This is a genomic window from Kribbella sp. NPDC051586 (assembly GCF_044453965.1).
Lineage (GTDB): Bacteria > Actinomycetota > Actinomycetes > Propionibacteriales > Kribbellaceae > Kribbella.
Map to the genome: position 1 here is coordinate 1 of NZ_JBITDF010000002.1, position 55538 is coordinate 55538.

The following is a 55538-nucleotide window of genomic DNA, read 5'->3' on the forward strand; positions in this document are numbered from 1 at the left end:
CAGTATCGTCCACGAAGCCGATAGGCGAGCTGTGCCGACGGAAAGCGTCGGCCGGCTCGCCTTCGTCATTTGTGCGGCTGCGCTTCGCTTGCCGCAAGCGGGGGCTCCGCCACCCGCACCCCCTTGCGCCTTCGCTTCGCTCGGCTTCTTGGGTTGGGATGCGCGATCGGGTGACCGGCTTGGGTTGGGGTGAGCGATCGGGTGACTGGCTTGGGTTGGGATCGGTGGTTGGCTGACCGGCTGGATGGCCGGTCAGCTCGACGGCTGGGTTGGGTCTGTTAGTCGTGGGATGTGTGGGTTGCTACTGCGGCTAGTAGTACGGCTGCGCCTATGAGGGTGATGGGCGTTAGGTGCTCTTGGAAGAGGAGTGCGCCTAGGGCTGTGGCGACTACCGGCTCTAGTAGGGCTATGAGGGCTGCTGTTGAGGCCTTGAGGGTTGTTAGGGCCTTGTAGAAGAGCGTGTAGGCGAGGGCTGTGGGGACCAGGCCGAAGTAGGCGATCAGGAGCCAGGCGGTGGGGGTAGTGGGTAGGGCGGCGAACGGAAGTAGGAATGCGGCTCCTATTGCGAAGCCTAGGTACGCGGTTGTGAGGGGGTCGGGGGTGTTGCGGCTGAGGACTGTGGTTGCTGAGTAGCCGGCTGCTGAGAGGAGGGCGGCGGCTATGCCGGTGAGGTTCGCGGTGCCGGTGGTGGTGGTTAGGAGAGCCAGGCCGGCGATTGCGGCGAAGACTGCTGGGGTTAGGCGTTCTCGGGTGGCGAGGGTGATGAGGATGGGCGCTGCGCCTAGGGCTACGACTGTGGCTAGGCCTACGCCTACTCGGGGGATGGCGGCGAAGTAGCCGAGTTGGCAGAGAGCGAGGCCCGCACCGCTTAGTACGTGGCGGAGTGGGGTTGCGGTGAAGTGGGGGCGGGCGGGGCCTCTGCGGGTGAGGCGGCGGGCCAGTGCTAACCAGAGCGCGGCTGCAGCCAAGCGCCAGAAGGAGGTGGCGGTGGGTGTGAGGCCGGTGTGCCCGAGGAGGGCGCCGGTTGGGCCGCCGGTGCCCCAGGCCACGGCGGCTACGGACATGAGGATCAGGGCGCGTCTGGTTGAGAGACGGGAGTGCATCAGGTGCTCCGGGGTGTTCGCAACGAATGATCGAGGCGTCTGCGAACAGGCCGAAGAAGCTCAGGTCGGAGTGACCTGAGCGGGAGGACGCCGTCCGCTAAGCGGCGGCCGGCGGAGTGATGATGCGATGCACGAGGTGGACCCTAGTCAGCCGTGGGCCCCTGAGCGACTGGTTTACATGCGGAGGTGGGAGCCGCCGTTGAAGTCCAGGACGGTGCCGGTGGCGAACTCGGCCTCCGGTGAGGCTAGGTAGAGGATTGCGGCGGCCACCTCGGCGGGGTCGGCCACTCGTTCCAGGGGGCTCTCGAGGCGGCGGCGGTCGTAGCCTTCGCCGGAGAGGTTGACGGCGGCCATGTCGGTGACCGTCCAGCCGGGGGCGATGGCGGTGACGGCAATGCCTTCAGGGCCAAGCGCCCGTGCGAGCGACTGGGTGAACGAGACGATGGCGGCCTTCGAGGCGCCGTACGCGGGCTGGTTCGGCTCGCCGCGGAAGGCGCCGCGGGACGAGACGTTGACGACGCGTCCGCCGCGGCCCATGTGCCGGACCGCGCACCAGGTGACGTTGGACGGCCCGACGAGATTCACCGCGAGCGTCTCGGTCCATGCCTGCTGCCACTCGGCGTACGTCGTCTCGCGGATCCGGTGCGGCACGTAGAGGCCGGCGTTGTTCACGAGTACGTCGATACTGCCCAGGGCTCGCGCAGCGTCCTCGACCATCGACTCGATCGCCGCCGGATCTGCCAGATCGGCCTGCACCGCCACATGCCCAGTGCCAGGCAGCTCCTTCAGCACCTGGGCAGCCGCCTCCGACGAGGCGCCGTAATGCACCGCGACCCGGTCCCCCGCGGCGGCGAACGCACGCGCCGTCGCCGCTCCGATCCCCCGCGATGCCCCAGTCACCAGCACTGATCGGTTCATGCAGACGATCTTTTCACTGCTGAGCCGGCAGCTGGCGGAAGGGCCGTCAGGGGCGAGGCTTGTGGTCGCGACGGTACGACTTGCTGGCGCGGATCCACTCCTTCTTCATCTCATTCCGGAGCCGGACGTCCGCACGGCGTGCCATGTACGCCGCCTCGCGCTGCAGCTTCACCCAGCTGTCGTAGCGCCGGTACGGCAACGATCCGTCGTCCAGCGCCGCCCGTACTGCGCAGTCGGGCTCCATCACATGCGAGCAGTCCTTGAACTTGCACTGCTCCGCCAGCGCCGTGATGTCCGGGAACGCCGCCGCCAGCCCCTCGCCCGACTCCTGCAGACCGATCCCCCGCAGCCCAGGCGTGTCGATGACGACCCCACCGGTCGGCAGCACGATCAGCTCGCGGCGCACCGACGTATGGCGCCCCTTGCCGTCCTCACGGATGTCCTGCACGTCCAGCAGCTCCACACCGGCCAGTGCGTTCACCAGTGACGACTTGCCCGCACCACTGGACCCCAGCAGCGCCAGCGTGGCGTTCCCGTCCAGCAACTCCCGTACGTCGTCCAGACCCGCACCAGTTGTCGCACTGCACACCAGTACGTCGGCACCGGGCGCGGCCAGCGCCACGTCCTCGGCCACCGAGTCGGCGTCACCGACCAGGTCGGATTTCGTGAGTACGACGACCGGCCGCGCGCCGCTCTCCCACGCCAGCGCCATGAAGCGCTCGATCCGCACGATGTTCGGCTCGGGGACCAGTCCGCCGACGATGGCGATCACATCGACGTTCGACGCGAGCATCTGCCCGCGTGACGACCCGCCGGCCTCCGCCCGGACGATCGCCGTACGGCGAGGCAGCACCGACTCGATGGTGATGCGGTCGTCCGGCCAGTACCGCAGTACGACCCAGTCCCCTGTACATGGGCCGGCCTGTGGGTCGGAGGCGATGGCGGTGAGGAGTGCGCCCGACCAGCTGGCGCGGACCGGTCCGTCCTCGGTGAAAACAGTCGCCAGGCCCTTGTCGACCCGGGCGACGCGTCCCGGGACCAGCTCGTCCGGGACGGACTGCAGGAACTCAGCCGTGGAACCGTCGAGTCCCAGGGCCTGGAGTGTGGCTGACATGCGGCGAACCTTTCAGAGGGTCCGGCCGCGAGCTCAGCTCAGCGGACGGACGGTGTCGGAGGCAGCAGGCCGTTCGGCCTGGTAGTAGCTCATGGCAGCTGCCTCCCTCCGGTCCGGTCGGTCCCGAGCCAGGGACCGTCTGATGTGGTCAGACTAGGTCGTCGGTGTCACCCTGCGCACCGGATTTTCCGACCGACGCAGGCTTGCGCTCCGCAGGCTCAGCAGGCTCAACGGCCGCAGCGGGCTCAGCAGACTCGGCAGGCGGCTTCTCGGCTGCAGGTGCGGCGGGAGCAGCTTTCTTGAGCGGCCGCTCCGCGAGCTCCTCCACCTTGCGCGCCACCTCGGCCTCCGGACGCTCGTTGGACTCCACCGGCGTCAACGAGCCCTCGTGCTCGTGGTGGTGCTCCGACTCGGCCTTCATCACCGGCTCGACCTCTTCTTCTTCGGCCGCAGCCTCCGCCGACTTCACCTCGGCGACATGCTGCTTGTGTGGCCACAGCCGGTCCACGACAGCGTTCAGCGCGGCGCCTATCAGCACTGCGATAGCTGTCATGTAAAGCCACATCAGTACGGCGATGGGGGCGGCCAGGGGACCGTAGATCGACGTTCCGCCGACTGTGCTCTGCAGGATCCACCGCAGTACGAAGCTGCCCAGGATCCAGATCGACAGGGCCAGGAACGACCCGGGCAGGTCGGAGACCCACGGCGTCCGGATCGGCACGGACAGGTGGTACAGGGTGTTCAAGAAGCCCGCGGACAGGATGGTGACGACCGGCCAGTACAGCTGGTTCAGGAAGTCGAGGTTGTGCGGGAGCAGCGCGTCGACCGCGTCCGGTCCGGCCAGCACCAGCGGCAGGACGATCACACCGATGATGAGGGCCGCGCAGTACAGGCTGAAGGACAGCGCGCGGGTCCGGACGATGCCGCGCTTGCCGCCCATCCCGTACATGATCGTGATGGTGTCGACGAACACGTTCAGCGCACGGCTGCCGGACCACAGCGCCAGGACGAAACCGATCGAGATGACGTCCGGCCGGCCGCCGTTCAGCACCTGGTCCAGGGTCGGCTCGATCACGTTCCTGATGGAGTCATCGGTCAAGGCCCGCGCGGCCAGATCGACGATCTGCTGCTTGACGTCGTTGATGGTCTCGACCTCGAACCACTTGCTCGCGATGTAACCGAGCGACCCGGCGAGTCCGAAGATCAGCGGCGGCAGCGAGAGGATGGCGTAGAACGCACCCTCGGCCGCCAGCCCGGTGACGCGGTAGCGCAGACACACCCCGATGGTCTGCGTGAGCAGACTCCAGGTCGTCGCGGGGATCCGGCGAACCCATGCCAATGAGAGGGAGCTCCCACCAGTGGGTCCTGCCCCGATGCGTGCCATACCGCTTACCGTACTGACATGGCGGACCCATTCGCGGTAACGAATCAGGCTCCCCCACTGCGGGGCGTGAACTTCTTCACCCGGGATGCGGCGCTCGGTGACGCTCTGCGTCCGTACGCCGACCTCGCCGACGACCCGGGGCTAGTTCGGATCGGCGAGCTGGCGGGGTCCGAGGAGGCGCGCGCGCATGCCCTCCCGGCGAACCAGAACCCGCCGGTCCTGCGCACGCACGACCGCTACGGCAACCGGATCGACGAGGTCGAGTTCCACCCGTCGTGGCACTGGCTGATGCAGCAGGCGGTCGGTTTCGGGCTGCAGGCCGCGCCGTGGACGAGCGACCGACCGTCGCCGCATCTGACCAGGGCGGCGGGGTTCTACCTGTGGTCCCAGGTCGAGCCCGGGCACGGTTGCCCGATCTCGATGACGTACGCCGCGGTGCCGGCGCTGCGCGCGGACGAGCGGCTCGCGAAGGAGTGGGTGCCCGGGCTCGCGTCGACGGAGTACGACGTACGGCGGTTGCCCGTCGGCGCGAAGAGCGGCGTGCTCGCCGGGATGGGGATGACCGAGAAGCAGGGCGGCTCCGACGTACGGGCGAACCTGACCACCGCGACGCCGGTCGGCGACGGCGAATACCAGCTGAACGGGCACAAGTGGTTCTGCTCGGCGCCGCAGGTGGATGTGTTCCTGGTACTGGCGCAGGCGGCGGACGGGTTGAGCTGCTTCGTCGTACCGCGGGTGCTTGCCGACGGCAACCGGAACCCGTTCGCGCTGCAGCGGCTGAAGGACAAGCTCGGCAACCGGTCGAACGCGTCGTCGGAGGTCGAGTTCCACGGCACGATCGGGTACCGGCTGGGCGACGAGGGCGCCGGCGTCCGCACGATCATCGAGATGGTCGCCGCCACCCGGCTGGACTGCGTGCTCGGCTCGGCCGCCCTCCAACGCCGGGCGCTGGTCGAAGCCATCTGGCACACCCGGCACCGCTCAGCCTTCGGTGGGCAGCTGGCAGACAAACCGGCGATGCAGAATGTGCTGGCCGACCTGGCGATCGAGAGCGAAGCGGCCACAGCCCTCGCGATGCGCCTCGCGGCCGCGGTCGACTCCACCGACCCCAAGCAGGCGGCGTTCCGGCGGATTGCGCTGCCGTTGGCGAAGTTCTGGGTTTGTAAGCGGACGCCGTTCATGGTCGCGGAGGCGTTGGAGTGTCTTGGCGGGAACGGGTACGTCGAGGAGTCCGGGCTGCCGTTGCTCTACCGGGAGTCGCCGTTGAACTCGATCTGGGAAGGGTCGGGGAACGTCAACGCGCTCGACGTACTGCGGGCGCTGCGGCGGCCGGAGTCGCTCGACGCCTGGCTGACGGAGATGGCCGCTGTTCAAGGCGCGGACGGACGGCTCGACGCCGCCGTGAACGACGTACTGCAAGCGCTTGCTGACGCCGAGAACGCCGAAGCCGGCGCACGAAGGCTGGCCGCGCTGATGGCCCAATGCCTGCAGGCATCGTTGCTGATCCGGCAGTCGACGCCCGAGGTGGCGGACGCGTTCGTGGCCTCGCGGTTGGCGAAGGACTGGGGTGGCGTCTTCGGGACGCTGCCGCGGACGACACCGTTCGATCGGATCGTCGAACGCACGATAGGCTGACGCCGTCGCGACTGGCGCGCTGAGGTGGAGAACCACCGGGGAGCGAAAACCGTCGGCACCGTGCGCCTGGGTGCCCTCGACCCACTGCAACCGCAGGAGAGACAACGATGACTCAACCCTTCGACGCCGCCGCCGCGTCGGCCGCGTACAACAACGCGCTGCAGGTGATCGCCGCGGTCGAACCGACCATCGCCGGCGCGATCAGGTCCGAGCTGGCCGACCAGCGGTCCTCGCTCAAGCTGATCGCGAGCGAGAACTACGCCTCCCCCGCCACCTTGCTGACGATGGGCAACTGGCTCTCGGACAAGTACGCCGAGGGCACTATCGGGCACCGCTTCTACGCCGGCTGCCAGAACATCGACACCGTCGAGCAGACCGCGGCCGACCACGCCACGGCCCTGTTCGGCGCTCCGCACGCCTACGTCCAGCCGCACTCCGGCATCGACGCGAACCTGGTCGCCTTCTGGGCGATCCTGGCCCAGCGGATCGAGTCCCCGGCGCTGGCCGAGGCGGGCGCCAAGCACGTCAACGACCTGTCCGAGGACGACTGGACCAAGCTCCGCAAGGCGCTCGGCGACCAGAAGATGCTCGGCATGTCGCTGGACGCCGGCGGTCACCTGACGCACGGTTTCCGGCCGAACATCTCCGGCAAGATGTTCAACCAGCACTCGTACGGGACCGACCCGGAGACCGGGCTGCTCGACTACGACGAGGTCGCCCGCAAGGCCCGTGAGTTCAAGCCGCTGATCCTGATCGCCGGCTACTCGGCGTACCCGCGCAAGGTGAACTTCGCCACGATGCGCGAGATCGCCGACGAGGTCGGCGCGACGCTGATGGTCGACATGGCGCACTTCGCCGGCCTGGTCGCGGGCAAGGTCTTCACCGGCGACTTCGACCCGGTCCCGCACGCGCACGTCACCACCACCACGACGCACAAGTCGCTGCGTGGTCCACGTGGCGGCATGGTGCTCTGCCAGCCGGAGTACGCCGAGTCCGTCGACCGCGGCTGCCCGATGGTGCTGGGCGGTCCGCTCAGCCAGACGATGGCCGCCAAGGCGGTCGCGCTGGCCGAGGCGCGTCAGCCGTCGTTCCAGGAGTACGCGCAGGCGGTCGCGGACAACGCGGTCGTGCTGGCCGAGGGCCTGATGAAGCGCGGCGTGAAGCTCGTGACGGACGGCACCGAGAACCACCTCGTCCTGCTCGACGTGTCGTCGTACGGCATCACCGGCCGGCAGGCCGAGTCGGCGCTGCTCGACGCGGGCATCGTCACCAACCGGAACGCCGTACCCCGCGACCCGAACGGCGCCTGGTACACCTCCGGCGTCCGGATCGGTACGCCGGCGCTCACCACGCGCGGGTTCGGCGCCGACGAGTTCGACCGGGTCGCCGAGCTGATCGTGGACGTGCTGTCCGCGACCACCCCGACGACCACGTCCGCGGGCGCCCCGTCGAAGGCGAAGTACGTGCTGGCCGACGGTGTCGCGGACAAGACCCGCGCGGCCTCGGCCGAGATCCTCGACAAGCACCCGCTGTACCCGGGCCTCGAGCTCAGCTGATCACCGGCTGCCCGCTTCCAGCATCCTGGGAGCGGGCAGCCTTCTTTTAGGCATCAGGACGGCCGCGAGGATCGCCCCCGCCGCCGCGATGCCGGCCGAGACCCACATCGTGGTGTTCAGGCTCGTCATGAACGCGTCCCGGACGGTGTTCAACAGGTCCGGCGCGCCCGCCTTGCCCGCGACTGCCAGTCCACCGCCCAGGCTCTTCTCGACCGCGCCCGCAAGCTGCGTGGGCAGGCCGGTCGTGTCGACGTTGTGCCGGTAGACCGAGTTGAGCACGGTCCCGAGTACGGCGACACCCACCGTCCCGCCGACCTGACGGAACGCCTGCAGCAGACCGGATCCGGTCCCGGCCCGCTCCGGATCGAGTACGCCGAGCGCCGCGTTCATTGCCTGCGGCATCGAGCAGCCCAGCCCGAACCCGACCACCACGAACCAGGTCGCCGTGTACCCGTACCCGGTGCCGAGCTCGGTGAAGGCGCCGAGCGCGAACCCGACCGCCATCACCACGAACCCAGTCATCACCACCAGCCGGGTCCCGATCCGGGCCTCCACCGGCTCGGCCAGCTTCGCGCCGAGCGTCATCCCGCCGATGAACGGCAGCAACTTGAGCCCGGTGTGCAACGCATCCGATCCGTTGATGCCTTGGAAGTACTGCGGCATCGTGAACAGCAGCCCGAAGATGGCGAACACCGACACCGTCAGCAGTACGGCGCCGCCGGTGAAGACCCGCTCGCTGAACAGCCGCAGCTCGATCAACGGCTCGGAGTTGCGCCGCTGCCAGACCAGGAACCCGGCGATCAGTACGACGGCCAGCCCGAGGAACACGATCGTGACACCGTCGGTCCAGGACGCCTCCCCCGCCTTCGTCACGCCGTATACGAGGGCGGAGAGACCCGCGCTGGACAGCACGATGCCGAGCCAGTCGATCGCCGGCCGGTTCGAACTGCGCGTCTCCGGGACGAGCAAGGTGACCGCGAGCGCGGCGACGAACGCGATCGGGACGTTCATCAGGAAGATCCACTGCCAGCCGGCGTGGTCGAGGAGCAGGCCGCCGACGATCGGGCCGAGCGGCATGCCGATGCTGTTGGCAACGACGAAGAACCCGATCGCCTTCTTCCGCTCCTCGTCGGTGCGGAACAGCACGGTGATCAGCGACAGCGCGACCGGCACGATCATCGCCGCACCGATCCCGAGGAACGCGCGGGCGGTGATCAGCGCGCCGGCCGAGTCCGACAGCGCACACGCCAGCGACGCGAGGCCGAACAGCGTGAGCGCGATCGCGATGATCCTGCGCCGCCCGTACCGGTCGCCGAGGAGGCCCGCCGGGAGCAGCAGGGCGGCGAGGACGAGGTTGTAGCTGTTCGCCATCCACTGCAACTGGCTGGTCGAGGCGTCCAGGTCCTTCGCGAGCGTCGGCAGCGCGACGTTGAGCACGGTCGTGTCCAGGCCGAGCACGAGGACGGCGAGACAAAGTGCGATGAGTACACCGAAGCGGCGGGCGCCGGTGAGCGTCGGCCCTGCGATGCCGGTGGTAGTGGTCATGGATTCAAATTATCAGAACTTTGTGATACTTGCGATAGATCAAATTACTGTAAGCTTCAACTGTGGCGGAGGAACCGAGTCGGGAAGCGGTGAGCCAGTTCGTCGAGCGGTTCGCCGGCGTGCTGGCGAACAGCGGCGTACCGACGATGTCGGCGCGGGTGATGGGCGCGATGCTGGTCAGCCCGACCGGCACGATGACGGCCGCGGAGCTGGCCGAGTCGCTGAAGATCAGTCAGCCGGCGGTGTCGGGCGCCGTTCGCCAGTTGCTGCAGGTGTCGTTCATCTCCCGCGAGCGGCTGCCGGGTTCACGCAAGGACCACTACCGGATCCGCGAGGACGTCTTCGCGGCGATCCTCGAGCGCCGCAACCTCGCGTTGAGCGAGTGGGAGTCGACCAGCCGCTCCGGCGCCGCCCTCTTCGGCCCCGACTCCCCCGTCGCCCGCCGGCTGACCGAGGCCGCGGACTTCTTCGCCTTCATCCACACCGACATGGAACAAATGATCAAGAACTGGCGCACGAACCACCCGGGATAAGCCGACGCCTCGTCAGCACACGCCCCGAGCGTCGACCGGTAAGCACCCCCAAGGCCGACTTTGAGCACCCGCCAACCGTGAAACGCGGTCGGCGATGGTTGGCCGGTGCTCAAGGACGGGGACCGGGGTGCGTCACGCAGGTAGGACGTCGAGTTTGCGGAGGGCTACTTCGGCGGCTGCCAGGTCCTGCACTCCGAGGCCCGAAAGGGTCGCGACGGTGACGTCGTCGGCGCTGGTACGTGCGGGTGTTGTCCCGGCCAGGACGTGCCCGAGTTCCCCGGCGAGGTCGTCGAGGGCGTACTGGCCGGTGCGGATGGCACGATGCACGTCGCCGGTGTCGCGGGCGGTGTCGCGGGCGTCGACGTAGACGCGGGAGCGACGCAAGACGGTGGCGTCGAGTTCGCATTTGGTGGCGTCGTCGGCGCCGATGGCGGTGATGTGTTGCCCGGGGTGCAGCCAGTCGCCGTGGATGAGCGGTTCGCGTGCCTGGGTGGTGGTGAGGATGACATCAGCGCGGCCGACGGCGGGCTCGAGGTCGTGGACCACTTCGATGTCGACGTCGGGCAGCGCCGGGGCGAGCCGGGCCTCCAAAGCGGCGGCTTTGTCGCGATCACGCGCCCAGATCAGCAGCCTCCGGTAGGGCCGTTCGCGATGCAGCGCCAGTGGCTGCCAGTAGGCCTGGACGCCTGAGCCGACGACCAGGACCGTGTCCACCTGGTCGGGCGCCAGGGACCTGGCGACGACGGCGCCGGCCGCGGCGGTACGGATGTCGGAGAGGTAGTGCTCGTCCTCGAGCAGGGCCAGGGTATGCCCGGTGCGGCTGTCGAACACCGCGATGAAGCCGCCTTGGGGGCGTTGCTCGGCGATGTTGACGGCGAACCACGGCGATATCTTGATGATGTAGATCGGGTATCCCCGCAGAGTGCCGCTCTTCACGTAGACATCGCCGGCCTCGGGTTGCTCGGCGGGGAACATGACGATGAGCCCACTGTCGGCGTGGCCGGCGCTGGAGGCCTGGAACGCTTGTGCGACCGGCTCGATCAGGTCGGGGAACTGCACGGCGGCGCGTAACTGCGCCGCGGTCACCACGGTGGCGGCATTCATTGATTGTCTACCTTCCGCAAATTCGGTGTGTGGCTGGTCGTTGCGGGTGTGTCGCGTCGAACTGGCGCGGTGCCACCGAGAACGCGCGACCGCAGCACTCCCGCTGGTCACGCTGGCACGTGCAGGCGTCCCGAGCCGACGAAGGCGACCTGGCCGCCGACCAGCACCGCCTCGACGTCGTCCGCGGCACCCTGCGCTCGTACCGTCAGGATGCTGGGACGTCCGGTGAAACGTCCTTGGTGCAGGTCGAACTCCTGGCCGGCGGCGCCCAGGCCATGTCGCTGCCGGTACGCGCCGATGGTGCCGGCCGCGCTGCCGGTGGCGATGTCCTCGAGGACACCGTCGTTGTTCCAGTGCCGGATCTCCAGCCGGTCCTCGTCGAACAAGACCGCGAACTCCGCACCGGCGGCGCGCACGAGCGGGGTGATGTCGTGGGCGATGTGGGCTCTGCCGAGCATGTCGGGACGCACCGGCACGATCAGATACCGCAGGCCGGTGCTCACCACTTGCACCGGCAGGCTCGGGTGGAGGTCGCCATTGTCGAGGCCGAAGGCACGCGCCACTGCGACCGTGTCGGCGACAGTACCGAGGAACTGTGGTCTCCCCTGGTCGAGCACCGCGTGCCAGCCGTGCCCGGTTCGCCGGGTGGTGAGATGGACTGTCCTGCTGGGAAGCTCGATGTGCCAGGTCCGCGGGCTGGTGTCGAGGGATGCCGCCTCGGTGGCAGCGCGGTGCAGGACCGCGGCTGCACCGAGCAACGGGTGGCCGGCGAAGGGCAGCTCGGTGGACAAGTCGAACACTCGGGCACGCCACGTCTGCTCATCCGGCGTCGGTTGCAGAAAGATGGCCTCGAAGTGCCGCAATTCCTGTGTCACCTGCAACATCTGCTGGGTGGTCAAGGTATCGGAGCCGAGGAACACCGGCAGGCTGTTGCCCTGGTACGGCGCAGTGGCGAAGACATCCACATGGGTGTAGTCCAGCATCATTACAGCCCGTCCCGCAGGTCCTCGACGAACCCGTCGATCCTGGACTCGTTACGCCGGTAGAAAGTCCACCCCTTCTTGCGGGTCGCCACCAGGAAGCCGGCATCAGTGAGGACGCTCAGGTGCCGCGACGTGGTCGACGCCGCGAGGTCGAGCTTGTCCCGCAGGAAATCGGCGCACACGCCGTCCTCGACGAAGTCACCGTCGACCTGGGCGGGAAAGTTCGCCTTCGGATCCTTCAGCCACGTCAGCACCTGCAACCGGATCGGACTGGCAAGGGCCTTCAACGCCCGTACCGTCTCCGACCGATCTTCGCTAGTTCGCATAAATGCGAAATGTAGGCGGCGGGGCCAGACCTGTCAAGCAGCATCTGCCCCGCGTGAGGTTATGTCAGCGCGTAGACCGCGATCGCCGCGAAGTCGTCGGCCGGTTCGGCGGTCTGCCAGGACCGTACGTCGTCCACGTACCGCGACTCGTGGCCCGTGTACTGCGCATACGGGTCGGACGCATCCGCCGGACAGTGCGTCATCCCGTCCAGGTAGTCGTCGAGGCCGTCGGTGAACAGGTCGGCGGAGTTCGGGCCGTTGACGACCGCGCCGGTGAGTTGACGACCGGTGATGTTGGCTATCTGGTGGTGCGGGCATCGCTCGAAGGTCTGTCCTACGCCGATCACGAACGAGACGCCCCAGGCGTTCGCTCCGAAGGCCCAGTCCAGTTGGTGCTGACCGAAGGCGTTGTAGCTGCGATCGCCTGTGGCGCGCGCATACAGCCGTGCCGTCGCGGCGAGCCCGAAGGTGTGCGGTACGGCGTCGAACTCGGCGTACTGCGCCCCGGCGCGGAACGGATCCGCCGCCGAGCGCGCTGCCCCGATCTCCAACTGCGCCCGCAGATCGCCGGCCAACTCGCGAACCAACGGCCGATCCGTGCGCGCCGCCCGGATCAGATCCGCATGCGCCAGCGCGCTTACGTCGTACAGGTTCAGCGTGTCCCCGCCGGCCTCGTGCGCGAGGTACTGCGAAGCCCAGTACCCGGCCTGCTTCAACCAGGCCCCGGCCCGCGGATCGCCCAGCCGCTTGGCAGCCAACGCCAGCTCGGTCGCCCCCAGCTCAAGGTCGTCGCGCCACGCGGTCTCGGGATAGAACGCGAACGGCAACGACGTCACCAGCTGGCCGACGTTCGTCGTCTTGGCCTGCGCGAAGATCTGTGCGGCCGTCTCGAGGTGCCGGCGCGCATCCGCACGGTTCGGCTCGACCTGTGCGGCGAGTGCGAACGCCGCGGCCGTGCGCCCGGCGAGGTTGGGGCTGATCGGCTTGCCCGGCGCCGCGGCGCGGAACACCGGCCGGTTCCGCAGGAACCGCTCCGACGGATCCGTCAGGTGGTCGTCGACGCCCGGCAGCCGCCAGATGTCGTGGTCGCCGACGTACGTCTCGGTGTCGTTGCCCGCCCCGACACCGACCTGGATGTAGAGCGTCCGCGTCTTCTGGTCCCACATCTTGTCCAGCCAGTCCAGCCCGTGCCGCGCCTCGGCGAGCACGGCCCGGTCCGGCTTCTCCCGGACCGATGCCCAGAGCAACGATTCCGAGTACGCCGCGATGTGGGTGAACTTCAGGTAGTCGCCGGCGTCGTACCAACCGCCGGTCACGTCGACCGGACCGCCGATGCGTTGCAGCTCCCCGACCGTCTGGTCGCTGTCCGGATCCACGAACTCGGGGATCTTGTAGACGAGCGCCTTCGCGTCGTTGCGGTGGGCATTGTCCCGCTGGGCCGTGAAGAAACCCACGGCCTTGTCCTTGGCGCTCGTCAGCAACCGGTCCGACGACGCGCGCACGTCGAACCCGGCGGACGCGACGCCCGGCACCTCGACCCGGTAGTGACCCGGCACCTTCAGCGCGGACAGATCCAGCTGATAGACGTGCGGGTACGCCGCGTTCCACTCCCCCACATCCTTGCCGACCGGGCCGCTCAGCACGCGGCGCCCGTACCGGTCCACGACCTGGAAACGAGTCGCGACCGAGCGACTCAGCACGTACGCCGCCTTGCTGCCGAACGCGCTGTACCCGAGCTGATTGACCCGCACCGCTCCATCCGGTGCGGCCGCTGCCGTAGTCACCGGTCCCACCACCAAACCAGCTGCCACCACCAGGGCTCCGAACCGACACCAGGACCTCACGACGGTCTCCCTCCGACCAATCGTTAGGAAAGTTTCCTATTGCTGATCGGGACGGTAGCGCACGCGGACGCCGGAGTACAGGTTTCAGGTGCGCAACCGCGACGCCGACCACACCATCAGCGCGGCGAAGGCCGCGCCGAGCAACGCGCAGGCCGCGGGGACACTGGTCAGCGAGATCAATGCGCCGAAGCCGGTCATCGCGAGCGGCATCAGGCCCTCGTCGGAGAGGCTGACGATGCTCGAGGTCCGGCCGAGGAAGGCGGGATCGATCGTCTGCTGGAACGCACCGGACAGCAGGGCGGACGCAAGGCCCGCGGTGGCGCCGATCAGGCCCATCGCGACGAAGACGGCCAACCGCGGGACCGAGCCGATCATCACGCAGCCGGCCGCCTGGATGATCAGTAGCAGCAGACCGGCCCGCGCCGGATTCCGTGGCTTCCAGCGCATCGCCAGCAGAGCGCCCATCGCGGCACAGATCCCCGAGCACGCCTGGAACCAGCCGAGCGCCGCCGGACCCCACCCGTCGAGATGCACCCGCTGCACCAGGCCGACCGCCAGCACCGGACCGACGCACAGATTCAGACCGAAGAACGCGATCACCAGCGTCCGCGCCACCTCGTCCCGGCGCAGGTACCCGAACCCGGCCGCCAGATCCCGCCGGATCGAGTGCCCGCTCGCCGGCGGCTGCGGGAACCGGGGCCGGACCACGAACGCGAGCACCAGCGCGATGACTCCGAACGAGATGGCATCCACAACCATCACGGTCAGCAGCCCGCCGTGCGCGACGAGCAGACCGCCCAACGGCGCGCCGACGAACACGGCCAGGCGGTTCGCCAGCTGCCGTCCGGCCGCCAGCGAGACCAGGTCGTCGGACCGCACCATGCGCCGCGGGAGCGTGCCCGCCGCCGGGTTGTAGAGCGCGTCGACCGCCCCGAAGACAATCGCGACGGTCAGCAGCAACGGGAGGGTGACCTCGCCCGCGGCAACGACGAACGCCGCGACGACGAGTACGGCGATCCGCCCGAGGTTGGCGACGATCATCGTGCGCCGGCCGTCCAGGCGATCCGCGAGCGCGCCGCCGAACAGCAGGAACAGCGCCCGCGGAAGCGCACCGATCCCCATCACCAGACCGGCCGCGGCGGGCGATGCGACCTGTGCCGCGCTCCAGGCCAGACCGACGTACCACGCGACGTCTCCGGCCTCCGAGACAGCGCCGGACAGGATCCAGGCCTGCACGCGCCGGTCCCGGCGCAACGGTGGCAGGACGGCGGTCGACTCGCTCATGGCCGGGCCGGCACGCCGTGTGCGAAGACGTAGATCGGCGTCGCGGACGGCTCGGTCGACGGATTCTCGTAGTACTCCTGGATCAGGTCGCCGATGCGATCGCTGAGCTCGGTCAGCCGCTCCGGGGTCAGCCGCAGCCAGCTGTCGGTCGCGAAGGCGGCCCGGTTCCACTCCTCGCCGTACTCCGAGCGCTGCGTGAACCACTGCCGGACCTTGTCGAGGTGATGTGTGACGTTCCTCTCCTCGGACACGGTTGCAATGAGCTCGCCGGCAGGCTCTCCGCCGGCGTCGGCGACCGACCAGCTGTACGACTGGTGGGCACTGCGCCACCAGCGCTCGCGCCGGTTCTTCGCCAGCTCGGGGGCCTCCTCGATCACCTCGGCGGCCGCCAGCACCTTCAGGTGGTGGCTGACGTTGCCGACCAGCTCGCCGGTCCGCTCGGCCAGTTGCGAGGCGGTGGCGGGGCCTTCGACGCCGAGCAGATCGATCAGCCGGCGGCGCAGTGGGTGATGGATCGCGGCGATCATCGAGGACGTCGCCGAACGCCGGTTCGCGGGTGCCATGGGCCGTACCGTAGCTTCCACAAGAAGTCTTGCACAAGAGTTCTTGTGGAACAGATCGAGCGCTCCAGTCAATCTCCAGCACGCTGGTAGACATAGTCATATCGTGAGATCGAGTCTCACGATGTAGGAATGGGAGTTGATTTGTCGGCGGTTCGCGCTGACGCTTATGGACATGCTCGCTGCCCGATCCACCCACCTCGTAGGTCGCATTCATGTCGACCTCGGGCGGATGCGCAGCGCCATCTGTTGTCCTTCGATGTTCTGACAGCGACCCATGCCCGGGCCAACGACGGCCCCTGATCCCTCCCGATCACCGCTGGGTGCGCACCGCGCGGAACGCATCGAACCGACGACGCTTCGATCCTGCCGCACCTCGGTGAGCACCTGTCACTAGGACAAGGACACGCCCCCGATGACTGCTGGCGTCACCTCTCCGGCTGCCCGCAAACCCGCCCGCCCGCGCAAGGGCAAGGGCGAAGGCCAGTGGGCCCTCGGCTACCGCGAGCCGCTCAACAAGAACGAGGAGAACAAGAAGAACGACGACGGCCTGAACGTCCGGGCCCGGATCGAGAACGTCTACGCGCACGGCGGATTCGACTCCATCGACCCCGCCGACCTGCGCGGCCGGTTCCGCTGGTGGGGGCTGTACACCCAGCGCAAGCCCGGCATCGACGGCGGCAAGACCGCGACGCTCGAGCCGGAGGAGCTGGACGACCGCTACTTCATGATGCGGGTCCGGGTCGAGGGCGGCCAGCTGACCACCGAGCAGCTCCGGGTGATCGCCGAGGTGTCGTCGAAGTACGCGCGCGACACCGCCGACATCACCGACCGGCAGAACATCCAGCTGCACTGGATCGCGATCGAGGACGTGCCGGCGATCTGGCAGCGGCTCGAGGCGGTCGGGCTCTACACCACCGAGGCGTGCGGTGACGTCCCCCGCGTGGTGATCGCCAGCCCGGTGGCCGGGATCGCGGCCGACGAGATCATCGACCCGACCCCGGCGATCAACGAGATCGTCGACAAGTACATCGGGTCGGACGAGTTCTCCAACCTGCCGCGGAAGTTCAAGACGGCGCTGACCGGTCACCCGTCGCACGACGTCGTACCGGAGGTGAACGACATCGCGTTCGTCGGTGTCGTGCACCCCGAACACGGCCCCGGCTTCGACCTGTGGGTCGGCGGCGGCCTGTCGACGAACCCGATGCTCGCGCAGCGGCTCGGCACCTGGATCCCCCGTGAAGAGGTCGCCGAGGCGTGGTGGGGCGTGACCAGCATCTTCCGCGACTACGGCTACCGCCGGCTGCGGAACCGGGCCCGGCTGAAGTTCCTGGTCGCGGACTGGGGCGTGGAGAAGTTCCGCGAGGTGCTCGAGACCAAGTACCTCAACCGGAAGCTGATCGACGGCCCGGCGCCCGAGGTCCCCGCGGTCCAGGGTGACCACGTCGGCGTGCACAAGCAGAACGACGGCAAGTACTTCGTCGGCATCGCGCCGATCGTCGGCCGCGTCTCCGGTACGTCGCTCGCGAAGGTCGCCGACGTGGTCGCGCGGCACGGCTCGAACCGGATCCGGACGACGCCGCAGCAGAAGCTGCTCGTGCTGGACGTCGAGGAGTCGCAGGTCGACTCGCTGGTCGCCGAACTCGACGCGCTCGGGTACCAGGCGAACCCGTCGGGCTGGCGGCGCAACACGATGGCGTGCACCGGGATCGAGTTCTGCAAGCTGGCGATCGTCGAGACCAAGGCCAAGGCCGCGCGGCTGATCGAGGAGCTCGAGGAGCGGATCCCCGAGCTCGACGTACCGATCACCGTGAACCTGAACGGCTGCCCGAACTCCTGCGCCCGGATCCAGACCGCGGACATCGGCCTCAAGGGCCAGCTGGTGATGGGTGCCGACGGCAACCAGGTGCCCGGCTACCAGGTGCACCTCGGCGGCGGCCTCGGCCTGGACGCCGGCTTCGGCCGGAAGCTCCGCGGTCACAAGGTCACGGCGGACGACCTGACCGACTACGTCGAGCGCGTCACCCAGAACTACCTCAAGGAGCGCAACGAGGGCGAGCGCTTCGCGCAGTGGGTCACCCGAGCCGATGAGGAGGCACTTCAGTGAGTGAGCGTGCGGCACCTCTCTACTGCCCGTACTGCGGGGACGAGGACCTCAGGCCCTCCGAGGAAGGTCATGGCGCGTGGGAGTGCCGGCCGTGTGCACGGGTGTTCCAGCTGAAGATGATCGGGTTGCGGGTGACGGTGGAATGAGTACGGATCTGAAGACGATCGCCGAGGAGGCGAACGAACGGCTCGCCGACGCGTCGGCGGTCGAGGTGCTCGCGTGGGCGCGGGAGACCTTCGGCGACGACCTGGTGGTGACCGCCTCGATGGCCGACGGCGCGCTCCCCCACCTCGCGGCGCAGGCGGCGCCCGGGGTCGACGTACTGTTCCTGGACACCGGCTACCACTTCGCCGAGACGATCGGGACGCGGGACGCGGTAGCGGCGATGCTGCCGATCCACCTGATCAACGCGCTTCCCAAGCAGACGGTCGCCGAGCAGGACGCGGAGTACGGCGAGAAGCTGCACGATCGCGACCCGAACAAGTGCTGCGCCCTCCGCAAGGTCGAGCCGCTGAACCGGTACCTGTCCGGCTACAAGGCCTGGGTCACCGGCATCCGCCGCGAGGAGGCGCCGACCCGCGCCAACACCCCCGTCGTCGAGTACGACGAGAAGCGCGACATGGTGAAGCTCAACCCGATCGCCCCGTGGACGCAGGACGACCTGGACACCTACATCCAGGACAACGGCGTACTGGTCAACCTCCTGCAGTACGACGGCTACCCGTCGATCGGCTGCGAGCCGTGCACGCAACGCGTCGCTCCGGGCGAGGACCCGCGCAGCGGCCGCTGGGCGGGCACCGGCAAGGTCGAATGCGGGCTGCACACATGACGGTACTTTTGGCCGGGCCTTCGGCGCCGGCGGGGTCACGGGGCTCGACCTCCCGGTCTTCCCTCCTCGCTCCGGTCGTTTCGCTCCCTCCGCTCCTCAGTCCAGACCGGGAGGCCCCGTGACCACGACCACTGCTTCATCCCAGACAACTGTGACCGAGCTCGATGCTCTGGAGAGCGAATCGATCTTCGTGTTCCGCGAGGTGGCGGCGGAGTTCGAGCGGCCGGTGATCCTGTTCTCCGGCGGCAAGGACTCGATCGTGATGCTGCACCTGGCCCGGAAGGCGTTCTCGCCGGCCGGCGTGCCGTTCACGTTGCTGCACGTCGACACCGGGCACAACTTCCCGGAGGTGCTGGCCTACCGCGACGCCACCGTGGAGCAGCTGGGTCTGCGGCTCGAGGTGGCCCGGGTCGAGGAATACATCGCCGACGGCCGGCTGCGTGAGCGCACCGACGGGACGCGGAACCAGCTCCAGACGATTCCGTTGCTGGACGCAATCAACAAGCACCGGTTCGACGCCGTGTTCGGCGGCGGCCGGCGAGACGAGGAACGCGCCCGGGCGAAGGAGCGGATCTTCAGCCTGCGCGACGAGTTCGGCCAGTGGGACCCGAGGAACCAACGCCCGGAGCTGTGGTCGCTGTACAACGGCAAGCACCGGCCGGGTGAGCACGTGCGGGTCTTCCCGCTGTCCAACTGGACCGAGCTGGACATCTGGCACTACATCGAGCGCGAGCAGATCCCGCTGCCGAGCATCTACTACGCGCACGAGCGGGACGTGTTCGAGCGCGACGGCATGTTGCTTGCCGTCGGCCCGTACTCGCGGCCGCGCGACGGCGAGACCGTTGCCGGGCGCACCGTTCGCTACCGCACCGTCGGTGACATGTCCTGCACCGGAGCGGTGGCGAGCGATGCGACGACGGCGGCCGAGGTCGTGATCGAGGTCGCGGCCAGCGAGATCACCGAGCGCGGCGCCACCCGCGCCGACGACCGGGCCAGCGAGGCCGCGATGGAAGACCGTAAGCGAGAGGGGTACTTCTGATGAGCACCCTGTTGCGTCTGGCAACAGCCGGATCGGTGGACGACGGCAAGTCCACGCTGGTCGGACGGCTGCTGCACGACTGCAAGGCGATCCTCGCCGACCAGATCGCACACGTGAAGACGGTCTCCGAGGCCCGCGGCGGCGACTTCGACTTCGCTCTGCTGACCGACGGCCTGCGGGCCGAGCGCGAGCAGGGCATCACGATCGACGTCGCCTACCGGTACTTCGCCACCGACAAGCGGTCGTTCATCCTGGCCGATTGCCCCGGGCACGTGCAGTACACCCGCAACACCGTGACCGGCGCCTCGACCGCGGATGTGGTGATCATCCTGGTCGACGCGCGGCACGGCGTACTCGAGCAGACCCGGCGGCATCTGGCCGTGGCCGGGCTGCTCCGGGTGCCGCACGTCGTCCTCGCGGTGAACAAGATCGACCTGGTCGGCTACGACGAGGCCGGGTTCACCAAGATCGCCAAGGATGTCAACGAGGTCGCCGACCAGCTCGGCATCGCCGACATCCAGGCCATCCCGGTCTCCGCGCTCGTCGGCGACAACGTGGTCGAGAAGTCCGCCGCGACGGACTGGTACGACGGCCCGACGCTGCTCGAGTACCTGGAGAACGCCACCGGGCGGATCGACAACTCCCAGCAGCCGCTGCGGTTCCCGGTGCAGTACGTGATCCGGCCGCAGACCGACGACCAGTACCGCGACTACCGCGGCTACACCGGGACCGTTGCCTCCGGCACCGTTTCGGTCGGCGACCAGGTGATCGTGCTCCCGGCCGGTCGCCGTACGTCGGTCGCCGGCATCGACCGCGCGGTGATCACCCCGACCTCGACCGCCGTGGTCGAGCGGCCGTCCGCGGTCGCCGGTGAGGCGGTCACGGTCCGGCTCGCCGACGATCTGGATGTGGCCCGCGGTTCGGTGATCGTGGCCGCGGAGGCTTCTCCCGGCACCCGCCGGGAGCTGGCCGCCACGGTGAGCTGGTTGTCCGACCGGCCACTGACCGTCGGGGCCCGGGTGCTGATCAAGCACACCACGACCACCGCGCAGGCGATCGTCACCAAGATCACCGGCGCGCTGGATCTCGACACGCTCGGAGTCATCGACGCCACCGAGCTCGCACTGAACGACATCGGCAAGGTGCAACTCAAGATCGCCGCACCGCTGGCCGCCGACCCGTACTCCAGCAACACCATCACCGGATCGTTCCTGCTGATCGACGCCCACGACGGGTGGACGCTCGCGGCCGGCATGATCGACGACGAAGAAGGGGAACTGCTGTGACTGCTCCAGCGCTCGTGATCCTCGCCCACGGCAGCCGCGACCCGCGCTCGGCCGCCACCGTCCACTCGCTCGTGAAGTGCCTGCGCGAGACGCGTGTCGACCTGCGGATCGAAGCCTCCTTCCTCGACCACTGCCCGCCCACGCCGTACCAGGTGATCGGCAAGCTCGCCGCCGAAGGTGTGGAGGAGGTCGTCGTCCTCCCGCTGCTGCTGTCGTCGGCGTACCACGCGAAGATCGACGTACCGGCTGTCGTCGACGAGGCGCGTTCGCGGTTCCCGGGCCTGCGGATCATCGCCTCCGACGTGCTCGGGTACGACGACACGCTGCTCGACGTACTCGACCGGCGGATGCGGGCCGAGCTCAAGGACGGGCGCGTACGCGAGCTGGACGCGCTGGTCCTGGCGTGCGCCGGATCCAGCGACTCGCACGCCAACGCGAGCGTCACCCGCCTCGCGCGGCTGTGGGGTCAGCGGCACAAGCTCCCCGTGACGGCCGCCTTCGTCTGCGCCGCGTCACCGTCGCCGGCCGAGGCCGTCCTCAAGTGGCGCCTCGAGGGCCGCCGGCACGTCGCCGTCGGATCGCTGTTCCTGGCTCCCGGCGTACTCCCTGATCGCGCCGAGTCGACCTCTCGCCGCGCCGGCGCGGTCGCGGTGTCGGCCACGCTCGGGGTGAGCGCCGAGGTGGCTCGCCTGGTCCTGCTGCGGTACGGCGTGGCGGGTCTCGATCTGCTCACTCTCGAGCCCGCCCCGCGCCCGGTCATCGCCCGCCCGGAGCTCGTTCGCACCGCTTAGAAGCGCAGTGGGTCAACGAAGGAGACGTCGGCGTACGGCGTCTCCTTCGTCGTGATCTGGGCCAGCAACTCGCCCAGACCGGCGCAGTGCTTGAACCCGTGTCCGCTGTCCCCGCCGGCGATCACCACGCGCTCGTCGTACCGTCCGGCCAGGAACTGCCCGTCGAGCGAATCCGTCACCATGCACGGCATCAGCTTGACCGGCTCCGGGTCAAGCTCGGGGAAGGCCGTCGCGATCGCCGCGGACAGTTCGCCGATGTCCTTGCGCGGGTGGATGTAGCGGTCCAGCTCGTCCGGGTCGACGTCCCGGTCGCGCTCGGCGCCGTCGAGGCCGACCTTCACCCCGAAGTCCTCGTCGGAGCCGTGTCCCCACAGTCCCCGGCCGTCGGCGAACTCCCAGATGAACGACGGGAAGTTCTCCAGCCGGAACGCGTCCGACGCCGGGTCCTTCGGCTGGAACCAGAACAACGGCGTACGCCGCGGTGACAGCGTCACCGTCGGCACGAGCTTGCTCAGCCAGGCGCCGGCGCTGATGACGACCTGGTCGGCGGTGATGCTGGTGGTCGGCGTCCGAACCGTCACCGAGTCCGGACCGACCTCGATCGCCGTCACCATCGTGTGCGGGTAGACCGTCGCCCCCAACCGCTGCGCCTCCGCCACCTGCGCCCGCACGGTCGGCTCCGCGTAACAGATCCCAGCGCCTGGATCCCAGACCGCGACGTCGTCGGCCGCCAGGTTGTACTGCGGGAACCGCTCGCGCAGCTCGCCATGCGTCAGCTCGGTCGTCGGCGCCCCCGCCTGCGCGGCCGCTTGCCGCGCGCCCGTCACCGGCCGGCTCTCCGCCGCGCCCACGTTGAGAGAACCGGTCTGCCGGACGTACGTCGTACCCGTCCGCTCCCCCAACTCGGTCCACAAGGCCAGCGACTTCCGCGCGATCGCCGTCAGCCCCGGGTGCTCCATGCACGCCACCCGGAACAACCGCGTCGTCCCGTGCGACGACCCGAACGAATGCCCGATCCCCTGCCGCTCGATCCCGACCACGTCCACGCCACGCGCCGCCAGCCGCCACAACGCCGCCGACCCGAACGCACCCAGCCCCACCACCACGACATCCGTCCGCATGGCTCAACCCTTTCACAATCCGGAGGGCCGATAGCGTGATATCTTGATATCTATGGCGAAGGACGCGACCAAGAACATCCTGCTGCGGCTCGACCCCGAGTTGGCCGAGCGGCTGCAGACGGTGGCCTCGGTGGAGGGGCGCTCGGTGTCCGACGTGGCGCGGGAGGCGATCGCGGCACTGGTCGACCAGCGGCGGCAGGACACCCGGTTCAGCCGGCTGCTCGAGGAGAACCTCACCCGGCACGAGGAGTCGCTGCGCCGGCTCCGGAGCGACGACTGATGCGCTACCTCGGTCCGTACGACGTGCTCGCGGTCGCGGCTCGGGTGCTGCGCTGCAGCTCGGCGGACGCCGTACTGCGGACCGACCTGAACGCGGTGGAGCGGGTGCTCGACAGCGTCCGGCTGACCGGCGGGCTGGCCGAGTCGGCGGGCGTGCTGCTGGCCGGGCTGGTGCGGGCGCGGCCGTTCGACGGGGCGAACCGGGTGGTGGCGGTCGCGGTGGTGCTGCAGTTCGTCACGCTGAACCGGGCCGAGCTGCAGCTGGAGCCGGTGGCGGACGTCGACGAGCTGCTCGATCGGATCGCGGCCGGCGAGGCGAGCTATCGCGAGGCGGGGGTCTTCATCCGCAGCCGGCTCGAACACCGGCCGGTGAAGCCCGAGGACCTGCAGGACGACCTGCGGCTCGAGCTGCTGCTCAGCGAGGAGACGCTGACGCTCGATGTCGAGCAGGAATGGTGGAGGGGAGTTCCGATGTACGAGAAGTTCAGCGATCCGGCCAGGCGGGTCATCGTCCTGGCGCAGGAGGAGGCCAGAGGCCTCGACCACGTGTACGTCGGGACCGAGCACCTGCTGCTCGGGGTGATCGTCGAGGGTCAGAGCATCGCGGCCCGGGTGCTGGCCGCGCTGGGGATCACGGCTCCGGCCGTCCGGGACCTGGTGGTGGAGATCGTCGGGCGCGGCAAGGGCGGCGCGGCCGGCGGGTCGATCCCGTTCACGCCGCGGGCCAAGAGCACCTTCGAGTACGCGTGGAGCGAGTCACGGGCCCGTGCCGCGGAGCAGGTCCGCCCGGAGCACCTGCTGCTCGGCGTACTGCACGATGCCGACGGTGTCGGCGGCCAGATCATCACCAAACTCGCCGAGGACATCGACCAGGTACGCCGCAAGCTCGAGGAGCGGATGAACTGGCGGGAGCGCTCCGAGGCCCTCGTCGCCGGCATGCTCACCGAGGACGCCGGCCCCTCGTGGCCGACGTACGGGCGGCGGCACCACCTGATCCACGAGCTCAACGCCGTCCTCGACGAGAACGAACGCCTGCACGAGCAGGTCGCCAATCTCCGCGACCTGCTCCGCCGGCACAACATCGACCCGGACAGCTGACGCGTCAGGTTGCCGCTAGGCGCTTCTTCTCCCTCTCGACGTCGAAGTCGGGGACCGGCCACTCCGGGTTCAGGTCCTTGAGCGTCTCCATCAGGATGGTGGTGACGGCCCAGTTGCGGTACCACTTGCGGTCGCTCGGGATGACGTACCAGGGTGCCTCGGACGTGTTACAGCGCTCGATCGCCGCGTGGTAGGCGTCCATGTAGTCGGGCCAGAGCTTGCGCTCGTCGACGTCGGCGGGGTTGTACTTCCAGTACTTGGTCGGGTCGTCGAGCCGCGCGGCCAGCCGCTCGCGCTGCTGATCCGCGGAGATGTGCAGGTAGCACTTCAGGATCGTCGTGCCGTTCGCGGCCAGCTCGGCCTCGAAGTCGTTGATCTGGTCGTAGCGCCGGTCCCACACGTTCGGCGGGACGAGGTTGCGCACCCGCGCGATCAGGACGTCCTCGTAGTGCGACCGGTCGAAGATCCCGATCATCCCCTCCCCCGGCAGCGCCTGCTTGATCCGCCAGAGGAACCCGCGCCGCTTCTCGGCCGGCGTCGGCGCCTTGAACGAGGTGATCTTCAGGCCCTGCGGGTCCATCAGCCCCGCACCGTGCCGGATCACACCGCCCTTGCCCGAGGTGTCCATGCCCTGCAGCACCAGCAGGATGCTGCGGTTGCCTTCCTTGCGCCCCTCGGCGAACAGCCGCTCCTGCCAGTCCGAGACCTCCGCGCCGAGGTCCTCCAGCGCGACCTTGCCGTCGTCCTTGGAGCCGTCGAAGCCCGGCGTCGCACGTGTGTCGTACGTCGTCAGGTCGACCGGCCCGGCCGGCACCCGCAACTGTTCCCGCAGTCCCCCAGCAGCAGCCTTCTCGCCCTTTTTCTGCTTCGCCATCTCCACATCCTGCCTCATCCACCCCGGAGTTCAGCGGTTTTGCGCAGCCGACGCCGCCAGAACACGATCTCGATCACGAGCACAGCCACGCCGCAGGCAAGGAGGGCGAACGCGCCCCACACGAACCCGCCGAGCCCGGCCAGGCAATCGCCCTCTTCCGGGCACTCGGTCCTCGTGTAGTAGTCCGCTCCGGCGGCGATCGCGGCGAGCACCACGACGATCGTCCCGCACAGGTAGGCCGCCGTACGGACCAGCCACCTACCCGGTCCGGCCTGAGCGGCGGCGTCTGCTCCCGCCGTCGTTTCACTGCCCGGCGCCGGTTGCACGCCGTTCGCGATCAGCACGAAGGCAACCAGGCCGGTCGCAAACTCCAAGAAGGCGAGCTCGCCCTCACTCTGGCCCCAGATGAACCGGAATCCGTCGTTCAGGATGCTCTCGCAGATCAGGAGGCCGGTCAGGACGGCCAGGGCGATACCTGTCCACAAACGCGCCTTCGGGTCCGGCCACGCAACCACGACCGACGCGAGCGTCGGGACGAGCGCCAGCCCTCCGAGTGCCAAGATCCATTGCGAGGAACCGAAGCCTGACGTGTCGTCGAACTGGACGAACCCGCCGGCGAACAGCAGCCCGACAGCCACGACCAGCAGCACCAGCGAGAGCGAGCGTCGACTCATCCCTCCAGGGAAGCACGGCTCAGGATCACGCGGCGCGAGCCAGCGCGATCAGCCGCGAGAGCGCCCGCAGGTACTTCTTCCGGTACCCGCCCTTGAGCATCTCCGCGGAGAACAGCTGGTCCAGCGGTACGCCGCCGGCCAGCAGCGGGAGGTCCCGGTCGTACATCCGGTCAGCAAGCACGACCATCCGCAGCGCGACGTTCTCGTCGGTCAGCGGTCGTACGTCGGTGATCGCGACCGTCTCCACACCGTCGAGCAGAGCGCCGTACTTGCTCGGATGCAGCTCGGCCAGATGCCGGTGCAGGTCGACGAAGTGGTCGCAGGACGCCGCCGGTCGTTGAGCAGCAGCCGTCTCGACCTTCTCGTCCGGCAGCGGTTCGGGAGCCTCCGGCAGACCACGGTGGCGATAGTCCGGCCCGTCGATCCGGCGTACGTCGAAGTGCGCGGCGAGCGCCTGGATCTCGCGGAGGAAGTCGACCGCCTGGAAGCGCCCTTCGCCGAGCTTGTCCGGCAGCGTGTTCGACGTCGCCGCGAACTCGGCACCGGCCTCGACCAGCTGACCGATCAGCCGCGAGATCAGCATCGTGTCGCCGGGGTCGTCCAGCTCGAACTCGTCGATACAGATCAGCCGGTACGACGACAGCGCCTCGACCGCGCTGCGCAGGCCGAGCGCGCCGACGAGGTTGGTCAGCTCGACGAACGTGCAGTACATCTTCGGGCCGGCCGACTCGTGCCACAGCGAGGCGAGGAGATGGGTCTTGCCGACACCGAATCCGCCGTCCAGGTAGACGCCCTGCTTTTCCGGAGCTGAGGAGCGGCGGCGGAACCTCGCCCAGACCGACGGGCTCGGCCTGGGCAAAGCCAGCTTCGCCGACCGCTCGGCGAGGGCGGCGAGCGCCTCGGACTGCGACGGCTCGTCCGGATCCGGGCGGTAGGTGCTGAACCGGACGTCGGCGAACCGCGGCGGAGGCACGCACTCCGACAGCAACCGGTCCGAGCTCACCTCCGGCCAACGCTCGCTCAACCGGATCACCATGCCCCCAACCCTAAATCCGCCCTGCCGACCCACCTTGGGCACCCACCAACCATCGGCGGCTCGCCGAAACGGTTGACCCGTGCTCAAAGTCGATGCGGCTGTGGCCTTGACCGCTTTCTTACTTTCAGTTAGGAAGTTGAGTAGGCGAACAATGAGGAGTCTCCGATGGGCGAACAGCACGTGCGGCGGCGGACAGTTCTCAAGGGGGCGGTGGGTGCGCTCGGCCTTGGATCCGCGCTGGCCGCCTGCGGTGGCAGTGACAGCGGGGGCGGGACAACCAGCGGCGGGAAGGCCGTGGTCCGGATGTGGTCGTGGTACAACGACCAGGAGGACCAGTTCCCGAAGCTGATCAGCGCGTTCGAGGCCGCGCACAGCAACATCAAGATCGAGAACCGGATCTTCGGCACCCCGGACCAGTACCTGCCGGCGCTCCAGGCCGCCGTGGCAGGCGGCGACGTACCGGAGATCTTCGCGCCGCACACCCGGGCGCTGACGTACGGCACCGGTGGAATCTCCGCCGACCTCAAGCAGGAGCTCGGCGACGACTTCCTCAAGGACTTCTTCGACTCGGCCAACCAGGAGTACACCCTGGACGGCAAGCAGTACGCGGTCGGCTGGATGGCGCAGACGTTCGGCATCTTCTACAACCCGGACATGCTGAAGAAGGCCGGCGTCGAGGAGGACGGCATCGAGACCTGGGACGACCTGATCGCGGCGGCCGCGAAGATCAAGGCCACCGGCAAGTTCCCGGTGGCGCTCAGCTGCAACCCGACGACCAGTTCGCTCGACTTCTTCCTGCCGCTGATCACGCAGGTGGCCGACGACCCGACGTACTACCTGAAGCTCGACCAGCTCAAGGACGGCGCGACGTACGAGGATCCGAAGGTGATCCAGGCGATCGAGCTGCAGCAGAAGATCGTCAAGGGTGGCGTCTTCCAGCCCGGCACGACGGGCACAAGCGGCGACCAGGCGCCGCAGATCTTCTACACCGGGAAGTCCGCGATGCTGTTCAACGGCAGCTGGACGCCGCAGGGTCTGACCAAGGACGCGACGCCCGCGTTCAACAAGCTCTACAAGGTGATGAAGACCCCGGCGATCGCGCCGGGCAAGCGGCACTGGACCGCGAACCAGGCCGGCGCCGGCTGGGCGGTCGCGGCGAACAGCAAGAACAAGGACGCCGCGCTGGAGTTTCTGAAGTTCATGTACTCCGCCGAGCAGTACTCCCCCACCATGAACGATTCGAACTCGATGCCGGCCACCAAGAGCGCCGCGGCCCGGATCGAGCTGCCGATCATGAAGCAGATGACGTCCTGGCTGCTCGACGGCGACGGCTGCCCGCACATCCCGTTCGGGCCGGGCTCGGTGGCGGCGGGCGATCCGCTGGCGAAGATCTTCGACGGCACCGGCGAGCCGACCGCGGTCGCGAAGGCGATGCAGCAGGCGGTCCAGAACGCCAAGGGCGGCTGATCGGATGGTGGAAACGCTCTCCCGGCAAGACGTCGTACGACGGTCCGCCGGGCGAACGTCGTACCGGTTCGGATCGCCGTTGCGACGGTCGCAACGGCTCGCCGGCTACCTGTTCATCGGGCCGACGTTCGCGCTGTTCCTGGCGTTCGTGCTGTGGCCGATCCTCTACACGGCGTACCTGAGCCTGACCTCGTGGGGCGGGTTCGGGTCGCCGCGGTTCGTGCACTTCGACAACTACAGCCGGATGCTGCACGACCCGGTGGCGCGCCGGGCGCTGATCGTGACGCTGGTGCTGACCGGGGTGACGACCGCGATCCTGACCTTCCTCGGACTCGTCACCGCGGTGCTGGTGAACGTGATCTGGTCGAAGGTCGGCGTCGTCGTCCGGACCATCCTGTTCATCCCGGGGATCGTGTCGTTCGTCGTCTCGGCGGTGCTGTGGAAGCTGATCTACGACCCCAACATCGGCACGCTCAACCGGTTGCTCGGGGCAATCGGTCTGGACAGCCTGCAGCATCCGTGGCTGGCTGATCACAAGACCGTGCTGCCGGCGATCGTCGTGGTGACGGTCTGGGGCGGGCTCGGGTTCAACATGCTGATCTACTTCGCCGGTCTGCAGAGCATCGACCCGAACCTGTACGAGGCCGCGGCCATGGACGGCGCCAACACGGTCCAGCAGTTCCGCCACATCACCGTGCCGAGCCTGCGGATCGTCACCGGACTGATCGTCAGCCTCGGCCTGCTCAACGGGTTCAAGGCCTTCGACGTGATCTTCGTGATGACGGGCGGCGGGCCGAACCACGGCAGCGAAGTACTCGGCACGTACTTGTACTCGCTGGCGTTCGGTTCGACGTCCGGCTCGATCCCGCAGCTCGGGTACGCGAGCGCGTTCAGCGTGGTGACGATGGTGCTCTGCACGCTCGCGGTGATCGCACAGCTCTGGCTGACGCGGAGGGCGGATCGATGAATCGCTGGCTCGGCAAATCGTTCGCGACGTTCGTGCTGCTGCCGTTCTGCCTATTGATGGCGTTCCCGTTCGTGTGGATGCTGCTGACCTCGCTGCGCGCGCAGAACACGATCTTCAACGGGCCGATCATCCCGCGGAAGTTCACCGTCGTCGCCTACAAGGACGCGTGGACGTCGATCGACTTCCCGCTGCATTTCTGGAACAGCGTCTGGATCACGTCGGTCACCGTGATCGGGGTGCTGATCTTCGCCACGCTCAGCGGCTATGCCTTCGCGAAGCTGGACTTCCCGTTCCGGAACACGCTCTTCGTCCTGCTGCTGACCACGCTGATGATGCCGTCGACGGCGCTGATCATCCCGCTGTACCTCGAGCTCAAGTCCCTCGGACTGCTCGACAGCCAGGCCGGGCTGCTCGTGCTGTACATCTCCGGGTCGGCGCCGTTCGCGATGTTCCTGATGCGGGCCTTCTTCCAGACCCTGCCGGACGAGCTGATCGAGGCCGCCCGGGTGGACGGCGGCAGCGAGCTGACCATCTTCCGGCGGGTGATCCTGCCACTGACCCGGCCCGGGATCGCAACCGTGGTGATCTTCCAGTTCCTGTCGACCTGGAACGAGTTCCTGATCGCCAACACCGTCCTGCGGAACACCGACGCACTTCCCCTGCAGCCGGTGCTGTTCACGCTGATGGGCCAGTACTCCACGAACTGGCCGGCCCTCACCGCCGGCCTCACGCTGTCCGTCGTACCGGTCGTGATCGTCTACGTCCGGATGCAGCGGCAGTTCGTCGCCGGGATGATGCTCGGCGCCGTCAAGAACTAGTGTCCGCTCCCGGGACACTCACTCCTTCGAAAGAGGTCGTATGCCGATCAAGAACGTCGTGGTCAACTGCACCGATGTCGCCCGCTCGGTCGAGTTCTACACCAGGTTCCTCGAGCTGTCCGTCGCCGGCGAGGCGACGCCGGAGCGCGCCGTGCTGGACGCCGTCACCGCGACGATCGAGTTACGGGCCGTGGGCAACGGCCGGGAGCAGAGCACGTGGTCGCCGGACGATCTGCAGAAGGGGTTCCGACACATCGGCTTCAAGGTCGACCGGCTGGACGAGCGGGCCGCAGTACTCAAGGACGGCGGCGTCGAGTTCAAGCTGGATCCGCTCGATGCCGAGGGCAAGGTCCGGATCTGCTTCTTCTACGACCCCGACGGCACGCTGCTGGAGATGATCCAGGGCGACCTGCAGTACGCCGAGATCCTGGACGCGGAGGGTGTCGCGCGGGAGCGGGCGCTCGGCGTACCGTCGCGGCCCCGGTTCGACCATGTGGCGGTGACGATCGAGGATCGCGAGGCCACCAGCGCGTACTACGACCGGAACTACGGCTTCTCGTTCATCGGCACGATCGAGCAGCCGCACGACAAGCGCGGCTTCCACATCGGCTACCTGAAGGGCGGCGACACCGTCCTCGAGGTGTTCACGTACGACGTGGACAAGAGCTCCCGCGATCCGCAGCTCGACGTCGCCGGATTCGCGTACGCCGAACTCGCTGGCGACCCGCCGGACCTGCCCGCGCGGACCGCTCCGGACGGGACCAAGGTGTACGTCGACAGCGACGGGTTCGCCTTCGCCGTAGGCTCCGAGGCATGACAGAGAACTGGCTGCGTCCCCTCGGTTCCACCGGCCTCACCGTCTCCGCCGTTTGCGCCGGCGGGAGCGGCCTCGGGAGCATGCCCGCGGTGTTCGGGTACGACGTGACCCAGCAAGAGGCGATCGACCTCGTCCTGCGCGTGTTCGACGGTCCGCTGACCTGGATCGACACCTCGAACGGGTACAGCGACGGCGAGAGCGAGCGGCGGATCGGACTTGCCATCAAGGAGCACGGCGGGTTGCCGGACGGATTCCTGGTCGCGACCAAGGTCGATGCCCGCGACGGCGACTACTCGGGCGCACGGGTCCGGGCGAGTGTTGCCGAGAGCAAGGAACGGCTCGGGCTGGACGAGCTGCCGCTGGTGTATCTGCACGATCCCGAGTTCCACGACTTCGGCTCGATGCGGGACGCGGTCGACACCTTGATGCAGATGCGGGCCGACGGGGAGATCGGGCATGTCGGGCTGGCGGGCGGGGACACGCGGGAGCTCGCTCGCTATCTGGATCTTGGTGGGTTCGAGGTACTGCTCGTGCACAACCGGTGGAGCCTGGTGGATCACTCGGCTCTCGGTGTCTTTCAGCGGGCTCGTTCCGAAGGCATCGCGGTGGTGAACGCGGCGGTCTACGGCGGCGGCATTCTCGCGAACCCGGCCGGCGCTACGAAGTACGCCTATCGGGAGGCTGCGCCGGCTGTCCTGGACGCGGTGGCTCAGATGGAGAAGGCGTGCCAGGAGTACGGCGTCGACCTCGCGACCGCGGCGCTGCGGCACTCGGTGGACGATGCGGGGATCGCCGGCACAGTCGTCGGGATCACCAAGCCGGCCCGCGTCGACGCGCTGCAGGAGGCGTTGTCGGTGGACCTCCCCGACGAGCTGCTTAACCGGTTAGGTAGCCTACTTCCGGACGGGCAGTACTGGGTTGAGAAGGAGACGACGTGACGAGCGGATTCACCTGGGGTACGGCGACCGCGTCGTACCAGGTCGAGGGGGCGGTCTCCGCGGACGGGCGCGGTCCGAGCATCTGGGACACGTTCGCCCGCACCCCGGGCAAGATCGCGGACGGCACGAACGGCGACGTGGCCGACGACCACTACCACCGGTTCGCCGAGGACATCCGGATGCTGGCCGGCCTCGGACTGAACGCGTACCGCTTCTCGATCGCGTGGCCGCGGATCGTGCCGGGTGGATCGGGCGCTACGAACGCGGCGGGGCTGGACTTCTACCGGCGGCTGGCCGAGGCGTGCCTGGAGAACGGCGTCACTCCGTACGCGACGCTCTACCACTGGGACCTGCCGCAGCCGCTGGAGGACGCGGGCGGGTGGCTGGTCCGCGACACGGCCGAGCGCTTCCGCGACTATGTGGCGGTGACGCACGACGCGCTGTCCGACGTCATCAAGCATTGGATGACGCTGAACGAGCCGTGGTGCTCGGCGTTCCTCGGCTACGGCAACGGTGAGCATGCGCCGGGTCGCACCGAGGGCGCGGATGCTCTGAAGGCAGTGCACCACTTGCTGCTCGGTCATGGACTGACGCTGGACGCGATCCGCTCGGAGGGTTCGTCGTACGGGATCGCGCTCAACCCGGCGCCGATCCACGCCGCGACCGACTCCCCTGCCGACCGTGATGCCGCTCGCCGGGTGGACGGGCTGCGGAACCGGATGTTTCTGGAGCCGCTGTTGTCCGGGCGCTATCCGGCGGATGTGCTGGAAGACACCGGGATGACCTCGTGGTTCGCCGCGCAGGAAGCGGATCTGCCGTTGATCGCGGCGCCGCTGGACTTCATCGGCGTGAACTACTACTGCCCGACGACGGTCGCGGCGCCGGACGGGCCGATCTCGTCGCCGGTCCCGTCCACGCAGCCGGGCAGTGAGAACGTCGTTGCCGTGGACACCGGTCTCCCCCGCACCCAGATGGGCTGGCCGATCCAGGCCACCGGCCTGCGCGACATCCTCGTCACGATCAACAAGCTCGCACCCGAACTGCCGCTGTACGTGACCGAGAACGGCGCGGCGTACCCCGACCCCGACACCGCCGACGGAGCGATCGAGGACGACGAGCGCCTCGACTACCTCAAGCAGCACATCGCCGTCTGCGAGGACCTGGTCTCCGAAGGCTTCCCCCTCAAGGGCTACTTCGTGTGGTCCCTGATGGACAACTACGAATGGGCCTGGGGCTACAGCCGCCGCTTCGGCATCGTCCACGTCGACTACAAAACCCAGACCCGCACCCTCAAGAAGAGCGCCCACTGGCTCAAGGACCACCTCAGCCAATAGGCGGAAGGCTGACGCCGCATCCGGATGCCCAGGCCATCACAATCCCCCGCCCGGTCGCCCCCACACCGGACGGCCGCCCCACCTCCGCACTTGTGATGGCCTGGCGATCCGCTCACCCCGGGCACGGACACCGCCAGAGGCAAGGTGCGCGCAGGCAGGCCCAACCTCGCGCATTCGAGTGGTTATCCCCTCGGATTGCCGGTTCTCTGCCCTTACAACTAGGCAGAACCCACAACGCGAGGGGATAACCACTCGCGTGCCCGGCCGGTGCTGGGTGGCTTGGCGCGGCTCGGGGTGGCTTGGCGCGGGCTCGGGGTGGCTTGGCGCGGGCTCGGGGTGGTTAGGAGCGGGGTCGGGGTGGTTAGGTGCGGGTGTTCTGGTGTGGGGTTAGTTGGGTGTGGAGGACCAGGGAGGCGGCGCCGAGGGCGGCGGCGCTGGGGCCTAGTTTGGAGAGTTCTACGCGGGTGGGGTGCATGGCGCGGACGAACGAGAGGCGGTTGAGTTCGGTCGCGGCTACGCGGACGTAGATGTCGCCGGCCTCGCTGAAGCCGGGGCCGGCGAGGATGATCTGGTTGAGGTCGAGCAGGTTGGTGATCGAGAGCAGGGCCTTGGCCAGGTAGGTGGCCGACTCCTCGATCAGCTCGACGCAGCGCGGGTCTCCGGCGGCGGCCAGGCGCGCGATCTTGGCGAAGTCGGAGCGGGTGGAGAGCCGCCGGCCGCGGAGGCCGAGCTTGTCGGCCAGCGACTCGTCCTGGCCGGCGCGCGCGACGACCGCGGCGGGCGCGGCCAGGCTCTCCAGGCAGCCCTGTCCGCCGCACCAGCACATCGGCCCGTTCACGTCGAGGACCATGTGGCCGATCTCGCCGACGTTGGACGACGAGCCGCGGTACACGTCGCCGTTCGTCACCAGACCCAGCCCGAAGCCGGCCGCCATGTAGACAGTGGCGAAGTCGTTCACCGACGGGATCTTCCCGGCCCAGAACTCCCCGATCGCCGCACAGGTGGAGTCGTTCTCCACGACGATCGGGTGGTCGATCGCGTCCTTCAGCGTGTCCCGCACCGCGAACGGCTCCCACGCGTACTTCTCCGAGTCCGTCCGCAGCAGCCGCGTCCCGCCCCGCCCCTGCCGTCCCGCTAGCGCCACCCCGACGCCGACCAGCGTCGACGGCTCGATCTCCGCCTTCACGATCAGATCCTCGAGCTCGGCCGTGATCCGCTGCACCGCGGTCCTCGGAGCATCCTTCCCGATGCCCCGCGACGACACCTGCTCGATCACGCGGCCGCTCATGTCGGTGACGACGTACGTCGTGCTCGGCGTGTCCACCGCGATACCGATCGCGTGCCGGGCGCGCGGGTTGAACTGCAGCAGCGTGGCGCGTTTCCCGCCGGTCGGGTCGCCGTACCCGGTCTCGATGATCAGGCCGTCGGCGAGTAACCGCTTGACCACGCGGGAGATCGACGCGCCGGTGAGGCCGGACCGATCGGCGAGGTCGACGCGGGTGACCGTGCCGCTGGAGCGGATCAGGTCCAGGATCGCGCTGTGGGTCTCCTGCGCGGTCGCACCTCTCAGAATCTTCACCACGTCACCCTCCCTCGGAGCGAACTTTAGTACACAACGTAAGGAAGTGGCAGTGGTTGACCTCAAGCAACGTTGAGGTTCTAGCGTTGCCAGGCATGAAGGCGATCAGACTGCATGCGTTCGGACCGGCCGAGAATCTCGTCCTCGAGGAGGTGCCGGATCCGGTCCCCGGAGCCGGGACGGTGCTCGTGGACGTGGAGGCGGCCGGGGTCCATCTGGTCGACACGATGATCCGGGCGGGTACGACGGGTGGCAGCCCGATCCCGGTGCCGGAGTTGCCGACGATCCCCGGGCGCGAGGTCGCCGGCCGGGTGAGCGCGGCCGGCCCGGACGTGGACGCATCCTGGATCGGCAAGCGGATCGTGGTGCATCTGGGCATGGTGCCAGGTGGGTACGCCGAACGTGCGGTGGCGAAGGTCGAGTCGCTCTACGAACTTCCCGACCACGTGGACGCGGCGCAGGCGGTCGCGGCGATCGGTACCGGACGGACGACCGCGGGCATCCTTCGGCAGGCGCATCTGACGGCGGACGACGTCGTACTGGTCACCGCGGCGGCGGGCGGTATCGGTAGCTATCTCGTCCAGGCCGCGCGGAACGCCGGAGCGACGGTGGTCGGGCTCGCAGGTGGCCCGGCGAAGGTCGAGCTCGTGCGGTCGCTCGGCGCGCAGTACGCGATCGACTACCGGGATCCCGAGTGGGTCTCGACGTTGAAGGGCGAGCTGGGTGAGCGGGAGATCTCGGTGCTGTTCGACGGGGTCGGCGGGGCGAACGGTCAGTCGGCGTTCGAGCTGCTCGGGGCCGGCGGGCGGGTGCTGATGTTCGGCTGGTCGGGTGGCGGGCCGATCACGTTCACCCACGAGGACCTGATGGCGCGCGGCCTGACCGCCGGGTGGGCCATCGGCGCCAAGCTCGCCCGCCAGCTACGCGAGCTCGAGTCCGCAGCCCTCGAGGAGACCATCTCGGGTCGCTGGAAGGCACTCACGACGACCTTTCCACTCTCCGAAGCAGCAGTTGCTCACCGAGCCCTCGAGGAGCGCGCAACCACGGGAAAGGTCGTCCTCATCCCCTGAGACGGCTCACGACGTCCTCGGATCGTGGGTCGGGCGGGAGGCTTCCGTGGTGGGGGTGTCGTATTCGAGGTCGGGGAAATGGCTGGTTATGTCGAGGACCCGGGACTCGGTGGCGGACTGTTTGGCGGCGAGCATTACTTCCAGGGCGTGGTAGGCGTGTTCGGGGCGGGTGATGGCCGGCCGGCCGGATTCGATGGAGTCGACGAGGTGGCGCAGGCCGTCGGTCCACGGCCAGTGCGGGTCTCGTTCGCCGACCAGTTCCCAGGAGCCGCGGTCGTTCGACCATTGCTCGAAACCGTTCGGGGCCCAGTCGTCGCCGAGGAGTTGCAGTACGCCGGTCGCGCCGTACAGCTCGATCGCCGGCGAGCGGTACTGCTGCATGGTGAACCCGGTCGCGATCGACGCGAACCGCGCCTGCCCGAAGTCGAGCACGATGTGCGCGTTGTCGTCGGCGCGGACCGGGACGAGCTCGCCGTTGACCTCGCGCTTAGGTACGGCGGTGCCGACCATCGCGGTGACCCGCCGCACCGGGCCGAAGAATCCGCACAGACTGGTCAGGTTGTAGACGCCCAGATCGAACAGCGCCCCTCCCCCGGACTCGTAGAACCAGCGCCCCCACCACGGCCCCGACCAGCCGTACCGAGCGCGGGCGAGGTGGAGGTCACCGATCTCGCCGGCGCGGACCCGCCGATGCATCTCCCGGTACGTCGGCGACAGGACGATGTGCGGCGCGCACACCAGCAACCCAGGCGCTGCCGCGGCCGCCTCGAGCAGTGCGCGCCCCTCGTCCAGCGAGGTAGCCATCGGCTTCTCGACCAGTACGTGCTTCCCCGCCGCGAGAGCCGCGCGGGCCAGGGAGCCGTGCTGGTTCATGCTGGTGAGAACGAGCACGATGTCGACGTCGCGATCGAGAAACTCCTCCGGTCCGGTGTCGGACGTGTCGATCCCGAACCGCTCCGCAGCTCTTGACCGCTTGTCCGGATCTGGGTCGTACCCCGCTGTCAGCCGGACCCGCCCCTCCTGCTCGAGCTTGCCGATCAGGCTCGCGTACGGCCCGGAGAACACGCTGCCAAGTCCGAGTACGCCGATGTTGAGAGTCATGAGAGCCTCACAGTCAGACGGTCGAGGCCACCGCCAGAGGGCCAGCTGACGAGCCAGCCCTGCTCGCTCCGAACGGCGGTGGCGTCACCGTCCACGGTGACTTCTCGCCTGGTTTCGATCAGCGCCTGGCCGGCGGCGGAGCCTCGTAGCAGGACAGTCGAGCCGTCGCCCAGGCCATCGAGTTCGGCGGTGGACCAGCGCAGTACTGCGTCGTCGAGGCGCACGTCGAACGGGAGGACACGTCCCTCGCGGGCGCCCAGGTCGAGCTCCAGCACGACGTCGCCCACCGTGAGCGTGAACGACTGCGCGACCGGTGCGACGTTGATCAGGTGCACGAGCCGCTGACCGGTGCCGTCGGCGGTGCTCGTCACCACCAGGCCGCGAGTGTTGCCCTCAGCAATGAGACGGCGGCGCACGCCGACGCGCTCGAAGACCTGGCGCCAGAAGTCGAGGTGACACGGATAGTCGCAGGCCATCACGACCGTCCGCCCGTTCGCGCGCTCCACCGCCACCGGGGCACCGGTCGCGACATCGACCACCAGTGCCTCGGCATCCGGTGCGACGAGACGCTCCAGCATGCCCACCCGGACCTCGGGCTGATCGCCCGCCCACGCGGTAGCGCGGACCGACGGGAAGTAGTGCGGCGTACCTTCGACCGTGTCGTCGACCTTCACACCCAGCTCATCCGCGAGCACCGTGCACGGCGTACCGTCGTCGTCCGCGACCGGCACCCGGCCGTGCAACAGCAACCGACCACCGGCCCGGACATACGCAGCCAACCGCTCCTGGACCGCCCGGCCGAGCACCGGCGGTGTCGCGAGCACGACCACCGGGCCGGCCGGATCCAGCGCGGCGCCGGCCGAGGTCGGCGCACCGGACAAGTCGACCGCCCGGAACGAATACCCGCCCAGCAACAGCGCACGGGCCAAGATGTCCCGCGGCCCCATCCCCCGGTACCGCTCCAGCTCGCCGACCTGTGTCCGGCGTCCCGACGCCGACGGATGGCAGTACTCCGTCAGGTAGTGATCCGGCACATAGCCGAGGACGATGTCGTCGTACTCCTCGTCCATCCCGGCCAGCAGATGCTCGGCGCCCCGCACCGCGCGCACCGCCGAGGCCGTCCCGGCGTACGTAGTACTCAGCCGCCCCTCCGGATCTACCGGCGCCGCGAATCCGTGCCGCTCACCGGTGAACGCGATCCGGTCGTTGCCGTCGCCAACGGCTGTGTCCAGCGGCGGATTGTGGCCGCCGGCAAACAAGTAGTAGTTGACCAGCCGATTGCCCTGGGCAACGCACAGCCGGGTCTTCAACTCGGCCGTCTCCGGGCTCGTCAGCGAGCTGAGATCCTCGCCGTAGTCCCCTGTCCCCGCCTCGAACTCCAGCGACGTGATCGGCTGATCGGCATCGTGTACGGCGGCCATGAACGCGTTCATCACATACAGATCCGGCACCTTCTCGACCGTGAGCTCGCCGATGTAGTGATCGGACCCCGACGTCATCTGCGGCACCCCGGCGTACGACTTCGACAGCTGACTGATGCCGATCGGGAAGTGCCGCCCGCGACCGGCGTACGTGCCGTGCAGGTTGACCAAGAACGGCACGTCGTCGACGCCGTGCGCCAGAGCGATGTCCCGGAGCCGCATCAGGTACCGTGCGTAGCGGTCGCGGTGATGCGCCCCGAGGTCGTGATGCAACGCAAGCTGCTGGGCCGCACTGCCATCGAGAGTGCCGCCGGCCCGCCACTGCGACGCCCAGCCCGCGGGATCGTCCGGGTCGGCGCCGTACCGCGAGATGCTGCCGTCACGGCCCCAGGTCTGGAAAGCCCAGACCGCCAGGTCAGCCAGCGTACGGTCGGTCAGCTCCGGGGTGTTCGTGACCCAGGAGAGCATGCCGACCTCGTTGTCCAGCTGGACCGCGGCCACCGGTCCGCCCTTGGAAACAAGGCGATCCGCCAGGACGGGCATGATCGCGGCGTACCACCGCTCGCAGTCGGCGAGGTACCCCGGCTCGAGATAGTCCAGCGTCGCCGACTCGGCCGGCTTGCCGTCCCAGCCCAGCGGTACGGCGTCCGGGTGCTCGCGATAGATCCGGAACGGCAGACCTTCGTTCTTCAACTCGGCCATCACGAACGGACCCGGTCGCGCGATGACCAGCAGATCCCGCTCCGCAGCCAGCTCCAGGAATCCGGTCAGGTCGCGATACTCACTGGTGGTGCCGGTCAGGTCGAAGCCGCTGCTGGTCTCGTGCACGAGCCACGGCATGTAGCTGGCCACCGCATCACACCCGGCGGCGACCAGCTTGTCGAGCCGGTCGGCCCAGTCCTCGCGACGCAGCCGGAAGTAGTGCACCTCGCCGGCCATCAGGATCCTCGGTACGCCGTCCACCAGAAGCCGGCGCCGGTCGAGCCGTATCGATCGGGCGTTCCTCACAAGCACGTCCTCACCAGTCTTGGTCACCGTGTCGGGCGCCGCGCCGCGAGCTGTTGCCTGTCCGGCACGGTCGTGGTTATGGTCGTGAAACCGGTCTCATGAAACCGGTTTCAACCGTAACGGGAGTTCAGCCGATGGGCAACAGCCGCGTCACCCTCCGCCGGGTCGCCGAGATGGCCGGCGTCTCTCCCGCGACCGTGTCGCGGGTGTCGCGCGGCACGGTGCCGGTGTCCCCCGAGCTGCGCGACCGCGTGTTGCGGGTGATCGAGGAGCACGGCTACAAGCCCAGTCACTTCGGGCGCGCACTGGCCGAGCGCCGCCACGGCGCTCTCGGCCTGGTGTTCCCAGGACTGTCCGGCCCGTACTTCTCCGAGCTGATCCAGGGTTTCGAGGCCGAGGCGCTGGAGACCGGCGACAGCGTGCTCGTGCTGGCGTCGCACTCGCGTGCCGACACCGACGCGACCGTGCTCGACCTGGCCGATCGCGTCGACGGGATGGCGATCCACGGCGGGACCGTCTGGGACGACACGATCGCCAAGGTCGCCGCGCAGATCCGCGTGGTGGTGATGGCCAGCGAGGCAGGCTCCGCGCAGGCGTCCGTCAGTGTTGCCAACGACAACATGAAGGCTCTGACTCGGCATCTGCTGGTAGACCACGGTTATCGGCGGCTCGCCTTCGTCGGTATGCCGGACGGCTCGCCCGACGTGACCGCCCGCTGGCAGGCGTTCCTCGCGGCGCACAGGTCGGCCCGCCGCAAACCGCCGGCCGAGCCGGTCCGGGTCGGGCTGCAGCAGTCCGACGGAGCCATCGCCGCCGAACAGTTGCTCGACGCAACAGATCCGCCCGACGCCGTGGTCTGCGCGAACGACGAGACCGCGCTCGGCCTGCTGCTGAGCGCGCTCGGCAGGGGGCTGCGCGTGCCGGAGGACATCGCGATCACCGGCTTCGACGACATGCCGATGGCATCTCTCGCCCGGCCCGCACTGACGACGGTGCGGCAGCCGATCCGCGAACTGGCCGCGACCGCCGCCCGGTTGCTGACCGATCAGCTCGACCAGCCGGCCGGCGACATCGTTCTACCGACCGAATTGGTACTGCGCCGCTCCTGCGGCTGCGGGGGTGCGCACTGACCCTGCCGCACCGAGGCGCTAGCCGGGGGGATACGGGGATCGAGGGGGAAACCGCCACACACCCTTATGGAGGACTCCCGGATGACCAGACGACCATGGCGTACGACGTTCGTTGCGGTAGCGGCAAGTGCGGCATTGGTGCTCACGGGATGCACCGGCACCGAAGGAAAGCAGCAGTCGTCCGCCGACACCGGGATGATCGACTTCCTCAACTACGGCGACTTCGGCGGCGGCACGACACCGAAGGCCAACTACAACCCCTACCTCGACGCCACCAAGCTCGCCGCGGCCGACTACATCTACGAGAGCCTGATGTACGTCGAAACCTACAGCTGCAAGGCGATCCCCTGGCTCGCGACGTCGTACCAGTGGTCCGATCCGAAGACGCTCGTCTACACGATCCGCAGCGGGGTCAAGTGGAACGACGGGAAGCCGTTCACGGCGAAGGACGTCGAGTTCACGTTCAACATGCTGAAGAAGTTCGACGTACTCGACACGCAGGGTGTGTGGACGTTCCTGTCGTCGGTCAAGGCCGACGGCGACAACAAGGTGACCTTCAGCTTCAAGCAGCCTGGCGCATCGGCGTTCACGCAGGTCAGCGGCGTGAAGATCGTGCCTGAGCACGTCTGGTCGAAGGTCGCCGACCCGACCACGTTCGTCAACGCGACCGCGCCGGTCGGCACCGGTCCGATGAAGCTGAAGTCCTTCAACCCGCGCCAGCTCGTCGTCGAGCGCAACCCGGACTACTGGCAGGCCGACAAGATCAAGGTCAACGAGCTCCGGTTCAACAAGGCCGACGCCGGCGGGCAGGTCGAGCAGCTCAAGCTGAGCCGCGGCGAGTACGACACCAACGCGATGTTCGTGCAGGACATCAAGAAGGCGTACGTCGATCGCGACCCGAAGCACCACCACTACTGGTACGCGCCTGGTGGCGTCATCAGTGTGTACATGAACCTGACCAAGGCGCCGTTCAACGATGTCGGCTTCCGCAAGGCATTGACCACTGCGTTCGACGACAAGCAGGTGATCGACAAGGCACAGCTCGGGTACGTCACGCAGGCCAGTCAGAGCGGCCTCGTCGTACCGGGTCAGAAGGACTGGCTCCCGCAGGGTCTCGCGGACGACGGCCGGATCGGGTACGACGCCGCCGCGGCCGACAAGGCGCTGACCGACGCCGGCTACACCAAGGACAGCAAGGGCCGCCGGCTCGGCAAGGACGGCAAGCCGATCTCGTTCAGCTTCAAGGTGCCCGGGTCGTACGTCGACTGGGTGGCCGCCGCCGACATCCTGATCAAGAACCTGCAGGCGCTCGGCATCACGGTCTCGAAGGACACGCCGACGCCGGACGCGAACAACCAGGACCGGGCCACCGGCAACTACGACATGACGTTCGGCGTGTTCGGCGGCGGCTGCAACATGTACGCCAACTTCGCTGATCCCCTCAACAGCGCACGAACCGCGCCGGTCGGCAAGAAGGCGGCCAGCAACGAGATCCGCTGGCAGGACCCGAAGACCGACGACCTGCTGCACACGCTGCAGGTCTCGCCGGACGAGAAGGCCCAGAAGGCGGCCGTCGCCGGACTCGTCGACATCATGATGAACCAGGTGCCGACGATCCCGATCTGGTACGGCGCCAAGTGGTTCCAGTACGACACCACCAAGGCGGAGGGCTGGCCGAGCGCGGACGACCCGTACGCCGACGGCGGCAACGGCCAGGTCGTGCTGACCCATCTGGTCCCGGCCGGGAGCTGACCGATGCTGTACTTCCTCCGGCGGACCGGCTTCTTCGTGGCCACGTTGTGGGCCGCGGTGACGCTGAACTTCCTGATCCCCCGGCTCCAGCCGGGGGATCCCGCCCAGGCGCTGCTGTCCCGGCTCCAGGGCAACACCCAGGCGGTCAACCCGGTGCAACTCGCCGCCATCCGCAAGATGCTCGGCACCCAGGACGGCAACCTGCTGACGCAGTACTGGGACTATCTCGGCGCCGTGGTGCACGGTCAGTTCGGCGTCTCGTACTCGTACTACCCGTACTCGGTCACCGCGATGATCGCGACGGCGTTGCCGTGGACGTTGATCCTGGTCGGCGTCACCCAGATCGCGTCGTTCGTGATCGGCACGCTGCTTGGCGCTTGGGCGGCGTACCGGCGGAACTCGCGAGTCGACTCCTTCATCACGCTCGGCTCGACCTTCGTCGGCACGCTGCCGTTCTTCTGGATCGGGCTGCTGCTGATCTTCGTGTTCGCGATCACGCTGAACTGGTTCCCCGACGGCGGTGGGTACGGCGGCGGGAGCAGCCCGAGCTGGACGTGGCTGTTCTTCTCGGACGCGTTCCAGCACAGTGTCCTGCCCGCGCTGGCGCTGCTGATCACCGGGCCCGTCGGCTGGATCATCGGCATGCGCAACAACATGGTGCAGACGCTGGGCGAGGACTATGCGCGGCTGGCGCGGGCGAAGGGCCTGCCGCGGCGGCGGATCGCGCTCACGTACGGCGCCCGCATCGCGATCCTGCCGAACGTCACCGGTTTCGCGATCGCACTCGGCGGGCTCCTGGGCGGGACCGTGCTGGTCGAGACGATCTTCAACTACCCCGGGCTCGGCCGGCTGCTGCTGGAAGCCGTGTCGAACAAGGACTATCCGCTGATGCAGGCGTTGTTCCTGTTCACCACGATCGGTGTACTGATCGCGAACTTCCTCGCCGATGTGACATACGGCTTCCTCGATCCGCGCGTACGACGGGCGGAGGCGCCATGACGATCCTGTGGCGCAATCGCAAGTGCCGCGCCGGCATGATCATGCTGGCCGCGTTCATCCTGATCGCGGTCTTCGCTCCGGTGATCGCGCCGTACGGGCCGCGGGTCTCCGACTTCGGGGCGTCCCAAGGTCCGTCCGGCGCGCACTGGCTGGGTACGACGGCCCGTGGTGAGGATGTGTTCTCGCAGCTGGTGTACGGCGCTCGTACGTCGCTGATCGTCGGACTCGTGGCCGGCGTACTGAGCACGCTTATCGCGATGACCGTCGGGCTCACCGCCGGATACCTGCGGGGTGTGGTGGACGAGGTGTTGTCGTTCTTCATCAACCTCGGCCTGGTCGTTCCGGTGCTGCCGTTGATGGTCGTGCTGGCCGGGTACGCCCCGGTGAAGGGCCTCGGCCTGATCATCGTCGTGATCACCGTGACGGGATGGGCGTACGGCGCCCGGATCAAGCGCGCGCAGATCATCACGCTCCGGACGCGGGACTACATCACCGCAGCCAAGTTCGCCGGCGACAGCACGGCCCGGATCATCGCGTTCGAGATCGTGCCGAACATGATCTCGCTGATCGTGGTCGGCTTCATGGGCGCCGCGCTCGGCGCGATCGGCGCCGAGGCCGGGCTGGCGTTCCTCGGGCTCGGCGATCCGCAGACGGTCAGCTGGGGAACCATGCTCAACCAGGCCAGCCTCGGCGGCGCGCTGACCACCGGGCAGTGGGCCTGGCTGGTGGCGCCCGGCCTCGTGCTCGCGCTGCTGATCACGTCGTTCACGCTGATGAACTTCGGGATCGATGCCTTGAGCAACCCGCATCTGAGGGAGGACTGAAATGGCGCTGCTCGAGGTCGAGGACCTGAGCGTCACGTACAGCCCGCGCGATTCGGCCGCCGTACGGGCCGTCGACGGGGTCAGCTTCGAGGTGCACGACGGCGAGTTCGTCGGTCTGCTCGGCGAGTCCGGCTGCGGCAAGTCGACGCTCGGCAACGCCGTACTGCGGTTGCTGGACAAGCCGGCCGCGATCACCGGCGGGACCATCGTGTTCGACGGGCGGGACGTGACGACCGCGTCCGAGGACGAGCTGCGGGCGCTGCGCTGGGTGGATCTGTCCACGGTGTTCCAGTCGAGCATGAACTCGCTGAACCCGGTGATCACCGTCCGGCGCCAGTTCGCCGACACGTTCGAGGCCCACGGCAACGACCTGGACGTCGAGGCGCGCGCCGGCGAACTGCTCGAGATGGTGTCGCTGGACCGGTCGGTGCTGGGCCGGTTCCCGCACGAGCTCTCCGGTGGGATGAAGCAGCGGGTCGCGCTCGCGCTGGCCCTGGCGCTCGAGCCGCGGTTCGTCCTCCTCGACGAGCCGACCACCGGGCTCGATGTCGTCGTACAGCGCGAGATCCTCGACCGGTTGCGCGTGCTGCAGGCGCGGCTCGGGTTCGCCGTACTGTTCATCAGCCACGACCTCGGCACGGTGATGGAGCTCGCCGACCGGGTGATGGTGATGTACGCCGGCGAGATCGTCGAGGACCAGCCGGCCGCGGAGATGGTGGCCCGCCACCTGCACCCGTACAGCGCCGGCCTGCTCGGCTCGTACGCCGATCCGCGCGACGAGGTCGTCGAGGTCGAGTTCATCCCGGGCCGGCCGCCGGACCTGTCGCAGTCGCACGCCGGCTGCCTCTTCCAGCCGCGCTGCCCGGTCGCCGTGGACAAGTGCCGCACCGTGCACCCCGATCTGCTGCCCGCGGGGCGTGGTCAGGTGCGGTGCATCCTCATCGAGGAGTCCGACGGCGACCGGGCAGTGCTCGAGAAGGCGGCCGCGCTGCGCCACCGCGACCAGGTGTTCGCAGCCGGGCCGTCGGCTCTTGCCGATGAGGAACCGGTGCTGGTGGTGGACGGCGTCCGCAAGATCTATCGGACCAGGCGTGGACTCACCACGTCTGTGACGACGGCCGTCGACGACGTGTCGTTCGGGCTGCGACCCGGGCAGGTCACTGCGCTGGTCGGGCAGAGCGGTTCCGGCAAGACGACGATCGCGCGCATCCTGACCGGTGTGGAGCGTCCGACGTCGGGCTCGATCCGGTTCAAGGGCTCGGCGGTCGACAGGTTGCGGCGCCGGGCGCTGCGCAAGTACCGACGGCATGTGCAGCTGGTGTTCCAGGATCCGTTCTCCGCGCTCAATCCGACCCGGACGGTGGCGTACGCGCTGTCGCGGCCGTTGCGGAATCACCTTGGGCTGAGCGCGGCCGCGGCACGGGCACGGGCGGGCGAATTGCTCGCGACGGTCGGGCTGTCGCCGCCGGCGCAGTACCTGGACAAGCTGCCGCACCAGTTGTCCGGCGGGCAGCGTCAGCGGGTGGTGATCGCGCGGGCGCTGGCTCCGGAGCCGGAGGTGGTGATCGCCGACGAGCCGATCTCGATGCTGGACGTGTCGATCCGCGCGGAGATCATCGCGTTGCTCGACCAGTTGGTGCGTGATCGTGGGATCGCCATGTTGTACATCACCCACGACCTGTTGAGCGCCCGGTTGCTGGCCGACGAGGTGATGGTGCTCAACCAGGGCGTGATGGTGGAGCGCGGGGCGACCCTCCAGGTCATTGGTGAGGCCAAGGATCCGTACACCCGCAGGCTGCTCGCGGCGATCCCCCGGCCCGGCGCCTCAGGTACGCCGGTAGTCGCGCGGGGCGACACCGAAGTGGGAGCGGAATCGGCGTGACAGGTGGAACTCGTCCGCGAAACCGAGGGTCCGGGCGATCTCGCGGTGGGTGAGGTCGGTCAGACGCAGCAACGTTGCCGCCGCCTGCAGACGCCGTACGTTGCGGAACGCGGCCGGCGTCTGACCGACCTGTGCGGCGAATCTCCGGCGGAACGTGTCGTAGCTCAGGCCGGACTCGGCCGCGATGGCCGCGAGGTCGGTGCTCGCGGTCAGGTCGTCGGCCAGGCGGCCCATCGCGTCCACGATGTCCATGCTGACGTCGTCGGCGGTGTCCTCGACGTCGACCAGCCAGTCGGCCAGGGCCATCAGTTGGTGCTCGGCAACGCGCCGCGTTCTGGGCGGTGCCCGCAGTACGGTCCGGAGGGCTTCGATCGAGGGCTGGGGCACCGGGTAGCGCGGCCCGGCGGCGGTCAGGTGCGGCATCGCGTCGAACAGCGGTCCGGTGAAGACGACGAACAGCTCCGTCCACCGCTCCCCCGGGTCGGTGCGGTACGTGTGCGGGAACCCGGGCGGCACGATCGTGTGCGCGCCCGGGCGGATCCGCTCGTCGCGACCGGCGGCGTCGCGGTAGTTGCCTTCACCATCGATCAGGACGGACAGCACGTACGCGTCCATCACCCGCAACGACGACGACATGATCGGCTCGTCGTCGACCACCTCGCCGGCGAGCACGAGCTGACCGAGTCTCGTCACCGGCCCGTCGGTGATCGCGACGACTGTCCGCTCGCTCATGGCCGCACGGTACGCCAAAATGTTCATGTCCGGGTCGCGAGGAGACATTCTCTGCCGGGTGCTGCCGCCCTAGCGTCGTAGGCAGCCGATTTCACCGGAGGACGCTATGAACGACCTGGTCACGCCCGAGCACCTGGCGCAGTACCGCGACGAGGGGTACTTCGTGCTGGAGCGCGTGCTCACCGACGAACAGCTCGAGCTGCTGCGCGGCGGAGCGCAGTACTCGATCGACAAACTCGACGCCGCGATGGATGCCGCCGGCACCGACTCGATCGGGATCAACCACCGGGGCAAGCGGTATTTCAGCAGCATGATCTACCAGGACCGGCCCGAGCTGCGGGAGTTCCTGTTCAGCGACACGATGGCTGAGGTCTGCCGGGCGACGCTGGGCGAGGAGGCGTACCTGTTCTGGGAGCAGTACGTGATCAAGGCCGGCGACCCGAACACGGCCTTCGCCTGGCACCAGGACTCCGGCTACGTCCACGAGGACCACGAGCCGTACGTCACCTGCTGGATCGCCCTCGACGACGTCACCGAGGAGAACGGATCTGTCTACCTGCTGCCGTACTCCCGGTCCGGCATCAAGTCCTACATCAAGCACATCCACGACCCCGAACTCAACGACCGCGTCTGCTACTTCGGCTCCGACCCCGGCGTCCCGATGACCGCCCCCGCCGGCTCGATGGTCGTCTTCTCCAGCGTCGTCATCCACCGCAGCGGCCCCAACCTCACCGACAAGAACCGCCGCGTCTACCTGGCCCAGTACTCCAAGGAAATCATCCCCTCCAAAGACGGCACAGGCGCCCACGGCTCCTTCGACCCCTTCCTCAAATCCGGCCAAAACATAGCCGACCGCTGACCTCCGTCAGTCCTCGAAAAAGATCGGCTCCCCGGCCACCCCGCTGAACCCAACTAACCCGTGCCGCTCGGAACCGTACGACGTCCGGGCTGGAGACCAACCTGTCCCGGCTGCGACAACCCGAGCGGATAACCCCGCGAGTTGTGCCTTCTCTGCTCGCACACCAGCGGAGAAGGCACAACGGCAGCGGATATCCACTCGTCTGACCGATCACGGCCACGCCGTCGCCGTCGCCGGGCCTGGGGCGCGTTACGACCCCAACGTTCGTTGATACGGCTCTAGCGGCTGATCGGAGCTGTGTGCTAGCTGTTGCGAGGGGCGTACATGATTACTGCTACGCCTAGGAGGCAGATGGCCGCGCCTAACACGTCGTAGCGGTCGGGTTTGAAGCGGTCTACTAGGACTCCCCAGGTTAGGGAGCCGGCTACGAAGATGCCGCCGTAGGCTGCGAGGATGCGGCCGAAGTTGGGGTCGGGTTGGAAGGTGGCTACGAAGCCGTAGGCGCCTAGGGCAACTATTCCGGCGGCTATCCAGAGGATGCCGCGGTGTTCGCGCCAGCCTTGCCAGATGAGCCAGGCGCCGCCGATCTCGGCGATTGCGGCCAGGATGAAGAGCAGGATCGAGCGAAGGACGGTCACCGGCGCCGGCCCGGCGTGTCGTGAGTTCGGTCGGCGCTGCCGATCTCGTGGCCGATCTCGGGGAACGGGAGCGGGCAGTTGGGATCGCCGGCGCAGGTTTGGAGGTCGTCGCAGCCTGCCGCGATTCCCGCGCGGAGGGTTTCGGCGATGACCGTCAGGTCGGCGATCTTGGCTTCCACGTCGGCTAGTTTCTCGCGGGCGCGGGCCTGCAGTCCGGCTCCCTCGCCGCGGGCGTGTCGGTGCCGCGCGGTGTCGAGCAGCTCGGACACCTCCGCGAGCGTGAACCCGAGCCGCTGCGCCGCCTTGATCACGCGCAACGTCGTGATTGCCTCGGACGGGTACATCCGGTGCCCGCCGAGACTCCGTACCGGTTCGTCGAGCAGGCCGCGGCGTTCGTAGTACCGCAGTGTCTGCAGGTTCACGCCGGCCGCGGCGGCCAGCTCGCTCGACCTCATCGGCTCAGCAGACCATCGAGTACGGCGCTGTGGTCCGGAGACACCCTGATGAGCAGGTGGAGTTCGTCAGCGGTCTCGCTCAAGGTGAAGCTGAAGAACGAGCAGCACTCGGTCTCGCGAGCGGTCAGGTCGGCGACCGTCTCCCGCGACTCGCGGGTCAGCGTGAGGTCGACGGTCTCGGCGTCCACGCGCTCCGAGCCGCGGAGATGTTCGGCGAACAGCTGGTCGAACTCCGCCACCCGGAACGGCCGGTCCGCGGTCGGGAGGGCGCACGCGTCGGGAACCCAGGTCAGATCATCCATGAGATCGACGGTAAACCTGTACCCAAGTACCGGATGCAAGCCCTCAGTCGGTCCAGGTCAGCACGTACGCGACCGCGCCGAAGCTGACCGTGTCGCCGGGCCGGACGCGGACAATGGTCGTGATCCGCAGACCGTTCACGGTCGTGCCGTTCATCGAGCCAAGATCGCGGAGCATCCATCCCTCGTCGACATGCCGCAGCTCAGCGTGGTGACGCGACACGGACTCGTCAGCCATCCGCAGCGTCGCACCGGCACCGCGCCCGATCCGCACCGTCGGCGATCCGGGCGCCGGAAGAGCGAGCCCAGGCAGCGGTACTGCGGCCGCCGGCCGCACCAGGCTCACCTGCGGCAGCCTGTCGAGCCACGAGGCAACAACCCCGACCGGATCAAACCGGGCACCACGGGACGAAGCGGGCGGCGCAACCCGCTCGGGGTGCGCCGTCGCAGCCGCGCCGCCATGGGCGGCAGGCCGGTATGCGGCGGGGTCGTGCGGATGGGCGCTCGTTCGTGTGTTCGGGGTTGCGGAGCGCTGCACCTTCAGTCGGGGCATCTGGGCGCGAAACGCCCGGGTCCAAGCGCGGCGGCGGGGTTCAGCGCGTGGGAGGTCGCGGATCGCGTCGGCCAGCTCGCCGCGGCTCTGCGCGCGCAGGACGAAATTCATCCGGCGGACGAACGTGTCGTGGGACAGCCGCCCGGTGCCGGCGCCTTCGCGCAGTACGGCGAGGGCACGGTCCCGCTCCGCGTCCGACGGACGCGTCCCCTCCAACGGCACCGAAGTCATAAGGGCATTGTCCGTGGGAGCCAGGTTCACTGTCCACCAGCGGCGTTGCTGGAGACTGTCGGTGCGGTGGGACAGAATGCAGGAATGCGACTGCCTGTCATGCCGCCGGTCAAACCGATGCTCGCCAAGCCGGTGAAGGAGATCCCGCGCGGCGAGATGAGCTACGAGCCCAAGTGGGACGGGTTCCGGTCGATCATCTTCCGCGACGGCGACGAAGTGGAGATCGGCAGCCGGAACGAGAAGCCGATGACCCGGTACTTCCCCGAGCTGGTCGAGGCGGTGAAGGCGAATCTGCCCGAGCGCTGCGCGATCGACGGCGAGATCATCGTGATCGGCGAGTCCGGCGACCGGCTCGACTTCGAGGTGCTGCAGCAGCGCATCCACCCGGCCGCCAGCCGCGTGAACATGCTGTCCGAGAAGACCCCGGCCCGGTTCGTCGCCTTCGATCTGCTCGCGCTCGGTGACGATGATTACATGGAGCGACCGTTCGCCGAGCGCCGTACGGCGCTGATCGACGCGCTCGCCGGCGTGAAGGCGCCGATCCACGTCACCCCCGCGACCGCCGATCACGACACCGCCGCGCGATGGTTCGAGCAGTTCGAGGGCGCCGGCCTGGACGGCCTGATCGCGAAGCCGCTCGACGGCCTGTACATCCCGGACAAGCGGACGATGTTCAAGATCAAGCCGGAGCGTACGGCGGACTGCGTCGTCGCGGGCTATCGCGTGCACAAGAGCGGCGAGGACCGGATCGGCTCGCTGCTGCTGGGGCTGTACAACGAGGACGGCACGCTGGCGAGCGTCGGCGTGATCGGCGCGTTCCCGCTCGAGCGCCGCAAGGAGCTGTTCCAGGAGATGCAGCCGCTCGTCACGACGTTCGACGAGCACCCGTGGGCGTGGGCGAAGCAGGAGGAAGGCGTCCGTACGCCGCGCAACGCCGAAGGCAGCCGCTGGCAGGCCGGCAAGGACCTGTCGTTCGTCCCGCTGCGGCCCGAGCTCGTCGTCGAGGTCCGGTACGACCATATGGAAGGCATCCGCTTCCGCCACACCGCGCAGTTCGTCCGCTGGCGCCCGGATCGCACGCCCGAGTCCTGCACGTACGAGCAGCTGGAGGAGCCGGTGAAGTTCGACCTCGCCGACGTGCTGTCCAGCGCGCAGCGCTGATGATGAGCGGCCTCTACCGCCTCTACCGCGCCCGCCTCCGCCGACAGCTCACGGGACTGCCGAAGCCGCACCACGTGGCGATCGTCATGGACGGCAACCGCCGCTGGGCGCGCGGCGCGGGGTACGACGACGTCCGGATCGGTCACCGCTTCGGCGCCAAGCATCTCGAGCAGTTCCTGCAGTGGAGCGCGGACGCCGGCATCCGGTGCGTGACTGCCTGGGTCGCGTCGGCCGACAACCTGCGCAAGCGGGACTCGGGTGAGGTCGACTACCTGATGGAGCTGACCGAGACCGTCGTCGCGGATCACGTCCGGCGGGACGACCGCTGGCGGCTACACATCGCAGGTCAGCTGGACTTGTTGCCTGACTCAACGGCTCGTGCGCTGAAGGAGGCCGCCGAGCTCAGCCGGGACCGCGGTGACGCCGGCGAGCTGACGATTGCCATCGGCTACAGCGGCCGGCTCGAGCTCGTCGACGCCGTACGGTCGATGCTCGACGAGGCCGCCGTCGACGGGCGCTCGTTGGCCGAGGTCGCGGACAGGCTGAGCGAGGACGAGATCGGTCGGCACCTTTACGTCCCCGGGCTCCCCCATCCGGACCTGGTGATCCGGACCAGCGGTGAGCTGCGGATGTCGGACTTCCTGCTGTGGCAGGCAACTCGCTCGGAGATCGAGTTCTGCGACCTCTACTGGCCTGCGTTCCGCGAGGTGGATCTGCTCCGCGCGCTGCGCACTTACGGCCGTCGGAGACTGCAACGATCCAGTTGAATACTTTCCCACCCATTCGGGGCACTATGGGGGTATACCGACTGGTAAGAACCGGAGGTTGCGCGATGTACGACGTCGTACTGCTCGTCGAACAGGAACTGTCCGAGCCCGACGCGAAACGCGTCGTCGAACTGCACAATGACATGCCCGAGCCGGTCATGTACCACGTCCTCGTGCCGTGCCACAACGCCGAAGCCGGCGTCGAGGCCTCGATCAGCGCACTGGGGACCGCGGACCTGTACGGACCGGGTCTGGCCGGTCAGCGCGAGGACCTGGCCGAGGCGCAGAAGGCCATCGACAGCGAGGCCAAGGGCTGCAGCGGACGCAGCGTGACCCGGCTGCGTGACCTCGGGCAGAACGCCCAGGGCGGCATCTCGCACGACCGGCCGATCGACGCCCTCGTCGCGACCGTGCAGCAGACCCAGGGGCAGGAGGTCATCATCCTGACCCGCCCGCACATCGTGGCGGAGTTCTTCCACCTCGACTGGACCAACTCGGCCCGCCGGCACCTCGGCGTACCGATCCTGCACCTGCTCGAGCACGACGCGCAGAAGGCCCCGGCCGGATCAATGCGAGAGCAGGGCGGCGTAGGTGACACCGCCGGCGAGACTCGCGATCAGCAATGACAGCGTGGTCCTGACCGCTCGCTCACCGGTGCGACCGTAGTGGCGGCCGTCCTCGGAGTGGTACGCGACCTTGAAACCCGCGTACCCCGCTGCGAGGACGAGCCCTAACCTGATCATCAGACACCTGCCGCTGTGCCGGATACCGCATCTGTTTCCGCGAACTGCGTGTGGTACAGATCAGCGTACTCGCCGCCGGCCGCGAGCAACTGCTCGTGCGTGCCGCGCTCGACGATGTTGCCGTGGTCAACCACCAGGATCAGGTCCGCGTCCCGCACGGTCGACAACCGGTGCGCGATGACGAGCGACGTACGTCCCTCCAGCGCGGTGTCCAGCGCCCGCTGAACGGCGACCTCGGACTCGGAGTCCAGGTGCGCGGTCGCCTCGTCGAGTACGACGACCTTCGGGGCCTTGAGCAACAACCGGGCGATCGCGAGTCGCTGCCGCTCGCCACCGGACAGCCGGTGACCACGATCGCCGACCACGGTCTCCAGACCGTCGGGCAACGCCGACACCAGCTGCCAGATCTGCGCGGACTCGAGCGCGGCGACCATCTCGTCCTCGGTCGCGTCGGGCTTGGCGTAGAGCAGGTTGGCGCGGATCGTGTCGTGGAACATGTGCGCGTCCTGCGTGACGTACCCGATCGTGTCGTGCAACGACTGCAGCGTGACATCGCGGACGTCCTCGCCGCCGACGCGCACCGCTCCCCCGGTCACGTCGTACAAACGTGCGACCAGGTTGGTGATGGTCGTCTTGCCGGCACCGGACGGCCCGACCAGCGCGACCATCTGTCCGGGGCGGATCGCGAAGCTGACGTCCTCCAGCACCTGGGCCGAGACGCGCTTGTCCAGCACGGCGACGGCCTCCAGACTGGCCAATGAGACTTGCTCTGCGGTCGGATAAGCAAAAGCCACGTGCTCGAACTCGACGCTGGCCGCATCGTCGGGCAGGTCGACCGCGTCCGGCGCGTCCTTGATCATCGGCTCGAGATCGAGCACCTCGAAGACCCGCTCGAACGAGATCAGCGCCGTCATCACATCGACGCGGATGTTGGAGAGCGCGGTCAGCGGACCATACAGCCGGCCGAGCAGCGCGACGAGGGCGAGCAGCGTCCCGATGGTCAGTGTCTGGCGTACGGCGAGGTTGCCGCCCACGCCGTACACCAAGGCCGTCGCCAGCGCCGCGACCAACGTCAGCGCGGTGAAGAACACCCGGCCGAGCATCGCGATCCGGATGCCGAGGTCGCGGACCCGGCCCGCGCGCTCGCCGAAGTCCGCGGTCTCGAGCTGCGGCTTGCCGAACAGCGTGACGAGCAGGGCGCCGCCGACACTGAACCGCTCGGTCATCGCGGTCGACATCTCCGCGTTGAGGTTCATCTGCTCGCGCGTCATCGCCGCCAGCCGCCGGCCGAGGACCCGCGCCGGGATCAGGAAGATCGGCAGCATCAGGATCGCGACCACGGTCAGCTGCCAGCTCAGCGCCAGCATCGCGCCGACGACCAGGATCAGGCTGATGATGTTCGAGACCACGCCGGACAGCGTGGAGGTGAAGGCCTGCTGGGCGCCGATCACGTCGTTGTTGAGCCGGGACACCAGCGCGCCGGTCTGCGTGCGGGTGAAGAAAGCGATCGGCATCCGCTGGACATGCGAGAACACCTTGGTGCGCAGGTCGAAGATCAGCCCCTCCCCGATCCGCGCCGAGAACCACCGCTGGATCAGGCCGAGCAAGGCCTCGAAGACAGCGAGTACGGCAACTACCAGGGCCAGCGCGGTCACCAGGCCGGCATTCCCCTTGGAGATCCCGTCGTCGACGATCTTCTTGAACAGCAGCGGCGACGCGATCACCAGGACCGCGGAGACGATGACCAGCAGCAGGAACGCCGTGATGTGCCAGCGGAACGGCTTCGCGAACCGCGCGATCCGCGGCAGCGTGCCCTTGGCCAGCTTCTGCCCGGCCACGGACGCGTCCTGGCGGCGCCAGCCCATCGCACCCATGCCGGGGCGCATCATCGGTGACGACATTCAGTCCCCTCCCTCTGGATAGATCTTCCAACACTTCACGCCGCTCGACACTTCCCGCAACTTTTGGTTGCGCATTCGAGAGATCCTGGGCTACAGTCATGTGCAACAAAAGGTTGCGAAAGGATGAGGGCGATGGCCAGGAGTATCGAGCGGGAGATTCGGGTGGAGGCTACCCCGGAGGTGGTCTACGAGGTGGTCAGCTCGCCGGAGCACCTGCGTGAGTGGTGGCCGGACGAGGTGGACCTCGACCCGAAGCCCGGAGCGACCGGCACGATCACCTTCCGGCAGGACAACGGCAACATGGTCGAGCCCCTGACGGTTGTCGAGGCCGACCCGCCGCGGCGCTTCTCCTTCCGCTGGGCCTACACCGACGAGCCGGCCACTGCGGAGAACTCGGTACTGGTCACGTTCGACCTGATCCCGAGCGACGGCGGCACGCTGCTGCGGTTCGCCGAGACCGGGTTCGACGAGGCCGCCAAGTCCGACGCGCTGCTCGCGGACCACACGAGCGGCTGGGACTACTTCATCCCCCGGATCCCGCCGTACGTCGATCGGCTGGCGAACCGGCCGTGATCGACGACGAGCTCTGGTCGGCGATCGGCGACCCGACCCGGAGGCGGATGCTCGACCTGCTGCTCGCCGACGGCGGCGGTACGTCGACGAGCCTCAGCGACCAGCTGCCCGTCACCCGCCAGGCGGTCGCGAAGCACCTCGCCGTCCTCGACCGCGCCGGACTCGTGCACTCCGCCCCGTCCGGACGCGAACGTCGCTACACCGTGGACGAGTCGCAACTCGCCCGCGCGATCAACCAGCTGTCCGACGTCACCGAAGCCTGGGACCGGCGGCTGCAGCGCATCAAGCGGATCGCCGAGGCGATCCAGAAAACCAGAGATGAGGCACAGCAATGAACGACATCCTGCACAGAGTAGGCATCATCGCGTCCCCGAAGGACGTCTACGCGGCACTCACCACGATCGACGGCCTGGCCGGCTGGTGGACCGAGGACACCACCGGCGACGTCGACGGCGTCATCGCATTCCGCTTCGCCACCGCCGGCGGGGACGGCTTC

54 protein-coding genes and 1 riboswitch (1 of these 55 running past the window's edge) are annotated in these 55538 nt (G+C 68.4%); of the genes, 30 read left to right on the forward strand and 24 right to left on the reverse strand.

Going from position 1 to position 55538, the window contains the following annotated elements; genetic code table 11:
• Nucleotides 1–278 precede the first annotated feature (278 nt).
• The 4 genes from ACIA58_RS10410 to ACIA58_RS10425 form a co-directional block, all read right to left on the reverse strand.
• Nucleotides 279–1103 carry a DMT family transporter gene (locus ACIA58_RS10410; protein ID WP_396403342.1) on the reverse strand — a complete coding sequence of 275 codons (825 nt, stop codon included), beginning with the start codon at nucleotides 1101–1103 and terminating at the stop codon, nucleotides 279–281.
• 174 nt (nucleotides 1104–1277) lie between these two features.
• Nucleotides 1278–2021, reverse strand: coding sequence for an SDR family NAD(P)-dependent oxidoreductase (locus ACIA58_RS10415; protein WP_396403343.1), 744 nt, complete (start codon nucleotides 2019–2021; stop codon nucleotides 1278–1280).
• Between the two features lie 46 nt (nucleotides 2022–2067).
• Nucleotides 2068–3135, reverse strand: a complete 1068-nt coding sequence (gene rsgA, locus ACIA58_RS10420) for a ribosome small subunit-dependent GTPase A (RefSeq protein ID WP_396403344.1) — start codon at nucleotides 3133–3135, stop codon at nucleotides 2068–2070.
• A 148-nt stretch (nucleotides 3136–3283) separates the two neighbouring features.
• Nucleotides 3284–4519, reverse strand: a complete 1236-nt coding sequence (locus ACIA58_RS10425) for a YihY/virulence factor BrkB family protein (RefSeq protein WP_396403345.1) — start codon at nucleotides 4517–4519, stop codon at nucleotides 3284–3286.
• A gap of 18 nt (nucleotides 4520–4537) precedes the next feature.
• On the opposite strand from ACIA58_RS10425, the gene ACIA58_RS10430 reads away from it, so the two are divergent.
• Nucleotides 4538–6154, forward strand: coding sequence for an acyl-CoA dehydrogenase family protein (locus tag ACIA58_RS10430; protein ID WP_396403346.1), 1617 nt, complete (start codon nucleotides 4538–4540; stop codon nucleotides 6152–6154).
• Nucleotides 6152–6233, forward strand: a riboswitch (ZMP/ZTP riboswitch). It overlaps the preceding gene by 3 nt.
• A 28-nt stretch (nucleotides 6234–6261) precedes the next feature.
• Complete coding sequence (locus tag ACIA58_RS10435) at nucleotides 6262–7710, forward strand: glycine hydroxymethyltransferase (RefSeq protein WP_396403347.1); 1449 nt, start codon at nucleotides 6262–6264, stop codon at nucleotides 7708–7710.
• Here the strand turns inward: ACIA58_RS10435 and ACIA58_RS10440 are convergent, their stop codons facing one another.
• Nucleotides 7711–9255 (reverse strand): DHA2 family efflux MFS transporter permease subunit, encoded by a 1545-nt coding sequence (locus ACIA58_RS10440; protein WP_396403348.1) that lies wholly within the window; start codon nucleotides 9253–9255, stop codon nucleotides 7711–7713.
• A 62-nt stretch (nucleotides 9256–9317) separates the two neighbouring features.
• Between ACIA58_RS10440 and ACIA58_RS10445 the strand changes: the two genes are divergently transcribed.
• Entirely contained in the window at nucleotides 9318–9788 is a 471-nt protein-coding gene (locus ACIA58_RS10445) for a GbsR/MarR family transcriptional regulator (protein WP_396403349.1), read from the forward strand.
• A gap of 132 nt (nucleotides 9789–9920) precedes the next feature.
• On the opposite strand, the gene ACIA58_RS10450 is transcribed toward ACIA58_RS10445, so the two are convergent.
• The 6 genes from ACIA58_RS10450 to ACIA58_RS10475 all read right to left on the reverse strand — a co-directional run bounded on the left by ACIA58_RS10450 (nucleotide 9921) and on the right by ACIA58_RS10475 (nucleotide 15892).
• Nucleotides 9921–10892 (reverse strand): ornithine cyclodeaminase family protein, encoded by a 972-nt coding sequence (locus ACIA58_RS10450; RefSeq protein WP_396403350.1) that lies wholly within the window; start codon nucleotides 10890–10892, stop codon nucleotides 9921–9923.
• Between the two features lie 107 nt (nucleotides 10893–10999).
• Nucleotides 11000–11878, reverse strand: a complete 879-nt coding sequence (locus ACIA58_RS10455; RefSeq protein WP_396403351.1) for a PhzF family phenazine biosynthesis protein — start codon at nucleotides 11876–11878, stop codon at nucleotides 11000–11002.
• Nucleotides 11878–12201, reverse strand: coding sequence for an ArsR/SmtB family transcription factor (locus ACIA58_RS10460; RefSeq protein WP_396403352.1), 324 nt, complete (start codon nucleotides 12199–12201; stop codon nucleotides 11878–11880). Before ACIA58_RS10460 ends, ACIA58_RS10455 begins: the two co-directional genes overlap by 1 nt.
• 59 nt (nucleotides 12202–12260) lie before the next feature.
• Complete coding sequence (locus tag ACIA58_RS10465) at nucleotides 12261–13985, reverse strand: glycoside hydrolase family 9 protein (protein ID WP_396403353.1); 1725 nt, start codon at nucleotides 13983–13985, stop codon at nucleotides 12261–12263.
• Between the two features lie 144 nt (nucleotides 13986–14129).
• Nucleotides 14130–15329, reverse strand: coding sequence for an MFS transporter (locus tag ACIA58_RS10470; RefSeq protein ID WP_396403354.1), 1200 nt, complete (start codon nucleotides 15327–15329; stop codon nucleotides 14130–14132).
• Nucleotides 15326–15892 carry an ArsR/SmtB family transcription factor gene (locus ACIA58_RS10475; protein ID WP_396403355.1) on the reverse strand — a complete coding sequence of 189 codons (567 nt, stop codon included), beginning with the start codon at nucleotides 15890–15892 and terminating at the stop codon, nucleotides 15326–15328. The genes ACIA58_RS10470 and ACIA58_RS10475 overlap by 4 nt, the downstream gene beginning before the upstream one ends.
• Before the next feature lie 412 nt (nucleotides 15893–16304).
• Here ACIA58_RS10475 and ACIA58_RS10480 point away from each other — a divergent pair, with 412 nt between their 5' ends.
• The 6 genes from ACIA58_RS10480 to ACIA58_RS10505 all read left to right on the forward strand — a co-directional run bounded on the left by ACIA58_RS10480 (nucleotide 16305) and on the right by ACIA58_RS10505 (nucleotide 21941).
• A complete protein-coding gene (locus tag ACIA58_RS10480) occupies nucleotides 16305–17996 on the forward strand; it encodes a nitrite/sulfite reductase (protein WP_396403356.1) in 1692 nt (563 codons plus the stop codon).
• Entirely contained in the window at nucleotides 17993–18142 is a 150-nt protein-coding gene (locus ACIA58_RS10485; protein ID WP_166665480.1) for a hypothetical protein, read from the forward strand. The genes ACIA58_RS10480 and ACIA58_RS10485 overlap by 4 nt, the downstream gene beginning before the upstream one ends.
• Nucleotides 18139–18825: a phosphoadenylyl-sulfate reductase gene (locus ACIA58_RS10490; RefSeq protein WP_396403357.1), complete on the forward strand. Its 687-nt coding sequence runs from the start codon at nucleotides 18139–18141 to the stop codon at nucleotides 18823–18825. The genes ACIA58_RS10485 and ACIA58_RS10490 overlap by 4 nt, the downstream gene beginning before the upstream one ends.
• Nucleotides 18826–18943: 118 nt before the next feature.
• On the forward strand, nucleotides 18944–19864 hold the full coding sequence (gene cysD / locus ACIA58_RS10495; protein ID WP_396403358.1) for a sulfate adenylyltransferase subunit CysD: 921 nt from the start codon (nucleotides 18944–18946) through the stop codon (nucleotides 19862–19864).
• On the forward strand, nucleotides 19864–21150 hold the full coding sequence (locus ACIA58_RS10500; protein WP_396403359.1) for a sulfate adenylyltransferase subunit 1: 1287 nt from the start codon (nucleotides 19864–19866) through the stop codon (nucleotides 21148–21150). The genes cysD and ACIA58_RS10500 overlap by 1 nt, the downstream gene beginning before the upstream one ends.
• Complete coding sequence (locus tag ACIA58_RS10505; RefSeq protein WP_396403360.1) at nucleotides 21147–21941, forward strand: sirohydrochlorin chelatase; 795 nt, start codon at nucleotides 21147–21149, stop codon at nucleotides 21939–21941. Before ACIA58_RS10500 ends, ACIA58_RS10505 begins: the two co-directional genes overlap by 4 nt.
• Here ACIA58_RS10505 and solA read toward each other — a convergent pair.
• Entirely contained in the window at nucleotides 21938–23062 is a 1125-nt protein-coding gene (gene solA, locus ACIA58_RS10510; protein WP_396403361.1) for an N-methyl-L-tryptophan oxidase, read from the reverse strand. The genes ACIA58_RS10505 and solA overlap by 4 nt on opposite strands.
• Nucleotides 23063–23114: 52 nt before the next feature.
• Here solA and ACIA58_RS10515 point away from each other — a divergent pair, with 52 nt between their 5' ends.
• Both ACIA58_RS10515 and ACIA58_RS10520 read left to right on the forward strand, forming a co-directional pair.
• Nucleotides 23115–23342 carry a ribbon-helix-helix protein, CopG family gene (locus tag ACIA58_RS10515; protein ID WP_396403362.1) on the forward strand — a complete coding sequence of 76 codons (228 nt, stop codon included), beginning with the start codon at nucleotides 23115–23117 and terminating at the stop codon, nucleotides 23340–23342.
• Nucleotides 23342–24439 (forward strand): Clp protease N-terminal domain-containing protein, encoded by a 1098-nt coding sequence (locus ACIA58_RS10520; RefSeq protein ID WP_396403363.1) that lies wholly within the window; start codon nucleotides 23342–23344, stop codon nucleotides 24437–24439. The genes ACIA58_RS10515 and ACIA58_RS10520 overlap by 1 nt, the downstream gene beginning before the upstream one ends.
• Nucleotides 24440–24443: 4 nt before the next feature.
• On the opposite strand, the gene ACIA58_RS10525 is transcribed toward ACIA58_RS10520, so the two are convergent.
• From ACIA58_RS10525 to zapE, 3 genes are read right to left on the reverse strand one after another with little or no spacing between them, the layout of a single operon-like run.
• On the reverse strand, nucleotides 24444–25313 hold the full coding sequence (locus ACIA58_RS10525; protein WP_396403364.1) for a polyphosphate kinase 2 family protein: 870 nt from the start codon (nucleotides 25311–25313) through the stop codon (nucleotides 24444–24446).
• A gap of 14 nt (nucleotides 25314–25327) precedes the next feature.
• The gene (locus ACIA58_RS10530) at nucleotides 25328–25987 is read right to left on the reverse strand and encodes a hypothetical protein (RefSeq protein ID WP_396403365.1); all 660 of its coding nucleotides are present in this window, start codon (nucleotides 25985–25987) and stop codon (nucleotides 25328–25330) included.
• 25 nt (nucleotides 25988–26012) lie between these two features.
• Nucleotides 26013–27023, reverse strand: a complete 1011-nt coding sequence (zapE, locus tag ACIA58_RS10535; RefSeq protein WP_396403366.1) for a cell division protein ZapE — start codon at nucleotides 27021–27023, stop codon at nucleotides 26013–26015.
• 165 nt (nucleotides 27024–27188) lie between these two features.
• On the opposite strand from zapE, the gene ACIA58_RS10540 reads away from it, so the two are divergent.
• From ACIA58_RS10540 to ACIA58_RS10565, 6 genes are read left to right on the forward strand one after another with little or no spacing between them, the layout of a single operon-like run.
• The gene (locus ACIA58_RS10540; RefSeq protein WP_396403367.1) at nucleotides 27189–28490 is read left to right on the forward strand and encodes an ABC transporter substrate-binding protein; all 1302 of its coding nucleotides are present in this window, start codon (nucleotides 27189–27191) and stop codon (nucleotides 28488–28490) included.
• 4 nt (nucleotides 28491–28494) lie between these two features.
• Nucleotides 28495–29457 (forward strand): carbohydrate ABC transporter permease, encoded by a 963-nt coding sequence (locus tag ACIA58_RS10545; protein WP_396403368.1) that lies wholly within the window; start codon nucleotides 28495–28497, stop codon nucleotides 29455–29457.
• Entirely contained in the window at nucleotides 29454–30275 is an 822-nt protein-coding gene (locus ACIA58_RS10550; protein ID WP_396403369.1) for a carbohydrate ABC transporter permease, read from the forward strand. The genes ACIA58_RS10545 and ACIA58_RS10550 overlap by 4 nt, the downstream gene beginning before the upstream one ends.
• A gap of 40 nt (nucleotides 30276–30315) precedes the next feature.
• The gene (locus tag ACIA58_RS10555; RefSeq protein ID WP_396403370.1) at nucleotides 30316–31092 is read left to right on the forward strand and encodes a VOC family protein; all 777 of its coding nucleotides are present in this window, start codon (nucleotides 30316–30318) and stop codon (nucleotides 31090–31092) included.
• Nucleotides 31089–32030 carry an aldo/keto reductase gene (locus tag ACIA58_RS10560; RefSeq protein WP_396403371.1) on the forward strand — a complete coding sequence of 314 codons (942 nt, stop codon included), beginning with the start codon at nucleotides 31089–31091 and terminating at the stop codon, nucleotides 32028–32030. Before ACIA58_RS10555 ends, ACIA58_RS10560 begins: the two co-directional genes overlap by 4 nt.
• Complete coding sequence (locus ACIA58_RS10565) at nucleotides 32027–33364, forward strand: GH1 family beta-glucosidase (RefSeq protein WP_396403372.1); 1338 nt, start codon at nucleotides 32027–32029, stop codon at nucleotides 33362–33364. The genes ACIA58_RS10560 and ACIA58_RS10565 overlap by 4 nt, the downstream gene beginning before the upstream one ends.
• Before the next feature lie 361 nt (nucleotides 33365–33725).
• Here ACIA58_RS10565 and ACIA58_RS10570 read toward each other — a convergent pair whose 3' ends face one another.
• Nucleotides 33726–34943 carry an ROK family protein gene (locus ACIA58_RS10570; RefSeq protein ID WP_396403373.1) on the reverse strand — a complete coding sequence of 406 codons (1218 nt, stop codon included), beginning with the start codon at nucleotides 34941–34943 and terminating at the stop codon, nucleotides 33726–33728.
• Nucleotides 34944–35038: 95 nt separating this feature from the next.
• Between ACIA58_RS10570 and ACIA58_RS10575 the strand changes: the two genes are divergently transcribed.
• Complete coding sequence (locus ACIA58_RS10575; RefSeq protein WP_396403374.1) at nucleotides 35039–36013, forward strand: zinc-binding dehydrogenase; 975 nt, start codon at nucleotides 35039–35041, stop codon at nucleotides 36011–36013.
• Between the two features lie 6 nt (nucleotides 36014–36019).
• On the opposite strand, the gene ACIA58_RS10580 is transcribed toward ACIA58_RS10575, so the two are convergent.
• Nucleotides 36020–37114, reverse strand: coding sequence for a Gfo/Idh/MocA family protein (locus ACIA58_RS10580; protein ID WP_396403375.1), 1095 nt, complete (start codon nucleotides 37112–37114; stop codon nucleotides 36020–36022).
• Nucleotides 37111–39543, reverse strand: a complete 2433-nt coding sequence (locus ACIA58_RS10585; protein WP_396403376.1) for a beta-galactosidase — start codon at nucleotides 39541–39543, stop codon at nucleotides 37111–37113. Before ACIA58_RS10585 ends, ACIA58_RS10580 begins: the two co-directional genes overlap by 4 nt.
• Before the next feature lie 134 nt (nucleotides 39544–39677).
• On the opposite strand from ACIA58_RS10585, the gene ACIA58_RS10590 reads away from it, so the two are divergent.
• The 5 genes from ACIA58_RS10590 (at nucleotide 39678) to ACIA58_RS10610 (ending at nucleotide 46130) form a co-directional block, all read left to right on the forward strand.
• Nucleotides 39678–40673: a LacI family DNA-binding transcriptional regulator gene (locus ACIA58_RS10590; protein ID WP_396403377.1), complete on the forward strand. Its 996-nt coding sequence runs from the start codon at nucleotides 39678–39680 to the stop codon at nucleotides 40671–40673.
• Nucleotides 40674–40754: 81 nt separating this feature from the next.
• Entirely contained in the window at nucleotides 40755–42425 is a 1671-nt protein-coding gene (locus tag ACIA58_RS10595; RefSeq protein WP_396403378.1) for an ABC transporter substrate-binding protein, read from the forward strand.
• Nucleotides 42426–42428: 3 nt separating this feature from the next.
• Nucleotides 42429–43424, forward strand: coding sequence for an ABC transporter permease (locus ACIA58_RS10600; protein ID WP_396403379.1), 996 nt, complete (start codon nucleotides 42429–42431; stop codon nucleotides 43422–43424).
• Entirely contained in the window at nucleotides 43421–44248 is an 828-nt protein-coding gene (locus tag ACIA58_RS10605) for an ABC transporter permease (RefSeq protein WP_396403380.1), read from the forward strand. Before ACIA58_RS10600 ends, ACIA58_RS10605 begins: the two co-directional genes overlap by 4 nt.
• A gap of 1 nt (nucleotide 44249) precedes the next feature.
• Nucleotides 44250–46130 (forward strand): ABC transporter ATP-binding protein, encoded by a 1881-nt coding sequence (locus tag ACIA58_RS10610; RefSeq protein ID WP_396403381.1) that lies wholly within the window; start codon nucleotides 44250–44252, stop codon nucleotides 46128–46130.
• Here ACIA58_RS10610 and ACIA58_RS10615 read toward each other — a convergent pair.
• Entirely contained in the window at nucleotides 46074–46862 is a 789-nt protein-coding gene (locus tag ACIA58_RS10615) for an AraC family transcriptional regulator (protein WP_396403382.1), read from the reverse strand. The genes ACIA58_RS10610 and ACIA58_RS10615 overlap by 57 nt on opposite strands.
• Before the next feature lie 106 nt (nucleotides 46863–46968).
• Here ACIA58_RS10615 and ACIA58_RS10620 point away from each other — a divergent pair, with 106 nt between their 5' ends.
• The gene (locus ACIA58_RS10620; protein WP_396403383.1) at nucleotides 46969–47721 is read left to right on the forward strand and encodes a phytanoyl-CoA dioxygenase family protein; all 753 of its coding nucleotides are present in this window, start codon (nucleotides 46969–46971) and stop codon (nucleotides 47719–47721) included.
• A gap of 302 nt (nucleotides 47722–48023) precedes the next feature.
• Here the strand turns inward: ACIA58_RS10620 and ACIA58_RS10625 are convergent, their stop codons facing one another.
• From ACIA58_RS10625 to ACIA58_RS10640, 4 genes are read right to left on the reverse strand one after another with little or no spacing between them, the layout of a single operon-like run.
• Nucleotides 48024–48359 carry a YnfA family protein gene (locus tag ACIA58_RS10625; protein ID WP_396403384.1) on the reverse strand — a complete coding sequence of 112 codons (336 nt, stop codon included), beginning with the start codon at nucleotides 48357–48359 and terminating at the stop codon, nucleotides 48024–48026.
• Nucleotides 48356–48814: a MerR family transcriptional regulator gene (locus ACIA58_RS10630; protein WP_396403385.1), complete on the reverse strand. Its 459-nt coding sequence runs from the start codon at nucleotides 48812–48814 to the stop codon at nucleotides 48356–48358. The genes ACIA58_RS10625 and ACIA58_RS10630 overlap by 4 nt, the downstream gene beginning before the upstream one ends.
• On the reverse strand, nucleotides 48811–49116 hold the full coding sequence (locus ACIA58_RS10635; protein WP_396403386.1) for a hypothetical protein: 306 nt from the start codon (nucleotides 49114–49116) through the stop codon (nucleotides 48811–48813). The genes ACIA58_RS10630 and ACIA58_RS10635 overlap by 4 nt, the downstream gene beginning before the upstream one ends.
• A 43-nt stretch (nucleotides 49117–49159) precedes the next feature.
• Nucleotides 49160–49897 (reverse strand): FHA domain-containing protein, encoded by a 738-nt coding sequence (locus ACIA58_RS10640; protein ID WP_396403387.1) that lies wholly within the window; start codon nucleotides 49895–49897, stop codon nucleotides 49160–49162.
• A gap of 84 nt (nucleotides 49898–49981) precedes the next feature.
• On the opposite strand from ACIA58_RS10640, the gene ACIA58_RS10645 reads away from it, so the two are divergent.
• The 3 genes from ACIA58_RS10645 (at nucleotide 49982) to ACIA58_RS10655 (ending at nucleotide 52451) form a co-directional block, all read left to right on the forward strand.
• Nucleotides 49982–51058, forward strand: a complete 1077-nt coding sequence (locus ACIA58_RS10645; RefSeq protein WP_396403388.1) for an ATP-dependent DNA ligase — start codon at nucleotides 49982–49984, stop codon at nucleotides 51056–51058.
• Complete coding sequence (gene uppS, locus ACIA58_RS10650; RefSeq protein ID WP_396403389.1) at nucleotides 51058–51825, forward strand: polyprenyl diphosphate synthase; 768 nt, start codon at nucleotides 51058–51060, stop codon at nucleotides 51823–51825. The genes ACIA58_RS10645 and uppS overlap by 1 nt, the downstream gene beginning before the upstream one ends.
• 65 nt (nucleotides 51826–51890) lie before the next feature.
• The gene (locus ACIA58_RS10655) at nucleotides 51891–52451 is read left to right on the forward strand and encodes a hypothetical protein (RefSeq protein ID WP_396403390.1); all 561 of its coding nucleotides are present in this window, start codon (nucleotides 51891–51893) and stop codon (nucleotides 52449–52451) included.
• 116 nt (nucleotides 52452–52567) lie between these two features.
• Here ACIA58_RS10655 and ACIA58_RS10660 read toward each other — a convergent pair whose 3' ends face one another.
• Nucleotides 52568–54469, reverse strand: a complete 1902-nt coding sequence (locus ACIA58_RS10660; RefSeq protein WP_396403391.1) for an ABC transporter ATP-binding protein — start codon at nucleotides 54467–54469, stop codon at nucleotides 52568–52570.
• 132 nt (nucleotides 54470–54601) lie between these two features.
• Here ACIA58_RS10660 and ACIA58_RS10665 point away from each other — a divergent pair, with 132 nt between their 5' ends.
• The 3 genes in view from ACIA58_RS10665 to ACIA58_RS10675 are tightly spaced (each overlapping or abutting the next) and all read left to right on the forward strand, a layout consistent with a single transcriptional unit that may run on beyond the window.
• Nucleotides 54602–55042, forward strand: coding sequence for an SRPBCC domain-containing protein (locus ACIA58_RS10665; protein ID WP_396403392.1), 441 nt, complete (start codon nucleotides 54602–54604; stop codon nucleotides 55040–55042).
• Complete coding sequence (locus tag ACIA58_RS10670; RefSeq protein ID WP_396403393.1) at nucleotides 55039–55377, forward strand: ArsR/SmtB family transcription factor; 339 nt, start codon at nucleotides 55039–55041, stop codon at nucleotides 55375–55377. The genes ACIA58_RS10665 and ACIA58_RS10670 overlap by 4 nt, the downstream gene beginning before the upstream one ends.
• Nucleotides 55374–55538 carry the 5' end (the start) of an SRPBCC domain-containing protein gene (locus ACIA58_RS10675; protein WP_396403394.1) on the forward strand. It continues 279 nt past the right edge of the window, so 165 of the gene's 444 nt are visible here — the first part of the coding sequence; the start codon lies at nucleotides 55374–55376; its stop codon lies beyond the right edge, outside the window. Before ACIA58_RS10670 ends, ACIA58_RS10675 begins: the two co-directional genes overlap by 4 nt.

Excerpts from the sequence above, each read along its gene's own strand:
- ACIA58_RS10635 (WP_396403386.1), bottom strand. The coding sequence starts at position 49,116 with ATGGATGATCTGACCTGGGTTCCCGACGCGTGCGCCCTCCCGACCGCG.
- ACIA58_RS10655 (WP_396403390.1), top strand. The coding sequence starts at position 51,891 with ATGTACGACGTCGTACTGCTCGTCGAACAGGAACTGTCCGAGCCCGAC.
- ACIA58_RS10605 (WP_396403380.1), top strand. The coding sequence starts at position 43,421 with ATGACGATCCTGTGGCGCAATCGCAAGTGCCGCGCCGGCATGATCATG.
- ACIA58_RS10415 (WP_396403343.1), bottom strand. The coding sequence starts at position 2,021 with ATGAACCGATCAGTGCTGGTGACTGGGGCATCGCGGGGGATCGGAGCG.
- ACIA58_RS10545 (WP_396403368.1), top strand. The coding sequence starts at position 28,495 with ATGGTGGAAACGCTCTCCCGGCAAGACGTCGTACGACGGTCCGCCGGG.
- ACIA58_RS10555 (WP_396403370.1), top strand. The coding sequence starts at position 30,316 with ATGCCGATCAAGAACGTCGTGGTCAACTGCACCGATGTCGCCCGCTCG.
- ACIA58_RS10550 (WP_396403369.1), top strand. The coding sequence starts at position 29,454 with ATGAATCGCTGGCTCGGCAAATCGTTCGCGACGTTCGTGCTGCTGCCG.
- ACIA58_RS10450 (WP_396403350.1), bottom strand. The coding sequence starts at position 10,892 with ATGAATGCCGCCACCGTGGTGACCGCGGCGCAGTTACGCGCCGCCGTG.
- ACIA58_RS10435 (WP_396403347.1), top strand. The coding sequence starts at position 6,262 with ATGACTCAACCCTTCGACGCCGCCGCCGCGTCGGCCGCGTACAACAAC.
- ACIA58_RS10665 (WP_396403392.1), top strand. The coding sequence starts at position 54,602 with ATGGCCAGGAGTATCGAGCGGGAGATTCGGGTGGAGGCTACCCCGGAG.
- ACIA58_RS10580 (WP_396403375.1), bottom strand. The coding sequence starts at position 37,114 with ATGACTCTCAACATCGGCGTACTCGGACTTGGCAGCGTGTTCTCCGGG.
- ACIA58_RS10430 (WP_396403346.1), top strand. The coding sequence starts at position 4,538 with ATGGCGGACCCATTCGCGGTAACGAATCAGGCTCCCCCACTGCGGGGC.
- ACIA58_RS10500 (WP_396403359.1), top strand. The coding sequence starts at position 19,864 with ATGAGCACCCTGTTGCGTCTGGCAACAGCCGGATCGGTGGACGACGGC.
- ACIA58_RS10470 (WP_396403354.1), bottom strand. The coding sequence starts at position 15,329 with ATGAGCGAGTCGACCGCCGTCCTGCCACCGTTGCGCCGGGACCGGCGC.
- ACIA58_RS10530 (WP_396403365.1), bottom strand. The coding sequence starts at position 25,987 with ATGAGTCGACGCTCGCTCTCGCTGGTGCTGCTGGTCGTGGCTGTCGGG.
- ACIA58_RS10540 (WP_396403367.1), top strand. The coding sequence starts at position 27,189 with ATGGGCGAACAGCACGTGCGGCGGCGGACAGTTCTCAAGGGGGCGGTG.
- ACIA58_RS10475 (WP_396403355.1), bottom strand. The coding sequence starts at position 15,892 with ATGGCACCCGCGAACCGGCGTTCGGCGACGTCCTCGATGATCGCCGCG.
- zapE (WP_396403366.1), bottom strand. The coding sequence starts at position 27,023 with ATGGTGATCCGGTTGAGCGAGCGTTGGCCGGAGGTGAGCTCGGACCGG.
- uppS (WP_396403389.1), top strand. The coding sequence starts at position 51,058 with ATGATGAGCGGCCTCTACCGCCTCTACCGCGCCCGCCTCCGCCGACAG.
- ACIA58_RS10480 (WP_396403356.1), top strand. The coding sequence starts at position 16,305 with ATGACTGCTGGCGTCACCTCTCCGGCTGCCCGCAAACCCGCCCGCCCG.
- ACIA58_RS10640 (WP_396403387.1), bottom strand. The coding sequence starts at position 49,897 with ATGACTTCGGTGCCGTTGGAGGGGACGCGTCCGTCGGACGCGGAGCGG.
- ACIA58_RS10660 (WP_396403391.1), bottom strand. The coding sequence starts at position 54,469 with ATGTCGTCACCGATGATGCGCCCCGGCATGGGTGCGATGGGCTGGCGC.
- ACIA58_RS10600 (WP_396403379.1), top strand. The coding sequence starts at position 42,429 with ATGCTGTACTTCCTCCGGCGGACCGGCTTCTTCGTGGCCACGTTGTGG.
- ACIA58_RS10520 (WP_396403363.1), top strand. The coding sequence starts at position 23,342 with ATGCGCTACCTCGGTCCGTACGACGTGCTCGCGGTCGCGGCTCGGGTG.
- ACIA58_RS10425 (WP_396403345.1), bottom strand. The coding sequence starts at position 4,519 with ATGGCACGCATCGGGGCAGGACCCACTGGTGGGAGCTCCCTCTCATTG.
- ACIA58_RS10575 (WP_396403374.1), top strand. The coding sequence starts at position 35,039 with ATGAAGGCGATCAGACTGCATGCGTTCGGACCGGCCGAGAATCTCGTC.
- ACIA58_RS10590 (WP_396403377.1), top strand. The coding sequence starts at position 39,678 with ATGGGCAACAGCCGCGTCACCCTCCGCCGGGTCGCCGAGATGGCCGGC.
- ACIA58_RS10645 (WP_396403388.1), top strand. The coding sequence starts at position 49,982 with ATGCGACTGCCTGTCATGCCGCCGGTCAAACCGATGCTCGCCAAGCCG.
- ACIA58_RS10595 (WP_396403378.1), top strand. The coding sequence starts at position 40,755 with ATGACCAGACGACCATGGCGTACGACGTTCGTTGCGGTAGCGGCAAGT.
- ACIA58_RS10620 (WP_396403383.1), top strand. The coding sequence starts at position 46,969 with ATGAACGACCTGGTCACGCCCGAGCACCTGGCGCAGTACCGCGACGAG.
- ACIA58_RS10410 (WP_396403342.1), bottom strand. The coding sequence starts at position 1,103 with ATGCACTCCCGTCTCTCAACCAGACGCGCCCTGATCCTCATGTCCGTA.
- ACIA58_RS10515 (WP_396403362.1), top strand. The coding sequence starts at position 23,115 with ATGGCGAAGGACGCGACCAAGAACATCCTGCTGCGGCTCGACCCCGAG.
- ACIA58_RS10610 (WP_396403381.1), top strand. The coding sequence starts at position 44,250 with ATGGCGCTGCTCGAGGTCGAGGACCTGAGCGTCACGTACAGCCCGCGC.
- ACIA58_RS10560 (WP_396403371.1), top strand. The coding sequence starts at position 31,089 with ATGACAGAGAACTGGCTGCGTCCCCTCGGTTCCACCGGCCTCACCGTC.
- ACIA58_RS10440 (WP_396403348.1), bottom strand. The coding sequence starts at position 9,255 with ATGACCACTACCACCGGCATCGCAGGGCCGACGCTCACCGGCGCCCGC.
- ACIA58_RS10455 (WP_396403351.1), bottom strand. The coding sequence starts at position 11,878 with ATGATGCTGGACTACACCCATGTGGATGTCTTCGCCACTGCGCCGTAC.
- ACIA58_RS10460 (WP_396403352.1), bottom strand. The coding sequence starts at position 12,201 with ATGCGAACTAGCGAAGATCGGTCGGAGACGGTACGGGCGTTGAAGGCC.
- solA (WP_396403361.1), bottom strand. The coding sequence starts at position 23,062 with ATGCGGACGGATGTCGTGGTGGTGGGGCTGGGTGCGTTCGGGTCGGCG.
- ACIA58_RS10630 (WP_396403385.1), bottom strand. The coding sequence starts at position 48,814 with ATGAGGTCGAGCGAGCTGGCCGCCGCGGCCGGCGTGAACCTGCAGACA.
- ACIA58_RS10525 (WP_396403364.1), bottom strand. The coding sequence starts at position 25,313 with ATGGCGAAGCAGAAAAAGGGCGAGAAGGCTGCTGCTGGGGGACTGCGG.
- ACIA58_RS10490 (WP_396403357.1), top strand. The coding sequence starts at position 18,139 with ATGAGTACGGATCTGAAGACGATCGCCGAGGAGGCGAACGAACGGCTC.
- rsgA (WP_396403344.1), bottom strand. The coding sequence starts at position 3,135 with ATGTCAGCCACACTCCAGGCCCTGGGACTCGACGGTTCCACGGCTGAG.
- ACIA58_RS10615 (WP_396403382.1), bottom strand. The coding sequence starts at position 46,862 with ATGAGCGAGCGGACAGTCGTCGCGATCACCGACGGGCCGGTGACGAGA.